At 34.7% G+C, this 57,671-nt stretch carries 71 protein-coding genes and 3 pseudogenes (1 of these 74 cut by a window edge); 69 read left to right on the top strand and 5 right to left on the bottom strand.

From position 1 onward, the window contains the following. The 66 genes and pseudogenes from IPJ83_08575 to ubiG all read left to right on the top strand — a co-directional run. A protein-coding gene (locus IPJ83_08575; GenBank protein MBK7880595.1) for a hypothetical protein crosses the window boundary here: on the top strand, positions 1 to 259 show its 3' portion. 53 nt of this gene lie to the left of the window's left edge; the window shows 259 of its 312 coding nt (coding positions 54–312); its start codon lies beyond the left edge, outside the window; its stop codon occupies positions 257 to 259. Positions 260 to 769: 510 nt separating this feature from the next. Beyond that, a complete protein-coding gene (locus IPJ83_08570) occupies positions 770 to 1,384 on the top strand; it encodes a hypothetical protein (GenBank protein MBK7880594.1) in 615 nt (204 codons plus the stop codon). A 13-nt stretch (positions 1,385 to 1,397) separates the two neighbouring features. Continuing rightward, on the top strand, positions 1,398 to 1,562 hold the full coding sequence (locus tag IPJ83_08565; GenBank protein MBK7880593.1) for a hypothetical protein: 165 nt from the start codon (positions 1,398 to 1,400) through the stop codon (positions 1,560 to 1,562). Continuing rightward, positions 1,559 to 2,011, top strand: coding sequence for a DUF4279 domain-containing protein (locus tag IPJ83_08560; GenBank protein ID MBK7880592.1), 453 nt, complete (start codon positions 1,559 to 1,561; stop codon positions 2,009 to 2,011). Before IPJ83_08565 ends, IPJ83_08560 begins: the two co-directional genes overlap by 4 nt. A 58-nt stretch (positions 2,012 to 2,069) precedes the next feature. Then, the gene (locus IPJ83_08555) at positions 2,070 to 2,429 is read left to right on the top strand and encodes a hypothetical protein (GenBank protein MBK7880591.1); all 360 of its coding nucleotides are present in this window, start codon (positions 2,070 to 2,072) and stop codon (positions 2,427 to 2,429) included. A 263-nt stretch (positions 2,430 to 2,692) separates the two neighbouring features. Further along, a complete protein-coding gene (locus IPJ83_08550) occupies positions 2,693 to 2,839 on the top strand; it encodes a hypothetical protein (GenBank protein ID MBK7880590.1) in 147 nt (48 codons plus the stop codon). 265 nt (positions 2,840 to 3,104) lie between these two features. After that, the gene (locus IPJ83_08545; protein ID MBK7880589.1) at positions 3,105 to 3,737 is read left to right on the top strand and encodes a hypothetical protein; all 633 of its coding nucleotides are present in this window, start codon (positions 3,105 to 3,107) and stop codon (positions 3,735 to 3,737) included. Then, on the top strand, positions 3,734 to 3,883 hold the full coding sequence (locus tag IPJ83_08540) for a hypothetical protein (GenBank protein ID MBK7880588.1): 150 nt from the start codon (positions 3,734 to 3,736) through the stop codon (positions 3,881 to 3,883). The genes IPJ83_08545 and IPJ83_08540 overlap by 4 nt, the downstream gene beginning before the upstream one ends. 10 nt (positions 3,884 to 3,893) lie before the next feature. After that, complete coding sequence (locus IPJ83_08535) at positions 3,894 to 4,571, top strand: hypothetical protein (GenBank protein ID MBK7880587.1); 678 nt, start codon at positions 3,894 to 3,896, stop codon at positions 4,569 to 4,571. 241 nt (positions 4,572 to 4,812) lie between these two features. Then, positions 4,813 to 5,475 (top strand): CPBP family intramembrane metalloprotease, encoded by a 663-nt coding sequence (locus IPJ83_08530; GenBank protein ID MBK7880586.1) that lies wholly within the window; start codon positions 4,813 to 4,815, stop codon positions 5,473 to 5,475. 5 nt (positions 5,476 to 5,480) lie between these two features. Further along, a complete protein-coding gene (locus tag IPJ83_08525) occupies positions 5,481 to 5,822 on the top strand; it encodes a hypothetical protein (GenBank protein ID MBK7880585.1) in 342 nt (113 codons plus the stop codon). A 17-nt stretch (positions 5,823 to 5,839) separates the two neighbouring features. Next, positions 5,840 to 6,013 carry a hypothetical protein gene (locus IPJ83_08520; GenBank protein MBK7880584.1) on the top strand — a complete coding sequence of 58 codons (174 nt, stop codon included), beginning with the start codon at positions 5,840 to 5,842 and terminating at the stop codon, positions 6,011 to 6,013. A gap of 1,003 nt (positions 6,014 to 7,016) precedes the next feature. Then, positions 7,017 to 8,477 (top strand): annotated as a pseudogene (locus IPJ83_08515) (IS1182 family transposase). A gap of 236 nt (positions 8,478 to 8,713) precedes the next feature. Then, entirely contained in the window at positions 8,714 to 9,058 is a 345-nt protein-coding gene (locus IPJ83_08510; protein MBK7880583.1) for a hypothetical protein, read from the top strand. 4 nt (positions 9,059 to 9,062) lie between these two features. Then, positions 9,063 to 9,359 carry a hypothetical protein gene (locus IPJ83_08505; protein MBK7880582.1) on the top strand — a complete coding sequence of 99 codons (297 nt, stop codon included), beginning with the start codon at positions 9,063 to 9,065 and terminating at the stop codon, positions 9,357 to 9,359. Positions 9,360 to 9,563: 204 nt separating this feature from the next. Next, positions 9,564 to 9,911 carry a hypothetical protein gene (locus IPJ83_08500; GenBank protein MBK7880581.1) on the top strand — a complete coding sequence of 116 codons (348 nt, stop codon included), beginning with the start codon at positions 9,564 to 9,566 and terminating at the stop codon, positions 9,909 to 9,911. A 247-nt stretch (positions 9,912 to 10,158) separates the two neighbouring features. Continuing rightward, positions 10,159 to 10,791, top strand: a complete 633-nt coding sequence (locus IPJ83_08495; protein MBK7880580.1) for a hypothetical protein — start codon at positions 10,159 to 10,161, stop codon at positions 10,789 to 10,791. After that, positions 10,788 to 10,988, top strand: coding sequence for a hypothetical protein (locus IPJ83_08490; GenBank protein MBK7880579.1), 201 nt, complete (start codon positions 10,788 to 10,790; stop codon positions 10,986 to 10,988). Before IPJ83_08495 ends, IPJ83_08490 begins: the two co-directional genes overlap by 4 nt. Further along, complete coding sequence (locus IPJ83_08485) at positions 10,985 to 11,929, top strand: hypothetical protein (GenBank protein ID MBK7880578.1); 945 nt, start codon at positions 10,985 to 10,987, stop codon at positions 11,927 to 11,929. The genes IPJ83_08490 and IPJ83_08485 overlap by 4 nt, the downstream gene beginning before the upstream one ends. Before the next feature lie 248 nt (positions 11,930 to 12,177). Beyond that, entirely contained in the window at positions 12,178 to 13,236 is a 1,059-nt protein-coding gene (locus IPJ83_08480; protein MBK7880577.1) for an adenine-specific methyltransferase EcoRI family protein, read from the top strand. Beyond that, positions 13,233 to 14,315 (top strand): DUF262 domain-containing protein, encoded by a 1,083-nt coding sequence (locus tag IPJ83_08475; protein ID MBK7880576.1) that lies wholly within the window; start codon positions 13,233 to 13,235, stop codon positions 14,313 to 14,315. The genes IPJ83_08480 and IPJ83_08475 overlap by 4 nt, the downstream gene beginning before the upstream one ends. Positions 14,316 to 14,544: 229 nt before the next feature. Then, positions 14,545 to 15,579 (top strand): hypothetical protein, encoded by a 1,035-nt coding sequence (locus IPJ83_08470; protein MBK7880575.1) that lies wholly within the window; start codon positions 14,545 to 14,547, stop codon positions 15,577 to 15,579. Between the two features lie 11 nt (positions 15,580 to 15,590). Then, positions 15,591 to 16,184, top strand: a complete 594-nt coding sequence (locus IPJ83_08465; GenBank protein MBK7880574.1) for a T9SS type A sorting domain-containing protein — start codon at positions 15,591 to 15,593, stop codon at positions 16,182 to 16,184. 194 nt (positions 16,185 to 16,378) lie between these two features. Next, positions 16,379 to 16,960 (top strand): DUF4738 domain-containing protein, encoded by a 582-nt coding sequence (locus tag IPJ83_08460; GenBank protein ID MBK7880573.1) that lies wholly within the window; start codon positions 16,379 to 16,381, stop codon positions 16,958 to 16,960. Next, entirely contained in the window at positions 16,947 to 17,111 is a 165-nt protein-coding gene (locus IPJ83_08455) for a hypothetical protein (protein MBK7880572.1), read from the top strand. Before IPJ83_08460 ends, IPJ83_08455 begins: the two co-directional genes overlap by 14 nt. Position 17,112: 1 nt before the next feature. Next, positions 17,113 to 17,877, top strand: a complete 765-nt coding sequence (locus tag IPJ83_08450) for a hypothetical protein (protein ID MBK7880571.1) — start codon at positions 17,113 to 17,115, stop codon at positions 17,875 to 17,877. Positions 17,878 to 17,945: 68 nt separating this feature from the next. Further along, positions 17,946 to 18,710 (top strand): hypothetical protein, encoded by a 765-nt coding sequence (locus IPJ83_08445; GenBank protein ID MBK7880570.1) that lies wholly within the window; start codon positions 17,946 to 17,948, stop codon positions 18,708 to 18,710. Positions 18,711 to 18,844: 134 nt separating this feature from the next. After that, positions 18,845 to 19,522, top strand: coding sequence for a hypothetical protein (locus IPJ83_08440; protein MBK7880569.1), 678 nt, complete (start codon positions 18,845 to 18,847; stop codon positions 19,520 to 19,522). A 198-nt stretch (positions 19,523 to 19,720) separates the two neighbouring features. Continuing rightward, positions 19,721 to 20,065 carry a hypothetical protein gene (locus tag IPJ83_08435; protein MBK7880568.1) on the top strand — a complete coding sequence of 115 codons (345 nt, stop codon included), beginning with the start codon at positions 19,721 to 19,723 and terminating at the stop codon, positions 20,063 to 20,065. A gap of 4 nt (positions 20,066 to 20,069) precedes the next feature. Then, positions 20,070 to 20,366, top strand: a complete 297-nt coding sequence (locus IPJ83_08430; protein ID MBK7880567.1) for a hypothetical protein — start codon at positions 20,070 to 20,072, stop codon at positions 20,364 to 20,366. A gap of 184 nt (positions 20,367 to 20,550) precedes the next feature. Then, positions 20,551 to 21,198, top strand: coding sequence for a hypothetical protein (locus IPJ83_08425; protein ID MBK7880566.1), 648 nt, complete (start codon positions 20,551 to 20,553; stop codon positions 21,196 to 21,198). 137 nt (positions 21,199 to 21,335) lie between these two features. Then, positions 21,336 to 22,109, top strand: coding sequence for an FRG domain-containing protein (locus IPJ83_08420; GenBank protein ID MBK7880565.1), 774 nt, complete (start codon positions 21,336 to 21,338; stop codon positions 22,107 to 22,109). Between the two features lie 197 nt (positions 22,110 to 22,306). Then, on the top strand, positions 22,307 to 22,726 hold the full coding sequence (locus IPJ83_08415; protein ID MBK7880564.1) for a hypothetical protein: 420 nt from the start codon (positions 22,307 to 22,309) through the stop codon (positions 22,724 to 22,726). Positions 22,727 to 22,929: 203 nt separating this feature from the next. Continuing rightward, positions 22,930 to 23,904, top strand: coding sequence for an SRPBCC family protein (locus IPJ83_08410; protein MBK7880563.1), 975 nt, complete (start codon positions 22,930 to 22,932; stop codon positions 23,902 to 23,904). A 35-nt stretch (positions 23,905 to 23,939) separates the two neighbouring features. Further along, on the top strand, positions 23,940 to 24,608 hold the full coding sequence (locus IPJ83_08405; GenBank protein MBK7880562.1) for a DUF4738 domain-containing protein: 669 nt from the start codon (positions 23,940 to 23,942) through the stop codon (positions 24,606 to 24,608). Further along, complete coding sequence (locus IPJ83_08400) at positions 24,595 to 24,747, top strand: hypothetical protein (GenBank protein MBK7880561.1); 153 nt, start codon at positions 24,595 to 24,597, stop codon at positions 24,745 to 24,747. The genes IPJ83_08405 and IPJ83_08400 overlap by 14 nt, the downstream gene beginning before the upstream one ends. A 10-nt stretch (positions 24,748 to 24,757) precedes the next feature. Further along, entirely contained in the window at positions 24,758 to 25,435 is a 678-nt protein-coding gene (locus IPJ83_08395) for a hypothetical protein (GenBank protein MBK7880560.1), read from the top strand. Between the two features lie 163 nt (positions 25,436 to 25,598). Next, positions 25,599 to 26,873, top strand: coding sequence for a hypothetical protein (locus IPJ83_08390; GenBank protein MBK7880559.1), 1,275 nt, complete (start codon positions 25,599 to 25,601; stop codon positions 26,871 to 26,873). A gap of 164 nt (positions 26,874 to 27,037) precedes the next feature. Continuing rightward, entirely contained in the window at positions 27,038 to 27,685 is a 648-nt protein-coding gene (locus tag IPJ83_08385; protein MBK7880558.1) for a hypothetical protein, read from the top strand. Between the two features lie 831 nt (positions 27,686 to 28,516). Then, the gene (locus IPJ83_08380) at positions 28,517 to 29,440 is read left to right on the top strand and encodes a T9SS type A sorting domain-containing protein (protein MBK7880557.1); all 924 of its coding nucleotides are present in this window, start codon (positions 28,517 to 28,519) and stop codon (positions 29,438 to 29,440) included. Further along, on the top strand, positions 29,440 to 30,957 hold the full coding sequence (locus IPJ83_08375; protein MBK7880556.1) for a T9SS type A sorting domain-containing protein: 1,518 nt from the start codon (positions 29,440 to 29,442) through the stop codon (positions 30,955 to 30,957). The genes IPJ83_08380 and IPJ83_08375 overlap by 1 nt, the downstream gene beginning before the upstream one ends. Positions 30,958 to 31,112: 155 nt before the next feature. Then, positions 31,113 to 32,003 carry a hypothetical protein gene (locus tag IPJ83_08370; protein ID MBK7880555.1) on the top strand — a complete coding sequence of 297 codons (891 nt, stop codon included), beginning with the start codon at positions 31,113 to 31,115 and terminating at the stop codon, positions 32,001 to 32,003. A 160-nt stretch (positions 32,004 to 32,163) separates the two neighbouring features. After that, complete coding sequence (locus tag IPJ83_08365; GenBank protein ID MBK7880554.1) at positions 32,164 to 33,885, top strand: hypothetical protein; 1,722 nt, start codon at positions 32,164 to 32,166, stop codon at positions 33,883 to 33,885. A gap of 300 nt (positions 33,886 to 34,185) precedes the next feature. Then, the gene (locus tag IPJ83_08360; GenBank protein MBK7880553.1) at positions 34,186 to 34,668 is read left to right on the top strand and encodes a DUF1772 domain-containing protein; all 483 of its coding nucleotides are present in this window, start codon (positions 34,186 to 34,188) and stop codon (positions 34,666 to 34,668) included. A gap of 329 nt (positions 34,669 to 34,997) precedes the next feature. Then, a complete protein-coding gene (locus IPJ83_08355) occupies positions 34,998 to 35,855 on the top strand; it encodes a class I SAM-dependent methyltransferase (protein MBK7880552.1) in 858 nt (285 codons plus the stop codon). 279 nt (positions 35,856 to 36,134) lie between these two features. Beyond that, a complete protein-coding gene (locus tag IPJ83_08350; GenBank protein ID MBK7880551.1) occupies positions 36,135 to 36,368 on the top strand; it encodes a hypothetical protein in 234 nt (77 codons plus the stop codon). Between the two features lie 365 nt (positions 36,369 to 36,733). Then, on the top strand, positions 36,734 to 36,922 hold the full coding sequence (locus IPJ83_08345; protein MBK7880550.1) for a hypothetical protein: 189 nt from the start codon (positions 36,734 to 36,736) through the stop codon (positions 36,920 to 36,922). Positions 36,923 to 36,931: 9 nt separating this feature from the next. Continuing rightward, positions 36,932 to 37,210, top strand: a complete 279-nt coding sequence (locus tag IPJ83_08340; GenBank protein MBK7880549.1) for a hypothetical protein — start codon at positions 36,932 to 36,934, stop codon at positions 37,208 to 37,210. A gap of 263 nt (positions 37,211 to 37,473) precedes the next feature. Further along, entirely contained in the window at positions 37,474 to 37,623 is a 150-nt protein-coding gene (locus tag IPJ83_08335) for a hypothetical protein (protein MBK7880548.1), read from the top strand. A gap of 79 nt (positions 37,624 to 37,702) precedes the next feature. Continuing rightward, positions 37,703 to 38,578 (top strand): alpha/beta fold hydrolase, encoded by an 876-nt coding sequence (locus IPJ83_08330; protein ID MBK7880547.1) that lies wholly within the window; start codon positions 37,703 to 37,705, stop codon positions 38,576 to 38,578. A gap of 199 nt (positions 38,579 to 38,777) precedes the next feature. Beyond that, positions 38,778 to 39,203, top strand: coding sequence for a DUF1801 domain-containing protein (locus IPJ83_08325; protein MBK7880546.1), 426 nt, complete (start codon positions 38,778 to 38,780; stop codon positions 39,201 to 39,203). Positions 39,204 to 39,415: 212 nt separating this feature from the next. Next, a complete protein-coding gene (locus IPJ83_08320; protein ID MBK7880545.1) occupies positions 39,416 to 40,066 on the top strand; it encodes a DUF2306 domain-containing protein in 651 nt (216 codons plus the stop codon). 203 nt (positions 40,067 to 40,269) lie between these two features. After that, a pseudogene (locus IPJ83_08315) lies at positions 40,270 to 40,562 on the top strand (type II toxin-antitoxin system HigB family toxin). A gap of 1 nt (position 40,563) precedes the next feature. After that, positions 40,564 to 40,920 (top strand): transcriptional regulator, encoded by a 357-nt coding sequence (locus IPJ83_08310; protein ID MBK7880544.1) that lies wholly within the window; start codon positions 40,564 to 40,566, stop codon positions 40,918 to 40,920. Positions 40,921 to 41,235: 315 nt separating this feature from the next. Then, positions 41,236 to 41,709 (top strand): TlpA family protein disulfide reductase, encoded by a 474-nt coding sequence (locus tag IPJ83_08305; GenBank protein ID MBK7880543.1) that lies wholly within the window; start codon positions 41,236 to 41,238, stop codon positions 41,707 to 41,709. A gap of 167 nt (positions 41,710 to 41,876) precedes the next feature. After that, positions 41,877 to 42,971, top strand: coding sequence for a serine hydrolase (locus IPJ83_08300; protein MBK7880542.1), 1,095 nt, complete (start codon positions 41,877 to 41,879; stop codon positions 42,969 to 42,971). A 193-nt stretch (positions 42,972 to 43,164) separates the two neighbouring features. Further along, a complete protein-coding gene (locus IPJ83_08295) occupies positions 43,165 to 44,142 on the top strand; it encodes a S41 family peptidase (GenBank protein ID MBK7880541.1) in 978 nt (325 codons plus the stop codon). A gap of 211 nt (positions 44,143 to 44,353) precedes the next feature. Further along, on the top strand, positions 44,354 to 44,800 hold the full coding sequence (locus tag IPJ83_08290; protein MBK7880540.1) for an SRPBCC family protein: 447 nt from the start codon (positions 44,354 to 44,356) through the stop codon (positions 44,798 to 44,800). A 181-nt stretch (positions 44,801 to 44,981) separates the two neighbouring features. After that, the gene (locus tag IPJ83_08285; protein ID MBK7880539.1) at positions 44,982 to 45,560 is read left to right on the top strand and encodes an ester cyclase; all 579 of its coding nucleotides are present in this window, start codon (positions 44,982 to 44,984) and stop codon (positions 45,558 to 45,560) included. Positions 45,561 to 45,700: 140 nt separating this feature from the next. Further along, a complete protein-coding gene (locus IPJ83_08280; protein ID MBK7880538.1) occupies positions 45,701 to 46,177 on the top strand; it encodes a hypothetical protein in 477 nt (158 codons plus the stop codon). A gap of 185 nt (positions 46,178 to 46,362) precedes the next feature. After that, entirely contained in the window at positions 46,363 to 47,451 is a 1,089-nt protein-coding gene (locus tag IPJ83_08275) for a hypothetical protein (protein ID MBK7880537.1), read from the top strand. Positions 47,452 to 47,738: 287 nt separating this feature from the next. Then, on the top strand, positions 47,739 to 48,665 hold the full coding sequence (locus IPJ83_08270) for a DUF3667 domain-containing protein (protein MBK7880536.1): 927 nt from the start codon (positions 47,739 to 47,741) through the stop codon (positions 48,663 to 48,665). Positions 48,666 to 49,678: 1,013 nt separating this feature from the next. Then, entirely contained in the window at positions 49,679 to 50,161 is a 483-nt protein-coding gene (locus tag IPJ83_08265) for a DUF1905 domain-containing protein (GenBank protein ID MBK7880535.1), read from the top strand. Positions 50,162 to 50,302: 141 nt separating this feature from the next. Beyond that, positions 50,303 to 50,548, top strand: a complete 246-nt coding sequence (locus IPJ83_08260) for a hypothetical protein (GenBank protein MBK7880534.1) — start codon at positions 50,303 to 50,305, stop codon at positions 50,546 to 50,548. A 221-nt stretch (positions 50,549 to 50,769) separates the two neighbouring features. Continuing rightward, complete coding sequence (locus tag IPJ83_08255; protein MBK7880533.1) at positions 50,770 to 51,363, top strand: Crp/Fnr family transcriptional regulator; 594 nt, start codon at positions 50,770 to 50,772, stop codon at positions 51,361 to 51,363. Positions 51,364 to 51,436: 73 nt separating this feature from the next. Then, positions 51,437 to 52,240, top strand: a complete 804-nt coding sequence (gene ubiG, locus IPJ83_08250; GenBank protein ID MBK7880532.1) for a 3-demethylubiquinone-9 3-O-methyltransferase — start codon at positions 51,437 to 51,439, stop codon at positions 52,238 to 52,240. A gap of 588 nt (positions 52,241 to 52,828) precedes the next feature. Here ubiG and IPJ83_08245 read toward each other — a convergent pair. From IPJ83_08245 to IPJ83_08225, 5 genes are all read right to left on the bottom strand, one after another. Further along, positions 52,829 to 52,999: a transposase gene (locus tag IPJ83_08245; protein ID MBK7880531.1), complete on the bottom strand. Its 171-nt coding sequence runs from the start codon at positions 52,997 to 52,999 to the stop codon at positions 52,829 to 52,831. A gap of 98 nt (positions 53,000 to 53,097) precedes the next feature. After that, positions 53,098 to 53,295: a transposase zinc-binding domain-containing protein gene (locus IPJ83_08240; GenBank protein ID MBK7880530.1), complete on the bottom strand. Its 198-nt coding sequence runs from the start codon at positions 53,293 to 53,295 to the stop codon at positions 53,098 to 53,100. Positions 53,296 to 53,404: 109 nt separating this feature from the next. Further along, entirely contained in the window at positions 53,405 to 53,629 is a 225-nt protein-coding gene (locus IPJ83_08235) for a tyrosine-type recombinase/integrase (protein ID MBK7880529.1), read from the bottom strand. 95 nt (positions 53,630 to 53,724) lie between these two features. Next, complete coding sequence (locus IPJ83_08230) at positions 53,725 to 54,021, bottom strand: tyrosine-type recombinase/integrase (GenBank protein ID MBK7880528.1); 297 nt, start codon at positions 54,019 to 54,021, stop codon at positions 53,725 to 53,727. A 114-nt stretch (positions 54,022 to 54,135) separates the two neighbouring features. Then, positions 54,136 to 54,510, bottom strand: coding sequence for a hypothetical protein (locus IPJ83_08225; GenBank protein MBK7880527.1), 375 nt, complete (start codon positions 54,508 to 54,510; stop codon positions 54,136 to 54,138). Positions 54,511 to 54,558: 48 nt separating this feature from the next. Between IPJ83_08225 and IPJ83_08220 the strand changes: the two genes are divergently transcribed. The 3 genes and pseudogenes from IPJ83_08220 to IPJ83_08210 all read left to right on the top strand — a co-directional run bounded on the left by IPJ83_08220 (position 54,559) and on the right by IPJ83_08210 (position 57,196). After that, on the top strand, positions 54,559 to 55,167 hold the full coding sequence (locus IPJ83_08220; GenBank protein ID MBK7880526.1) for a hypothetical protein: 609 nt from the start codon (positions 54,559 to 54,561) through the stop codon (positions 55,165 to 55,167). Between the two features lie 158 nt (positions 55,168 to 55,325). Beyond that, a complete protein-coding gene (locus IPJ83_08215) occupies positions 55,326 to 56,282 on the top strand; it encodes a hypothetical protein (protein ID MBK7880525.1) in 957 nt (318 codons plus the stop codon). Positions 56,283 to 56,471: 189 nt separating this feature from the next. Then, positions 56,472 to 57,196: pseudogene (locus IPJ83_08210) on the top strand (sulfite exporter TauE/SafE family protein). Positions 57,197 to 57,671 lie beyond the last annotated feature (475 nt).

Raw genomic sequence — 57,671 nt, 5'->3', positions numbered from 1 at the left:
GCGTAATGGCGGGTTCAGTGCTTCGTATGACAGTTTTGTGCTAAGTTCAAGTGCAGTTCTTCGTATAAACATTTGTGCTAAAAATCCGCCACTACGCCAAGCCGCAAAACGTTATGCGGCTATTTTAGAACCATCTAAAGAAATGAAGAATTTAAGCAAAGTAAATTTACTACTAGTAATAGTTATACATTTTTTAATTTTTGGGTGTGAAAAGGAAAAAATTACTAATCACAGTGTGTTAGGAATTGGAACTGGGTAAAGACATATTATGGATTTACAAATTTCTATGATACGCCAAAAACGACTGGACTTAAACGCGAACTATCTTTTGATGATTACTATTTTAGTGAATTTATCAACAATATTTTAGTTAAGAGAGAACAATATGATTTAATTATTAAAAAGGATACTATAATAACTAACATGTATCTTAAATTTGAAAGTGGGTTTGAACAAAACATCTCTTTTAGTGGTGATACATTATTGTTGTTTAATTGGTTGGGAGAAGGCTCCTTGGAATACTACATAAGAAAATAAACAGCCGATAACATGAGATTGATGCAAGCAGAGCAGAATATTTTTCATTCCAGAAGAAGTTGTATATTTGGCTTGAGATCTTTGCTCTTGGTAGTCCGGTGCTCTGCCTGCATCAATCTCTGGCCGTTATGGGCAACCTTAAACAACGACCGTTCAAACAGTGACAGAAGAATTAAAAACATCAATTGAGGGACTTTACACGACCTTCTCACGCTATCCATTCAGTTCGACAATGGTCGGCTGCCCTTGCTGCGTTTCTGACACAGACAAAGAAAAAATTCACACTAAGCAACTTCGACATTTAGATGGTGACGACCTTTCGAGGTATGCTTTTAAGGCAATGACAACTTGGGGCGACACGGACGACTTCAAGCACTACTTGCCACGGATATTCGAGTTACTTTCAACAACTGACTTTATCGTTGACACCTTTGTTGTTTTAGGTAAACTTGACTATGGTAAATGGACAACTTGGGCGACAGAAGAGCAAAGAGTAATCAAATACTTTTTACTTGCATGGTGGACAGACATGACGAAGAACAAAAGCTATTTCGACAAAGAGGCTTTTATAGAAATTTACAAGTTGCTTGGCGACATAGACCAATTACTTGACAGGTGGGTAATATCTTTTGACGACAACAGTTTCAAAAGCTTAATTGACTTACTTGACAACTATTATCATGACTTGACCAACAAAAGCAATCAGTTTAAAGAGGTTGACAAAGGTTCTATTGACAAACTGGTCGTTTGGCTGACGGACAAGCAGGAAATAATTGAGAAGGGCTTTTCCACTATGAAAATATTGATAAAGAGTTTGCTGAGAAAGTATCGAACACACTTTATGTAATTGAATGGCCAACATGATAGACAACAAGGCAGCCCATAACAGCACCTACAAGAAATTGGCGGTTCAGTGGTTAAATGAAGCTTTGTTCTTCGTATCAAGTTCAGTGCTGGCAGACAGTTTTCGTCTCCGAAATCGCCAACTTCTTGTAGCTGCAATCCGTTATGTGCAATTAAAATGACATACCAAAAACTAACATATAGTGGGACTGAATGCAAGAATTACTTGTATTTCTCTTTTGACGCAGAATACTTTGACACCGACATCGTGACTAACGAGTTAAAACTTGAACCGACATCGGTGATGATTAAGAAAGACCCAGTTCCAAAATCCACTTCATGGAAATATCGAATTGATGCCGGTAGCGACATTGATTTAGAAGTTCATTTAGAAAAGCTTATTGACATTTTCGAAAACAAAGTTGAGCAAATAAAGCAGTTAAAGGAAAAGCTAAAACTGGAAACCCGACTGCAGTTTGTAATTGACATTGACATAAATCCTGATTCATCCACACCGTATTTCGGACTAAACAAAAGAACAATTGACTTTTTAGGAAGAACAGGAACAGAGGTTGACTTTGACCTTTACAAAGCGGACACGATTGGACTTTTAAATAAATTAGATGAATGATAACTGCACATAACAGGCGTTTGGCAAAAAAGCGGCTTCAGTGCTTAAATGAAGCTTTGTGCTTCGTATCAAGTTCAGTGCTGGCAGACAGTTTAGTGCTTCGAAATCCGCTTCTTCGCCAAGCGCCAAAACGTTAGCAGCAACCCAAACAGACGTATACCGACAATTACAAACAGACAATAAAATGGAATATACAGAACTTGACCATTTAAAAGACAAAGAGCAAATCGTAACTGACATTTACGAGAAATTAATCACTGAACTACACAAATTCGGACAAATAAAAGTTGAACCGAAAAAGACAAGCATTCATCTTGGAAACAGATTTGGATTTGCAGGCGTATACACTCGTAAAGACTATATTAACCTTGAAGTTCATTTAAACTACAAACTGACCAGCGACAGAGTATCAAAATAGAACAAGGTTCTACAAATCGTTTTCACCATACAATCAAGTTGACAAAAACCAAAGACATAGACAAGGAATTATTAACTTGGCTCAGAGAAGCCTACGAACTAAAAAAATAGACAGATGAATAATATTATCAAAGGACTTATTGCAGGAACAATTTTTGGAATAGTTTCAATAATTCCAATGTTCTTTATGACATTTGAAGACAAAACAAGAGCAATGACTGCTTCATTTATAAGCAGATTTGCAATTGGCTTTATTATTTTAATATGGAACTTCCAATTCCTAATTGGCTTAAAGGTGGTCTTGTTGGACTTGTTTTGAGTTTGCCAGACGCTATTGTAACCAAACAATATGCACCAATACTTGGACTTGGACTAATTGGTGGAATTGTATGTGGACTATTAGCAAAATAAAATCGGAAAACAATAGACAGAAAATGGGCAGCTGCTAACAGGGGTTTGAACGCAATGGGGGCAGAAGTAGTAAATTCAGCATTTGTACTTCTATTAAACTTTTGTGGTTTATTGAACATTTGCACTTCTAATTCCCCCACTGCGTCAAGCCCCAAACCGTTATGGGCAACCTTAAACAACGACCGTTCAAACAGTGACAGAAGAATTAAAAACATCAATTGAGGGACTTTACACGACCTTCTCACGCTATCCATTCAGTTCGACAATGGTCGGCTGCCCTTGCTGCGTTTCTGACACAGACAAAGAAAAAATTCACACTAAGCAACTTCGACATTTAGATGGTGACGACCTTTCGAGGTATGCTTTTAAGGCAATGACAACTTGGGGCGACACGGACGACTTCAAGCACTACTTGCCACGGATATTCGAGTTACTTTCAACAACTGACTTTATCGTTGACACCTTTGTTGTTTTAGGTAAACTTGACTATGGTAAATGGACAACTTGGGCGACAGAAGAGCAAAGAGTAATCAAATACTTTTTACTTGCATGGTGGACAGACATGACGAAGAACAAAAGCTATTTCGACAAAGAGGCTTTTATAGAAATTTACAAGTTGCTTGGCGACATAGACCAATTACTTGACAGGTGGGTAATATCTTTTGACGACAACAGTTTCAAAAACTTAATTGACTTACTTGACAACTATTATCATGACTTGACCAACAAAAGCAATCAGTTTAAAGAGGTTGACAAAGGTTCTATTGACAAACTGGTCGTTTGGCTGACGGACAAGCAGGAAATAATTGAGAAGGGCTTTTTCCACTATGAAAATATTGATAAAGAGTTTGCTGAGAAAGTATCGAACACACTTTATGTAATTGAATGGCCAACATGATAGACAACAAGGCAGCCCATAACAGCACCTACAAGAAATTGGCGGTTCAGTGGTTAAATGAAGCTTTGTTCTTCGTATCAAGTTCAGTGCTGGCAGACAGTTTTCGTCTCCGAAATCGCCAACTTCTTGTAGCTGCAATCCGTTAGTGGCAACCGTATGACGACAGCAATCAAGAAAATATTATCTTACATTTTGATCTCAATTTTTGTGGTTGGACTTTGGTGGTTTCTGACAGGGACAGACAATTATGCCTGGTTTCCAAAAGGGAAAGAAACTTTAATGCTTGACATTGCTCTCAATTTAATTTTTTACTACAAAACTCTTTTTTGGTTAGTTGTTTCAAACGTGACAGTTTTTGCAGTTAGACAATTGCTGAGCAAGAACTACAAGACGACTGCTATTACAGCACTTTTTGCAATAGCATTTTACTTTTTAGTAGGACAAGTGGTTGACAAAAAATGTGCTTTTCATTATTATTCAGTTTTTCATAACCAATCTGTTTCAGAAGAGTATATCGACAGACCAATACTAGAAGCAGGCTATCAAATCGGACCAATTGTAACTGAAAATATTGCTGACAAAGAAATGAAATATAGACGTTATGCTATCGGTGGACTTGAAAAAATAAAATATGCACCAGCGACCCCAACGCTTACCAAAATCCTACTTGACAAAAGTGAAATAGATGTCTTTAGAGCAGACGCATTTAAAGCATTAACTTCATTTGGCACAGACGAAACAAGGAAAATTATTTCTACTTTTAGACAACAAGCAAATGACACACTCGACAAAAAAGTAATTGAATATGCAGACTACTGGATGAAAAATAAATAGCGGACGACATAGAACGGCAGCCACTAACAGCATATTTGCAATAGGCGGGGTTTCGTGCTCCGCAGACAGTTTAGTGGTAGCCGAAAGTTTTGTGCTCCGCATAAAAATTAGTGATAAAAATCCCGCCCATCGCAAATCTGCAAACCGTTAGCGGTCATTGTAGAACGACACATCAAAACCAGAATCGAATGAAATTATTTTATCAAAAATATAAGCCAGTTATTGTTTTCTACTTTTTAGCGTGCCTTTTTTCTTGGCCTTTTTCTTTTGGAGAGACATTTATAGCGACAGTTGGAATAATCTGAACATCCATATTGTTTTAAAGCTTAGTCTGATTATGTGGGGACCTGGACTGTCTGCCATAATTTGCAGTCTGCTTTTCAGAAAACAAACCGTTAAAACGATAACATTCTTTGGAACTTCTATTATTAAAAGCCTTTTATTTTGGGGTATTCCAATGGTGCTATTTTTGACTTTTGGCTTCAAAGGATATGGCGGGTCATATATAAATTTTGCTATTTATATGGTCGGCACTTTCATCTTTACACTTGGAGAAGAACTTGGATGGCGTGGATTTTTGCAAGACCAACTCAACCATTTACCTAAGTGGAAACATTATCTCATTATCGGAGCTATGTGGGAACTATGGCACTTCACAACAAGGACATTATCGGGTAACATAATTGCAAGGTTACTCCGACCCTTACTTTTTGTCATTCCTAACTCATTGCTTTCTTGGGTTTTAGGAGAAGGCGTAAATAAATCAAAATCTATAATAGTTGCCGTAACGCTTCATTCTTGGATAAATATTCTCTTTGAGTTCGGCAATGTTAACACATATATCATATTTGGGTTATCTGTTCCTTTTTGGATTTTTATGCTTATTAAGTGGGATAAATCTTAGCTCAAATGAAAAATCATAAATATATACTATTCTTTTTACTGATTATTCCGTTAAAAACACTTGCCCAAAACAAGAACCATTATATAGGAATAAACCCAAATGTTACCGTTGAACCTTTTTACAACAAGGGTGAACTTGACATCAATATTTTTCCATTTGTTTACCAGCTGACCGTTACTAAAAGAGCCGATTTACGGTTTACATCAATTCTTAATTTAGGAATAAGGAACAACGGAAACGACATAAGCCATTTTGGGTTAGAAACTGCTATTCCTATATTTCTAAAAAGAAGAGTGATAAAAATGACCTTTCAAAAAGTTTTTATGTTTCACCTGTCATTAGTTTGACAAGAAACAAAATAGAAATGCATAACAATATCGGTATTTGGCTTGAACCTGGATACAATCTGTTATTTGACGACAAATTTGCTATGACATTTGGTTTACAAATTGGCGGAACATACTTCAACTATGACAATGATATTGACAAATGGAGAAATCACTTTGGAGTAAAAATCATTTTCGGAAAATGGATTTGAACATTGCAAGAAAAGAACAACGAACCGCTAACACGGGTTTTGCGTCAGGCGGGCTGACGTGCAAACTTGAAGCATTGTGCTTCTGATGAACTTTAGTAATAAAGTGAAAATTTGTACTTCGAAATCCGCCCGAACGCAAAGCCCGAGACCGTTATAGGGCATTTTAGAACGACAACAAAAGAAACAATTAAATAAAATATATTATGAAACTTAAATTTTTTTCTCTGACGTTCATCCTTCTCTTTTCGAGAGGTTGTGACTTCTATTCAACAAGCCTTTGGTTTTTGACAACCCGACAGGAGAACAAAACCCTTTATACAAATTTTTTGGCGTTGGATGGACTGGTTTAATTATATCTAATGTAATTATTGTTGGGATTATAATCTATGCATTTTATTACTATACGTTTAAGTATAGTCCGACACAAATCAAATCCACTTCAAATAACCTGACAGACTTTGTCTCTGAACTATATTTTAATGAAAAGGGACGATTTCTCGAAATTTTCTATAAGACACCAAAAACAAAAAGACGCTTCTTGCGCATTCAGGATATGTTTTAGTTCGAGTTCTTATTTTTGTAAGTTTCATAGCAACAATTCACAATTTATGTCAATTCTATAATATCTCATTTTACAATTCATTTAGAGATTTAGTTGGCAGGCCATTATATGTTATTTATGGACTAATGATAATCTCAATTTTTTATTTTTCGTATAGACTTTGGGACAAGGAGTATAGACAAACAATTAACCACTTTGAAACTGACAATGAATAAAAACGCCCTATAACAGGCGTTTGGCTCAATGGCGGGTGACTTGGTTAATTGAACATTCTACCTCGAATCAATCCCCAAAGTTTTTGGGGATGGTGTATTGACGGTTTTGTGCTCCGAAATCCGCCACTGTGCCAAGCGCCAATACGTCAGGTTGTGAAAAAACTAATTTAAAAATAAATACTAAATTTCTTTGCTGTATAAATACTGATTTGTATTTTTATATATTATGAATCATGTAACCGGAATACCAAGATTGCAATTGCAAATGAGTTCATTGGAAGATTCCATCGATAAAGATAATTCTGTACGATTTATTGATGCATTTGTAGAACAATTAGACCTTTTGAAACTTGGTTTTGAAGTCAAAACATTAAAAACCGAAGGTCGTCCAAGTTTTGAATCTTCTACACTCTTAAAAATATACCTATACGGCTACCTCAATGGATTGCGTAGCAGTCGCAGACTTGAAAATGAATGCATCAGGAATATTGAACTCAAATGGTTAACACTAGGTTTGTCCCCAAACTATCACACTATCTCCGATTTTAGAAAAGACAATCCATTGGCTTTAAAGAATGTATTCAAATTGTTCGTTGCTTTTCTTAAAGATATCGACCTTGTGTGTGGACAAACAATTGCTATAGATGGGACTAAATCCAGGGCTCACAATAGTAAAAAAAATAATTTTAATCAATTAAAAATTGATAGACAGCTTGCCTTTATTGAAGAAAAAAGCAATGAATATCTAAAGCAGCTTGAGCAAAATGACACTATAGAAGATGCAATTAAAGTGGCGAATATCCAAGATAAAATTGAGCGACTAAAGAAGAATAAAATTAAATACGAAGTATTACAAGATCAGTTAAAATCTTCAGGAGAACCTCAAGTCAGTACAACAGATCCTGATTCCAGGGCCCTTTTAGTTCAAGGTCAGGTGGTTGAAGTTTGCTACAATATACAGACAGCGGTTGATGAAAAGCATAAATTGATTGTAGCAACTCATACCTTAAACCGAAATGACAGAAATGCAATGTCAGACATAGCTCTTGAAGCCAAAGAAAATTTGCAGCTTGAAAGTTTTGTGGCTTTATTAGACAAGGGATATCATAATGGTAAGGAAATTAAACAATGTGAAGATGCTAATATTGTAACCATTGTAGCACCTTCGGCCATAGTCAACAGCAATATACACGGAACCACTCCAGATTATGTGGTGACTAATTTTATCTATCATGAAAACACTGACACTTATACTTGTCCTGAAGGAAGAACATTGAGTACCACCGGAACATGGCATAAAAAATCCGGAAGAGGAAATACGAGTCATCAATTTAAAAAATATAGAACACCAGATTGCAAAACCTGTCCGGTAAAGCATTTGTGTACTGGAAGAGCAAGCGGTGGTAGAGAAATAGAGAGAAGTGAATATGCTGCTGCAGTGGAAGCCAATAATAAACGATATAAAGAAAATGCATCATTGTATCGCAAGCGTCAAGAGATTAATGAACATGTGTTCGGCACAATAAAGAGAAAGTGGGGATATTATTATACCAATCTGAAAGGCCTGAAGAAAGTCAATGGAGAACACAGTCTCATTATGCTCGTTTACAACATCAAGCGATGTTTCAAAATACTTGGCGTCCCAGAGCTGATTGAAAAATTAAAAAATTGGGTATCTCCTTACAAGAAAGACCCTATTTTTGTTTTAAATCGGTCTATTTTAAGAACATTAGAGCAATTATTATTTACAAGATTTCAATTTGCAGCTTAAGAATTAGTACTCTCAAAAGTCATCGAAATGAACTAAACAGCTTTTATGAAGCACATTTATAATATTATGAATAATAAAAAGAGTTTTTTCACAGTCTGACGTTAGCAGCAACCCAAACAGACGTATACCGACAATTACAAACAGACAATAAAATGGAATATACAGAACTTGACCATTTAAAAGACAAAGAGCAAATCGTAACTGACATTTACGAGAAATTAATCACTGAACTACACAAATTCGGACAAATAAAAGTTGAACCGAAAAAGACAAGCATTCATCTTGGAAACAGATTTGGATTTGCAGGCGTATACACTCGTAAAGACTATATTAACCTTGAAGTTCATTTAAACTACAAACTGACCAGCGACAGAGTATCAAAAATAGAACAAGGTTCTACAAATCGTTTTCACCATACAATCAAGTTGACAAAAACCAAAGACATAGACAAGGAATTATTAACTTGGCTCAGAGAAGCCTACGAACTAAAAAAATAGACAGATGAATAATATTATCAAAGGACTTATTGCAGGAACAATTTTTGGAATAGTTTCAATAATTCCAATGTTCTTTATGACATTTGAAGACAAAACAAGAGCAATGACTGCTTCATTTATAAGCAGATTTGCAATTGGCTTTATTATTTTTAATATGGAACTTCCAATTCCTAATTGGCTTAAAGGTGGTCTTGTTGGACTTGTTTTGAGTTTGCCAGACGCTATTGTAACCAAACAATATGCACCAATACTTGGACTTGGACTAATTGGTGGAATTGTATGTGGACTATTAGCAAAATAAAATCGGAAAACAATAGACAGAAAATGGGCAGCTGCTAACAGGGGTTTGAACGCAATGGGGGCAGAAGTAGTAAATTCAGCATTTGTACTTCTATTAAACTTTTGTGGTTTATTGAACATTTGCACTTCTAATTCCCCCACTGCGTCAAGCCCCAAACCGTTACCTGCAAGCTTAAAGACAAACTTCAAAGACAAAAAGACCAGAATGATTGACCGAGACTTTTGTGAATTTTTAGAATATGAAATCTGTAAAGCGTTTGAGCATACAGACAATGACCAAATCAAAGGCTTTTGGTGTGACGGAATTTTATTAAACCAACCTGACAGTTCTTATTCTCAAAAATTTGTAAATGACAATAGACAAGTAAAATTAAAAGCCTTTATCGGCAAAGACGGACAAACAGAATACGAATTGACTTTGAAATTTGGAAACAAGTCATTAAGCAGATACGCAAGAAACTTGGACATTAAAGAATGTGTGCCAAACCCAGACAAACAAAACTGGTTTGACATTGACACTACACGAAATAATATTGAGATACAACTTGACTAACGACAGAAAGCCAGCAGGTAACAGCACATTTGCAATAGGCGGGGTTTCGTGCTCCGCAGACACATTTATGCAAGTCGACAGTTTTGTGCTCCGCATAAACATTAGTGGTAGGAATCCCGCCCATCGCAAATCTGCAAAACGTTATGGGCAACCTTAAACAACGACCGTTCAAACAGTGACAGAAGAATTAAAAACATCAATTGAGGGACTTTACACGACCTTCTCACGCTATCCATTCAGTTCGACAATGGTCGGCTGCCCTTGCTGCGTTTCTGACACAGACAAAGAAAAAATTCACACTAAGCAACTTCGACATTTAGATGGTGACGACCTTTCGAGGTATGCTTTTAAGGCAATGACAACTTGGGGCGACACGGACGACTTCAAGCACTACTTGCCACGGATATTCGAGTTACTTTCAACAACTGACTTTATCGTTGACACCTTTGTTGTTTTAGGTAAACTTGACTATGGTAAATGGACAACTTGGGCGACAGAAGAGCAAAGAGTAATCAAATACTTTTTACTTGCATGGTGGACAGACATGACGAAGAACAAAAGCTATTTCGACAAAGAGGCTTTTATAGAAATTTACAAGTTGCTTGGCGACATAGACCAATTACTTGACAGGTGGGTAATATCTTTTGACGACAACAGTTTCAAAAACTTAATTGACTTACTTGACAACTATTATCATGACTTGACCAACAAAAGCAATCAGTTTAAAGAGGTTGACAAAGGTTCTATTGACAAACTGGTCGTTTGGCTGACGGACAAGCAGGAAATAATTGAGAAGGGCTTTTTCCACTATGAAAATATTGATAAAGAGTTTGCTGAGAAAGTATCGAACACACTTTATGTAATTGAATGGCCAACATGATAGACAACAAGGCAGCCCATAACAGCACCTACAAGAAATTGGCGGTTCAGTGGTTAAATGAAGCTTTGTTCTTCGTATCAAGTTCAGTGCTGGCAGACAGTTTTCGTCTCCGAAATCGCCAACTTCTTGTAGCTGCAATCCGTTATGTGCAAGGCTATGACGACAGAGTAGTCAAAAACATTAAGTTAAACGAATGAGAAAATACGACAATTATAATCCAGCGACACATAATGGCTATTTGCCGATTCGGACACTTCAACATAACTTAATTGATTGGTTCGAAAATGTAACTCCTGATTTCCTACAAGAGATATTTTATGAAACAGAATTTAATGGACTGCAAAAGGGAATTGGTTACAAAATAGAAAGGCAGCCAATAACAGAATCATCTGAGATAACACCACAACGGAAAATTTGGCTTTATGAGAATTACAATCAGTTTCTTTGGACTGTTTCTTATTCCTTAATCGTTCTATTTGACGAAGGAATACAAATACCAATTCTTTCAAGGAGATATAACGGAACAATCGATTATGAAAATATTCATATAAGACGAGCAGTTGCAACCTTTAAAGAAGGCTTTAATTTATTCAAGAATTACAATGACTGGGTTTTCTTTGACTTGCCAAATCCTGAAAAATTTGTCGAGTATGAAAAAACATATATTGAAAAAGCAAACGGAATTTTCTGTGCTGCAATGACCTTTACTCTTCTTCACGAATTTGGACATCAATATTTCGGACATCTCGAAGTAAATCCGACACCAGAAGAAAGTAAAAAAGATGAGTTTAATGCAGACGACTTTGCCTATGATAAGTTTGCAACAAAATTCGACACCGAATATGCAAAAACACTTAAACTTGGTGTAGTTGTAGCATTAATATCATTAGCATTTTTTGACGACACCATCGAAGGTGGTGAACAACATCCTGACCCTGACCAAAGAATTCTTGCACAATTACAAAAAATGAATCTTGACGAAAAAGACAATCTATGGGGTGTTGCAAGTTTAGCTTTTAGATTATGGTCTATTGCATATAATAAACCTTTTGACTTTCCAACAGAAGTAGAAAATTACAAGGAGTTATTTGACCTAACACTTCAAAGAATTAATGATTACAAAGCAGGACAACTATGACAAACAAGAAAAGCCCAGCACATAACATGCGTTTGGCGTCATGCGGGGTGACATTCTTACATTCAAGTTCAGTTTTTCAAATCAACTTTAGTGCTGGGTTGAAAGTTTTGTGCTCCGAAATCCCGCACGAACGCCAAGCGCAAAAACGTTAGGTGCAAGCGTAAGACGACCGACAGAGCAATCATAAACCGACCGACAGAAGAACAAAATATTAAATTTGAAACCGAAAGAAAAAAGTAAACGACATAATGACTGAGAAAGCAAAAAATAAAAACTTACAAGAAGCGAAGACCAATAAAAAGGACGAATTTTATACGCAGCTTTCCGACATTGAAAGAGAGTTAAAGTATTACAAAAAGCACTTTAAAGACAAAGTTGTTTACTGTAACTGTGACGACCCACGAGTGAGCAACTTCTTTCATTTCTTCTCATACAACTTTGAGAAACTTGGACTTAAAAAACTCATTGCGACTTGCTACAAAAATCAAGATATGGACTTGTTCAGCCAAAACAACTCTGAACAAGCAATCTATTTAGAATACACAGGCGACAAGAACGGAAATAACGTTCCTGACCCAAACGAAATAGGGATAAAAAAACTAAAAGGTGACGGAGATTTTAGAAGCAAAGAATGTATTGAACTTTTAAAAAAATCAGACATTGTTGTTACTAATCCACCTTTTTCACTATTCCGTGAATACGTTTCTCAACTCATTGAGTATGACAAGAAATTTATAATTGTCGGACATCAAAACGCTATAAAATACAAAGAAATATTTCCATTAATCAGAGACAACAAACTTTGGTTAGGTTACGGATTTAAAGGTGGTGCAGGACATTTTATAAACGAACATTACGAAGATTACGCAACTGCAACAGACCGAAAGGAAGGAATGATAAGAGTGTCAGGAGTTCATTGGTTTACCAATCTTGAAATCAATAAACGACACGAAGATTTAATCCTTTATAAAAAATACACCCCAGAAGAATATCCAAAATTTGAAAATTTTGATGCAATCAATGTTGATGTAACAAAGGACATTCCAATGGATTATGAAGGCTTTATGGGTGTTCCCATAACTTTTATGGACAAATACAATCCCGACCAATTTGAGATTATCGGAGTTGGTATTGCAAACTTAGGTCTTGAAATGGGCATACAGCCTTACAAGCCCGAACATAAAAAATACAGAAAAGAAGTTCAGAAACGTGGTGCGGTTGACGGTGATTTATATATGATGGTTGATGGAGCTGTAACCGTTCCGTATTCACGAATAATAATCAAGAACAAGAAAGTGCAAAAATGAAAATAGAACTCAAAGAAATAACAGTCCAAGACCTTACAAATGGTTACGAAGACAACCAAGAAAACGGAGTTGTTGGTTACGGTGGCAAATTGGACATTCGCCCACCCTACCAACGTGAATTTATTTACAAAGACAAGCAGCGTGAAGCAGTAATAGACACGATTACAAAAGACTATCCTTTGAATGTAATGTATTGGGCAGTTCGTGAAGATGGAAACTTTGAAGTAATAGACGGACAACAAAGGACAATTTCAATCAGCCAATACGTTGAAGGAGATTTTGCTTTTGAAAGCAGATATTTTCACAACCTGCAAAAAGACGAACAAGAACAGATTTTAAACTATAAAATAATGGTTTATCTGTGTAGCGGAACAGACAGCGAAAAATTAGAGTGGTTCAAGACAATCAACATTGCAGGAGAAAAACTAACCGACCAAGAATTAAGAAATGCAGTTTATTCAGGTTCGTGGGTTTCAGACGCAAAAAGATATTTCAGTAAAAATGGTTGTGCTGCATACGGTTTGGGTGGCGACTACTTGAACGGAACACCAATAAGACAAGACTATTTAGAAACCACAATTAAATGGATAAGCAAAGACGACATTGAGCATTATATGGCTAAACAACAACACGAGCCAAACGCCAATGATTTGTGGTTGTATTTTCAAAGCGTAATTAATTGGGTTAAGGTTGTCTTTCCAAAGTATCGTAAAGAGATGAAAGGCATACAATGGGGTTTTCTTTACAACGAGTTTAAGGACAAGAAATTTGACCACAAAAAACTTGAAGAAGAAATCACCAAACTAATGCAAGACGAAGACGTGACCAACAAAAAAGGAATTTACGAATACGTTTTGATACGCAAAGAAAGGTTTTTACAAATTCGTGCATTTACAGACAATCAAAAACGGGAAGCATACGAAAGACAGAAAGGAATTTGTCCAGTTTGCACAGAAGAATATCAACTTGAAGGAATGGAAGCCGACCATATTACACCTTGGCATTTAGGCGGTAAAACGACTGCTGACAATTGCCAAATGTTGTGCAAGGACGACAACAGAAGAAAAAGCGGAATATGAAGATAACCAACGACATAGTACAAGAACGCCAGCACCTAACAGCGGTTTGGCGTAATGGCGGGTTCAGTGCTTCGTATGACAGTTTTGTGCTAAGTTCAAGTGCAGTTCTTCGTATAAACATTTGTGCTAAAAATCCGCCACTACGCCAAGCCGCAAAACGTTAATTCCAATTTCAAGAACTAAAAAGATCTTCAAATCGTTAAATAAAAGATATGAATGTCCACCAAATATGAAAAATAATTTTTACACGATCCTACTTCTAAATCTATTATTATTAGATAGTTCTTTTGCTCAGAAATATACTCCATTAAATTTTAAAAATTATATTCCACTATGGACGCATCTTCACAATACAGATAAGATTCCAATAAAAAGTGGTAATTGGATTTTTCTGGAACAAAACTTTTATAGAGCCCCGGCAGTAATTGACAAAAATGTCTTATATAATGTGTATAATGTAGTTTTTGGTCCTGCATGGATAGGTGGTTACTATGTTGAGGCAATTGATATCACAAATGGAATGTTGTTATGGGATCAAATATATTATAGTGAAACTGTCGGAGAGAGGCGTTATGCGAATAGACCAATTGTTAATGGAGATACACTGGAATTATTGATCCACGAAGAATATAGTAAGTTTGATACATTATTTAAACCAATATGGTTTGTTGCGTCTGCTAGAAGGTTGATTTTAAACAAAAACAATGGGGAAATACTGGACTCAAGCTTTTCAATTCCAAAAGATCCACATGCAAGAAGAATTCCTGTTCCCTTTCCCTATGGTCCTACACATCTTTACTATATTGATACAAACTTTATTGTCATAAATCATTTGGTCTTGACAGACACAGTTTCTGGAAAAAGCAGCATCTGGTATAATCGAATAGTACTTGACCTTAGTAATAAAGAAATAGGCAATACTGAACTCTACGTTCCAACTAAGTACCATAAATTGGTTGATGGATTATACAATTATGATAATAGCAATAGTACATTTTGTACATATACTTCAGAAACTCATCCTGATTCAGTGGTGCAACAAGACTTTGATATTGGGTATTATTACATGGACAAAAACTTAAATATTCTGAATTCGGGCAATCTGAATATCTTAAAAACAGCTGATGCAAATCAATTTGGACCATCATATATTTCAGAAGATCATTTCATATTTAGCTCAGGTTTTTATCAGGATAATCCTTACTATTTCCAATCTTTGGGTTTTATCCTTTTTGATCGATTGGGGAATCCTATAGAAAAATAGATCTTAGGCCTTTGGAAAGTGATTCAAGAAAGGCAAGATTCACACTAGCTACATTTTTAAATACTTCAAAAGGCCCTAGGATATTAATTTGTGTTCATTCAGTAACAAAAAATATCGTAGAAACCTACATATCAGATGGCTTAGGGAACATAAATAAAACAAATACATTTTTTATTGATCCTGGAGCTAAGACTGAAATTTTAATAAATAAATTAGATATAGTAGGAAATAATTTATTGCTCAATTTTATTTATAGGGAAAATCGTACAGGTTTAAATGAGTCTCCACTTTGGTCTAGTTGGATTATGATTAAGGGTGAAGATATTGGTATTTTGACTACAAATAAAGATGTAAGTTTAAGTAGTGAAAGTATATTAAAAATATCTCCCAATCCAACTTCTGATATTTTGACAATAGAATTTGATAATGTAACTTCAGGAAAGCTACAAATTTATAATGAAATTGGTCATTTGATTAGTTCTAAAGATTTATATGATGTTAAGAATTATAATTACAATGTAAGTGAATTAGTTGATGGCAAATATCACATTAAGTTTATCGACGACAATAAAATATATAATGCACAATTTATTAAAGTTAAATGATGGTATTATACGTTAATGATTAAAATTAGAGTCCGAAAAATAAAATTAGGCGTAAGAAAAAATGAAACTGGAATTAACACAGTATTGACGATCATGCCACCAAATTACTTACTTTTTCAGGATTGGTATAAATGAATATTATTTTTCACTCTTGGTTTTAATCAAATGGTGGCACGTCGTCAATACAAAACGTTATGGGCAACTTTAGACAGTCGACACAAATGAGAAACAGCATAATAATTTCAACATTGACACTTTTACTTATTGCTTGTAATACAAATACAGACAAGAAATCGACAGACGTTGAAACTGCCGACAGTTCAACAGTTTCTTTAACAAATATCAATTCAGAAAGATTTCTTCCAGAGACTAAAGCAACTGAAAAATTCGACACATTAATAGCCGACAAACAATTGCAAGTTACAATCATACGGATAGACCTTGACAGCTATGTAGTAAATGAATATGAAGACAACGGTAAAAAGCAAATCGACAAGTATAGAGATGCAGAAATAGCATTGACAATTAAACAAAAGTCGCAAATACTTTTGGACACCGTTTTCAGAAAAGAGCAGTTTTCAAAGTATAGTGACAAGGGTTTTATGGATATTGCAATTTTCCACAATTATTGGTTTAACAAGTTAGACAAAGACAAAATAGAACTTTTTGGAGTAATTAGTAAACCTGATACTGACTGGACAATTGACTTTCACCATTACTTTGACTTGACAAATAGAAAGCTGACCTTTAAGCAAGAAATAAATGACGAAGAATAGAAAAGCAGCCCATAACAGCACATTTGCAATAGGCGGGGTTTCGAGCTCCGGAGACAGTTTTGTGGTTACAGAAAATTTGTATCTTCGAATAAGCATTTGTGCTGGAAAACCCGCCCATCGCAAATCTGCGATCCGTTACAGGCAATTATAAAATGAAACAGACAACACTTTTTATCCTAACATTATTTATTCTGACCTTTGACTGCAAGGCACAAAACAACGACTGCTTTGAGGTCAAGTATCTGGATTTTTTTGGCATTGCGGACTTTGACACCATAAAGTGGCCAGACAATGAGTTAAATCAATTATTAAAAAGAGACTTCACAAAAAACGAAAAGGACAAGGAATTAAAAACTAACTTTCTAATTCCTATGATTGTCCTACAACTTAAAGGCTTTCATCCTACCTGCGAGAAATTATCTGACACTACTCAATACAGTAAATTAATCCAACTATATTTCAATATTCGTCAAAAAGACAAATCTGTGATTAATGGAAAAACTCTTCCTCAACAATTGGAATTTATCAGACAAGACTATTATGACCAGGTGCTTAACGACACTTTATTACCATTTATGAACTATACTTTGGACGATGGCCCATTATTCGGTCAGCTTTCAAAGTATATTCCAAAATTAGACAATGGAAAATATATTGAGACTGACTTCGGGAAACTGACAATTGTAAAGTCAAATGAAAAAATCCACTTAATAGCGACAGATAATAAACAAAGAGTAATGTGGACAAGAGTAATGACTGGAACTTCTGAAAGAGTTTTGACAGACTTACACTTCGGAGAAAACCCTGTGTTCAAAACATCTCGTGCATATATAATTGCTATGAGCTCAGAAGGCGAAAGGCTGACCTTATATTTAAAATTGGACGGAAACTTTATGTATTACTACCACTCATGGTGATGGACAAAACTGCCTGTAACAGCACATTTGCAATAGGCGGGGTTTCGTATCCGAAGAAAGTTTTGGATTTGAAAAAAATTTGTATCTTCGAATGTGCATTTATGCTGGAAAACCCGCCCATCGCAAATCTGCAAAACGTTACCCGCAAGCTTAACAGAACGACACAACAAAAAAAAATGACACGAGAAGAATTTGTTAAAAACTTTTACTTAGAACGAAAATCACTTGTCGAACTATATTTAAGTTTTGACAAAGAGACTGACGTTTCTAAACTAATTGTCGACTTACATCTTGACGAACAAAAAACTGAGAATATTCGACAAATTTTGAATGGGGTTTTAAGAGACGCATTTTACACAACTTTGTTGGGACTTGACGGTGCAGTGCAAATCGGAGAACGACAAGAAACATATAAAATTGAAGATGAAAACGGCAATATATTGACAGGTGGACAAATCGAAATTTTCGCTTGGGAATATTTTCACAACAACAAGTTTGAGTTAGAAAATTCAAATGCAGACTTTATTGCAACATTGACATACAAGACTACAAAGCAAGGCGGACGAAAAACATCAGCTAAAACGGGCTATAGACCACAAATGAAATTTGACTTTGATGAAATGCAAACTTCAGGACAACAAACGTTCATTGACAGAGAACTTGTTTTCCCAGGTGACACAGTTGAAGCAGAAATAAAAATTCTTGCTATTGACCATTTCGCAAACCGACTGTCAGAGAAAATGCAGTTTGAATTTAGAGAAGGTGCAACAGTAATTGGAACAGGAATAATTAAGCATATAATCAATGAGAAACTCAAAAAAGCCAGCAGGTAACAGGCGTTTGGCAAAAAAGCGGTTTCTATGCTTAAATGAAGCTTTGTGTTTCGTATCAAGTTCTGTGCTGGTAGAAAGTTTAGGGCTTCGAAATCAGCTTCTTCGCCAAGCGCCAAAACGTTAGTGGCAACCGTATGACGACAGCAATCAAGAAAATATTATCTTACATTTTGATCTCAATTTTTGTGGTTGGACTTTGGTGGTTTCTGACAGGGACAGACAATTATGCCTGGTTTCCAAAAGGGAAAGAAACTTTAATGCTTGACATTGCTCTCAATTTAATTTTTTACTACAAAACTCTTTTTTGGTTAGTTGTTTCAAACGTGACAGTTTTTGCAGTTAGACAATTGCTGAGCAAGAACTACAAGACGACTGCTATTACAGCACTTTTTGCAATAGCATTTTACTTTTTAGTAGGACAAGTGGTTGACAAAAAATGTGCTTTTCATTATTATTCAGTTTTTCATAACCAATCTGTTTCAGAAGAGTATATCGACAGACCAATACTAGAAGCAGGCTATCAAATCGGACCAATTGTAACTGAAAATATTGCTGACAAAGAAATGAAATATAGACGTTATGCTATCGGTGGACTTGAAAAAATAAAATATGCACCAGCGACCCCAACGCTTACCAAAATCCTACTTGACAAAAGTGAAATAGATGTCTTTAGAGCAGACGCATTTAAAGCATTAACTTCATTTGGCACAGACGAAACAAGGAAAATTATTTCTACTTTTAGACAACAAGCAAATGACACACTCGACAAAAAAGTAATTGAATATGCAGACTACTGGATGAAAAATAAATAGCGGACGACATAGAACGGCAGCCACTAACAGCATATTTGCAATAGGCGGGGTTTCGTGCTCCGCAGACAGTTTAGTGGTAGCCGAAAGTTTTGTGCTCCGCATAAAAATTAGTGATAAAAATCCCGCCCATCGCAAATCTGCAAACCGTTAGCAGCAACCCAAACAGACGTATACCGACAATTACAAACAGACAATAAAATGGAATATACAGAATTTGACCATTTAAAAGACAAAGAGCAAATCGTAACTGACATTTACGAGAAATTAATCACTGAACTACACAAATTCGGACAAATAAAAGTTGAACCGAAAAAGACAAGCATTCATCTTGGAAACAGATTTGGATTTGCAGGCGTATACACTCGTAAAGACTATATTAACCTTGAAGTTCATTTAAACTACAAACTGACCAGCGACAGAGTATCAAAAATAGAACAAGGTTCTACAAATCGTTTTCACCATACAATCAAGTTGACAAAAACCAAAGACATAGACAAGGAATTATTAACTTGGCTCAGAGAAGCCTACGAACTAAAAAAATAGACAGATGAATAATATTATCAAAGGACTTATTGCAGGAACAATTTTTGGAATAGTTTCAATAATTCCAATGTTCTTTATGACATTTGAAGACAAAACAAGAGCAATGACTGCTTCATTTATAAGCAGATTTGCAATTGGCTTTATTATTTTTAATATGGAACTTCCAATTCCTAATTGGCTTAAAGGTGGTCTTGTTGGACTTGTTTTGAGTTTGCCAGACGCTATTGTAACCAAACAATATGCACCAATACTTGGACTTGGACTAATTGGTGGAATTGTATGTGGACTATTAGCAAAATAAAATCGGAAAACAATAGACAGAAAATGGGCAGCTGCTAACAGGGGTTTGAACGCAATGGGGGCAGAAGTAGTAAATTCAGCATTTGTACTTCTATTAAACTTTTGTGGTTTATTGAACATTTGCACTTCTAATTCCCCCACTGCGTCAAGCCCCAAACCGTTATGTAGCATAAAAACATATAATAATGAAAAGAAACACAATCAATATTCTGATTTCAGTATTATCTATATTTTCAGCTCAACGATTGCTTGCTCAAGAAAATAAATTCTTATTAAGTATTGAATACTCACCGAATTGTTCAAAAATTACTGATGAAGTGGCAAATGAAAAATACAAATTAAGTCACAATGCTTTAATAAGAATTGAATATAATACAAAAGGAAAGATTAAGCCATCATTAGGTTTAGGATATCTCAATACCGGTGAGTTAGAAAAATCTGAAATTGGAGGACAGCAGGGAATTGAAGAAGTAAAATTCATTCATAATTATAATTATCTTTTCATTCCAATTGGGGTGATAATCAAATTTGGGAAGTTTTATTTCTTACCTGAAATTGGACTTGGAGTTAATATATCAAATAATACAAGACAAATAACGAAATTTACAAACGGTGAAACAGAAAAGGAAACGCGAGATGAAACCTTAATTTCTGGCGAATTTAATAAACTTTCAATCCCATTGTCATTAAGTGTCGCAAGGCAAATTTCAATTGGTAGTAAATCATTTTCAACAGGATTGAAAGGATACTATGGAATTAACAAAGTTGTAAGAGATGTGCCTCGAAACAATCATTATTTTGGACTAGGGGTAATATTAGCAATGAATTTATAAATGGAAATACGCTACATAACAATGCATATGACGATCAGCCTTCCCATTCGGTCAGGCCGCCGCATATGCCAAACGTTAGGTGCAACTCTTTATAAGTATTTTCTTTTAAGTAAGCATTTTTTAAAACATCTCGGAATATGGAAAATATTGAAATAAAATCATTTGATCATCTTTTGAAAATTCTTAGAAAAGAAGAATATCAATGCGGTCACGTAATTTTCCGAGGTGTAACTGATAGAAAGAATCACAAATTAATTCCATCAGTCGGAAGATTGAAGGAATTCCAACATGAACCATTATCGGAGTTAGTAAGACATGAAAGGGAGTTATTGAGTTTATACAGACATAAGACTTACGGTGAACTGCGAAAAATACCTCATAATGATTGGGTTTGGCTTGCTTTAGGTCAGCATCACAGTTTACCAACTCGATTGTTGGATTGGACCTATAGTCCATTAGTCGCAGCATTTTTCGCCACTGAGCCTAAAATTAAATATGATGGAACATTACTTCCTTTAAACCCAAGTGGAGGAGCGATATATCTTTTGCACGATTGTAATTACTTAGATGCTTATACGACGACGCTTGATCCATTTGAAACTGATGATTATAAGATAGTTTACACTCCCGTTATTACGAATAGAATTGCCGGACAAGGCGGTTTATTCACAATTCACAAAGATCCACGAGAAGAGTTTGATATCGGATTTGAAGGAAAGCGAAAAGGAAAGGGAAAAACAAATCCTAGGTGGATTCATAAATTGGAATTTAGCCAGGAAGTTGGAAAGGAAATACAACGAACGCTTCACTTTCTTGGAATTAGAGAAGGAAGCATTTATCCCGATATTGATGGATTTGGTTTGGACACAAAGATTCGATTTGCAATTGGCGACTGTCACACAATGTACTAGAGAGCAGCACCTAACAGCGGACAAGCGCAATTCGGGTATTTTGGAAAGCTGAGCTTTTTCGTTTCTTTGTATCTTCGTCGTCGGCTGAAAGATTTCGATCACCAATCCCGAACTGGGCCTGCCCGCGAAGCGTTAGCGGTCATTGTAACGAACGCCCCAACAACTTGACAATTGAACATTAGATACAATAATTACAAATGGACAACTTGAAACACTTTCTTAAAATATTGACAGTTGTATTTCTATTGACAGTTACAAAATCCTTTGGACAGAGTAACGGATGTGATACTGTTTACAGTTATGTTGAAGTAATGCCAAAATATGACAAAGACATTAAAGGTCTTTCTGACTATTTGATGAAAGAATTGGTTCCAATTATTGGTGACTGTATAAAGCGTGACACCGAAATAATTGCAAGTTTGATTATAATCTTGACTATTGACAGCAATGGAAAAGTAATTGGCGCAACTTTTCCAAAACATAATTTGACCTCATTTTGTAAAGACGAATTAAAGAAAAAACTTTTGACAATGAATGGCTGGACAGCGGGACAAAAAGATGGACTGCCTGTATGTTGCGAATTCAACTGGCCAATTAGTTGTTTAAAATGGGAGTGACATGACAAAGAACATTCAAAGGCAATGACAAACGAGAAAGGCCAACGAACCGCTAACAGCACATTTGCAATAGGCGGGCTTTCGTGCTCCGAAAAAGTTTTTGGTTTCAAGAAAGTTTGTATCTTCGAATGGGCATTTGTGTTGGGGAACCCGCCCATCGCAAATCTGCGGAACGTTATATGCCACTTTAGGACGACACGACAATGAAAGAACAAATAGAAAATATATTGCCAACTGACGACAAAAAACGAAAATGGATTTCGGTCGGACTGACTGTTATCATTTCAGGACTTTTGACAATTTGGGGCATTTACGGAATTGGACAATATGGAATTGCCTTGTTTATTTTAACACCTCTATTGATTGGTGCGGGTTCGACAATTTTATACGGACTGAAAAAAGAGATAACAAAAAAGGAAGCGTGGCAAATTGGCTTTTTGACACTTGGAATTTTTACGGCAGGACTTTTAGTGTTTGCAATTGAAGGTGTAATCTGCATTGCAATGGCTGCACCAATTGGACTTTTGTTGACTTGGGTTGGGAGTTTAATTGGCTATGCAATAGTCAACAAGACACCAAACAACGCACCAACGACAATGCTAATTTTAATCGGTATCATTCCGACAATGGCGTTTATAGAAAAAGACAACGAACCGACTTTGACTTCGGTTGTAACTTCAATAGAGATTAACGCAGACCCTCAGACAGTTTGGAAAAACGTTGTTGAGTTTCCGCAACTTGACGAGCCGACCGAATTTATTTTTAAGACTGGAATTGCATATCCAATAAACGCAAAAATTGAAGGAACAGGAGTTGGAGCGGTTAGACATTGCAACTTCACGACAGGAAGTTTTGTAGAACCAATAACCGTTTGGGACGAACCACGACTTTTAAAATTTGACGTAGTAGAACAACCCGAACCAATGAAAGAATTAAGTTTTTGGGACATTGACGCTCCTCACTTACACGACTATTTTGTTTCTAAACAAGGACAATTCAAACTGACAGAATTGCCAAACGGAAACACGCTTTTAGAAGGCACAACTTGGTATTATCACAACATAAGACCGACATTTTATTGGCAAATTTGGAGTGACCATATCATTCACAACATACACGAACGAGTTTTGACACACATAAAGAGAAACGCTGAAAATGAAAAGAAAAGCGGCATATAACACGGGTTTTGCGTCAGGCGTGGTGGCGTGCAAACTTGGAGTTTTGTGCTTCTATTCAAGTTTCGTGCTGGTTGACAGTTTTGTTCTCCGAAACCCGCCCGAACGCAAAGCCCGGAACCGTTATGGGCAACTTTAGACAGTCGACACAAATGAGAAACAGCATAATAATTTCAACATTGACACTTTTACTTATTGCTTGTAATACAAATACAGACAAGAAATCGACAGACGTTGAAACTGCCGACAGTTCAACAGTTTCTTTAACAAATATCAATTCAGAAAGATTTCTTCCAGAGACTAAAGCAACTGAAAAATTCGACACATTAATAGCCGACAAACAATTGCAAGTTACAATCATACGGATAGACCTTGACAGCTATGTAGTAAATGAATATGAAGACAACGGTAAAAAGCAAATCGACAAGTATAGAGATGCAGAAATAGCATTGACAATTAAACAAAAGTCGCAAATACTTTTGGACACCGTTTTCAGAAAAGAGCAGTTTTCAAAGTATAGTGACAAGGGTTTTATGGATATTGCAATTTTCCACAATTATTGGTTTAACAAGTTAGACAAAGACAAAATAGAACTTTTTGGAGTAATTAGTAAACCTGATACTGACTGGACAATTGACTTTCACCATTACTTTGACTTGACAAATAGAAAGCTGACCTTTAAGCAAGAAATAAATGACGAAGAATAGAAAAGCAGCCCATAACAGCACATTTGCAATAGGCGGGGTTTCGAGCTCCGGAGACAGTTTTGTGGTTACAGAAAATTTGTATCTTCGAATAAGCATTTGTGCTGGAAAACCCGCCCATCGCAAATCTGCGATCCGTTAGTGGCAACCGTATGACGACAGCAATCAAGAAAATATTATCTTACATTTTGATCTCAATTTTTGTGGTTGGACTTTGGTGGTTTCTGACAGGGACAGACAATTATGCCTGGTTTCCAAAAGGGAAAGAAACTTTAATGCTTGACATTGCTCTCAATTTAATTTTTTACTACAAAACTCTTTTTTGGTTAGTTGTTTCAAACGTGACAGTTTTTGCAGTTAGACAATTGCTGAGCAAGAACTACAAGACGACTGCTATTACAGCACTTTTTGCAATAGCATTTTACTTTTTAGTAGGACAAGTGGTTGACAAAAAATGTGCTTTTCATTATTATTCAGTTTTTCATAACCAATCTGTTTCAGAAGAGTATATCGACAGACCAATACTAGAAGCAGGCTATCAAATCGGACCAATTGTAACTGAAAATATTGCTGACAAAGAAATGAAATATAGACGTTATGCTATCGGTGGACTTGAAAAAATAAAATATGCACCAGCGACCCCAACGCTTACCAAAATCCTACTTGACAAAAGTGAAATAGATGTCTTTAGAGCAGACGCATTTAAAGCATTAACTTCATTTGGCACAGACGAAACAAGGAAAATTATTTCTACTTTTAGACAACAAGCAAATGACACACTCGACAAAAAAGTAATTGAATATGCAGACTACTGGATGAAAAATAAATAGCGGACGACATAGAACGGCAGCCACTAACAGCATATTTGCAATAGGCGGGGTTTCGTGCTCCGCAGACAGTTTAGTGGTAGCCGAAAGTTTTGTGCTCCGCATAAAAATTAGTGATAAAAATCCCGCCCATCGCAAATCTGCAAACCGTTACCTGCCATTTTAAATGACCGACACATCAAACATAAAACGACAATTTTTCAACTCACTAAAACGTGGGACAGGCGAAGCGTATTTATTAGTGAAAGACAATCCGATAATTGACTTTTCAAATCACATTATCAAAGGTGCTCTGAATATTTACGCTTATGACGGACAAAGTGAAGATGACAGAGCAAAATATATTTTTGACATAATCTCTATCTCAAACCAGAAGGACAAAATTCGGAAGGCTGTTTTACAAGGTTTAGCAACTGAGCAAGATAACACTTGGAATTTGACACATTTAATTGCCATTGCCAAACTTTATGCTCAACAAAACGACACCGAATTAAAGCAAGCAATTTATGACAGATTTTTAATCAACCCGATTGAAGGTTCGGATTGGGTTGGAGCTTATGAAATATTAGAACTAGACGGTTTAAACGGACTGTTTTATGTAAGCGAAAAATTCGGAAGATACATTGAACAAAATCCTGACGATTGGCAAGACGATTGGATAATTAGGCGTTTTCAGGAAGAAAACGAAAGCATAAAAGTTTACGAAGAACTTAAAAAGAAAGCCAGGACGAACAAGTTCATTCGCATTTATCTTGACAATATAAAACGAACAAAAGCAAGTCAAGAAAAGCACAAAACAAAACCAACAAAATACAAAGACATTATTGATGAAATACTGAACAGTAAACCATTTATCTCATTCAGACGAAAAAGAAACTTAACAGACGAAGAAATAAATCTAGTTGCCACACAACTCATTAGCGAAACGGATAAATCAAATATTGAAAGACTGCTAGATATTTTTGATTTTTACAAATTTCCTTACGATAGTCAAATAATTTTAGACTTGGCAAAGCAAAAGCCGACAAGTAAAAACAGAATAGTTGAATATGCTATTTACGCATTAAAACATTTGAAAAGCAAAGACATTAGAAACTTTGCTTTGGACAAAATACAAAACTCTAAAAATCCGATTGACTATTTAGAAATTTTAGTTTCTAACTACAAAAATGGGGACTTCAAGCTATTAAGCGAAACTGCAAATAAGACAAAAAGCGAACATAAAATTGAGCAATTAGCAGGAATATACTCGTATATCTACAAAGCCAACAAGACAAAAGAATGTAAAGAACCACTTGAAATTTTATACAATAAAATGAATTGTGCAATTCACAGAAAAGGCATAGTAGAAATTCTTATTGAGAACAAAGTATTGACAGACAAAATCAAACAAGAAATTAAATTTGACTGCGACTTAGAAACGAGAAAATTAACGAAATGACAAGAAAAACGGCAGGTAACAGGCGTTTGGCAAAAAAGCGGGTTCAGTGCTTAAATGAAGCTTTATGCTTCGTATCAAGTTCAGTGCTGGCAGACAGTTTTGTGCTTCGAAATCCGCTTCTTCGCCAAGCGCCAAAACGTTATGTAGCATAAAAACATATAATAATGAAAAGAAACACAATCAATATTCTGATTTCAGTATTATCTATATTTTCAGCTCAACGATTGCTTGCTCAAGAAAATAAATTCTTATTAAGTATTGAATACTCACCGAATTGTTCAAAAATTACTGATGAAGTGGCAAATGAAAAATACAAATTAAGTCACAATGCTTTAATAAGAATTGAATATAATACAAAAGGAAAGATTAAGCCATCATTAGGTTTAGGATATCTCAATACCGGTGAGTTAGAAAAATCTGAAATTGGAGGACAGCAGGGAATTGAAGAAGTAAAATTCATTCATAATTATAATTATCTTTTCATTCCAATTGGGGTGATAATCAAATTTGGGAAGTTTTATTTCTTACCTGAAATTGGACTTGGAGTTAATATATCAAATAATACAAGACAAATAACGAAATTTACAAACGGTGAAACAGAAAAGGAAACGCGAGATGAAACCTTAATTTCTGGCGAATTTAATAAACTTTCAATCCCATTGTCATTAAGTGTCGCAAGGCAAATTTCAATTGGTAGTAAATCATTTTCAACAGGATTGAAAGGATACTATGGAATTAACAAAGTTGTAAGAGATGTGCCTCGAAACAATCATTATTTTGGACTAGGGGTAATATTAGCAATGAATTTATAAATGGAAATACGCTACATAACAATGCATATGACGATCAGCCTTCCCATTCGGTCAGGCCGCCGCATATGCCAAACGTTATAGGGCATTTTAGAACGACAACAAAAGAAACAATTAAATAAAATATATTATGAAACTTAAATTTTTTCTTCTGACGTTCATCCTTCTCTTTTCGAGAGGTTGTGACTTCTATTCAACAAGCCTTTGGTTTTTTGACAACCCGACAGGAGAACAAAACCCTTTATACAAATTTTTTGGCGTTGGATGGACTGGTTTAATTATATCTAATGTAATTATTGTTGGGATTATAATCTATGCATTTTATTACTATACGTTTAAGTATAGTCCGACACAAATCAAATCCACTTCAAATAACCTGACAGACTTTGTCTCTGAACTATATTTTAATGAAAAGGGACGATTTCTCGAAATTTTCTATAAGACACCAAAAAACAAAAAGACGCTTCTTGCGCATTCAGGATATGTTTTAGTTCGAGTTCTTATTTTTGTAAGTTTCATAGCAACAATTCACAATTTATGTCAATTCTATAATATCTCATTTTACAATTCATTTAGAGATTTAGTTGGCAGGCCATTATATGTTATTTATGGACTAATGATAATCTCAATTTTTTATTTTTCGTATAGACTTTGGGACAAGGAGTATAGACAAACAATTAACCACTTTGAAACTGACAATGAATAAAAACGCCCTATAACAGGCGTTTGGCTCAATGGCGGGTGACTTGGTTAATTGAACATTCTACCTCGAATCAATCCCCAAAGTTTTTGGGGATGGTGTATTGACGGTTTTGTGCTCCGAAATCCGCCACTGTGCCAAGCGCCAATACGTTATTTCGAAAATTATTTCTTTACCCTGAATTAATTCAACTATACCCTGTTTTACAGACATTTTATAATAACAATGTAAATACCAATGTTGGGTATTTGGTCAAGGCTGAAAAACTTTTTGATGATGCATACCAGTTAAGCCAATCAATTAGTGCTAACATTAATAGCAACTTAAACAATCAATTATTAATTTCTTCTGAAATTGCTGAATTAGACAGTTTACTATCCATATCTGACGAACCAGATTCTAGTGTTATATTGCAGAGAACTATATTAGCACAACAATATTTATATCATCAATTGCAGTTAGATTCCTTTTATTCCCAAGCAAAACTTGATTTTTATTTTGGATTAGAATTGGCTCTAAATCAATTACAACTCATTAACGCAATATCAATTTATGAAACCAATGAAAAGGCATACTTAAATATATTTTTGAATTCTCTTAGGTATCAGGATGGAAGGATTAAAGAAAGTCAGGGAGGAATCCTGAATAGTATTGCTGAACAATGTCCTACTGTTGGAGGATTTGCAGTGATAAATGCAAGAAACCTGTTGCCTTATTGCTATTCCAATTTTTATGAATTTTGTCATGAGCAAATTGATATTCCATATGGAGATCAAACATTTATATATCTAGGTGACAACCCATTAATTGGATCCAATAATCAATCTAATCAAGAAGGCTTATTTAGCAATTTAATGTTGAATTCAGCAATTAAATCAGATCAATTTATTACAGAATATCTATACGAGATATATAATTTGTCTGGTCAAAAAATTGAATCAAGTAATAATCCAATAGACATTCACAATAGAGTTAATTTTAGTAATGGAATATATTTACTTGTCACTACTGATATTTCAGGAAATATAACGGTAAGTAAATTTGTAATACTTAAATAATGCAATTTCTCATTAAAAAAATTGCACGAAGGGTCGGAATATTAATTCTTCCCATCATTATAACTCATTCTTTGCTTTACTGTCAAAAAGAACGTAATGCTACTTGGATCTTAGGAAATACAACTGATGGGAATTTGGTGCGCTTTAATGATAGTGTGTCAGTTTCATTAATTGACCCAGGAATAGATTTCGCTGGTTCTAATTCAAGTATTTCTGACATAGAAGGCAAACTACTCTTTTATACTAACTCATGTTGGGTTGCTAATGCTAAATTTGAAATAATGAAAAATGGAGATACCATAAATCCAGGTGCAGCTAAATTTAGTGAATGCGATGAATTCTATGGACCAACCTCTCCTGGTTGTGTCATCACGGAATACCCTGGCAGAAAAGATTATTATTATATATTCAATATTGATTTTGATATTCCTTACTTCGGTATAGATTCATTTGCTGCATTTGCCCCTCAGAGGGTAATGTATCATATTGTAGATATGACAAGAGACTCCGGTAAGGGTGAGGTGGTATTAAAGAATCAAATTGCATTATATGATACACTTGGTAGGGCCAGCTTAGTAGCCTGTCGTCATGCCAATAAGAAGGACTTTTGGCTCATTGCTCCAAAATCTCATACTAATTGTTACTTTGTGTTTCTTGTAGACGAAAATGGAGTAAATAAGCCATCACTTCAATGTCTTGGAGAACGTTGGTCAGACCTTGATGGACAAGGACAAGCTGTATTTAGTCCAAATGGCCAGCACTATGCCAGAATGAATAAATGGAATGGATTGAATATTTATGATTTTAATGATAGTACAGGACAATTATCCAGTCCTAGACCTAGAATTATGTTTAATCAAGATACATTTCATGTTACCGGATTGTCTTTTTCTCCAAATTCAAGATATCTATACGCAAGTCCACTTTATAAAGTAATCCAATTTGATATGCAATCTTCAAATATTGAAGCATCTAGAATAGATATTGCTCAATATGATGGATTTCGCAATCCTTATGGAACAGTATTTTATTTATCGGCTCTGGCACCTGATGGTAGAATATACATTAGTGCCACAAGCAGTACTTATAACTTGCATGTAATAAATAAACCAGATTGTCCTGGAAAAGCATCCGAAATAATTCAACATGGGGTTACACTACCTGGATTTAACTTCTCATCTATACCAACTCAACCACATTATGGTTACCCGCCTTCAAACTATCGTTGTGATAGCACATTAAATGGAGTTAAGGAAGATTTAACCAGTAAAAGATTATTTGATGTTTATCCAACTGTAACAAAAGATAAAGTAATAATTAAATATAATGGGAATCAATATAAAGAAAATAGAGTCGTTAGAGTGACAAATCTCACTGGGAATCAACTTACTTACTATTTTTCACTTCAAACATTTAATGAATTAGATCTTTCAGAACTTTCTTCAGGCATTTATTTATTGCAAATTTTAAATAAGAATAAAGTTATATTCCAGAATAAATTGGTTAAAATCAACTAAAATTAATTTGAATGATCTTGCAAAATCAACAAGAATAGATGTATGTAAACATTAATTTGAAATAGAGAATTCACATCTGATAACAAAGTGTATGACGATCATGGCGGCTAAACGCCGCCACGACGCATACACTCGACCGTTAGCGATTATATAGAATGAAAAATCTCACTTTTATTTTACTTTCAATCTTTTGGATAGGTCAGCTTACTGGACAATCTGAATACGAGAAGTTGTGTGCTGAGGTGAAAATTGCGTCATTTTATAAAGAATTCGACCACAAGGTTATTGAAAAAAAGTCAAATGAATTAATTGCCAAAATGGGAACAATGTCTGAGATTGAATTTAGAAGCTGTAATTGTGCAGACACATTATGGGTATCACTATTAAAGGATAGAAGAAGATTCATCAGCTATACTCACTCGATTGAATTGGACACGAATTCATATTTAAGAATGCTATCTTCCAGATTCGATATTGAAAACCTTAGTCAAGAATTCAGATTTGCTAATCTCAAAACACTTCAAGATTCACTAAATTTTGTTCTGAATAGAATGAAACAAAAAGATGAAAAAAGAAACAATCCTAAACATAATTGGCAAAACTTTTACCACTGCATCGAGGCTGAGGCAGAATTTTTAGAAAATAAAAAATATGAATTAAAAGAAACTTATTTAAAAATATTTGATGATACAACAAACTATGAAGAATTAAGAGATAGAGTATTATCATCTTTCTTTAATTCAGGCGAAATAATTGAAAATGAAATTCTCAAACGGATAGACGATTATACAGGTCAAAGATATTTCTACAGAATGCTTGGAATACTAAGAACTAGTGGAACCGAAAAAAGTGTGAATCACTTAATTGACATGATGAAAGTAAATGATTTCAATCTTAATGTTCAAAAATCAATTTTACAAACAATTTATGGCATAACCGATAGAGAGAAAATGAGAAGAAAATACAGAAAGAAACTCGAAAATTATTTAAAAGAAACTCAATTAGACACTTTAACTAGATATGACTTGTATATAAGAGATAAATGAATACAATCGCTAACAATGTACACCATGACCATACTCCCTATCGGTTGTATGGCAGGTGTACTTGACGTTGTGCATATTTTTGCTTGACATATTCGTTATATTTTATTCAAACGCTACTACTATTCTTCACTAATTTCCATTTTTTATATCGTTAAATTGTATGAAAAAATATATCATTAGTTTGTTCATTTCTTCACTGGTTCAAATGACCATATTTGCACAGGATACCATTCCTCATGTGCAGGGCAAGGTAACAATTTCTGTTAAAAAAGGTACAATTGAATGTGATCTAACATTGTCAAACATGCCACGACTAGACGATTATTATTTGCGACTAAATTCTGGTATGAATATCCGCTATATTAAGAATGCAGAGCCATTCATGTCACCACTCAACTATGAACGATCTCTACAGGACACGTTTTCTTCTGGGGAATCATCTGCCTATTATATTAGTGCATTGACTGAATCTGGCAAATACCTTCCACATGCTATCCGCTTCAATTATGTAGGGATGTATCCAGTTATTACAGATACCACAAGTGTGGTAGACTGGAGAGGAAACATTGCGTTCAATGGTACAACGCTGCGGGCCGATGGCATCCAAAGTGCTTGGTGCCCGATACTCTACGATGTTAAAACAGATACGAGGTATGAAAAAGTAACTTATGAACTGGATATATCATGTAGTGATTGCAAGGTAATATATATAAATGGCAGCCAACCTATATCTGGCACACATGCTAAGGTGACAAGCAACACTTCACAGGATCTTACAATGTTTGTCGGCGATTATAATTCAGTATCTATAAATGGCGATTATTTTCTTAACCCCGATGCGGATGAGGAGCAACTCATTGAATTGGACAAAACTCTTCTTTCTTATCAAAAATATTTAGAACATAAATTAGCTATTCCATATAAAGGAAAAACAGTGTATATCCAAACCACACCGGTATCCAGAAATAACTCATGGTTATTTGCTTCCTACCCCACCATTGTTAAGGTAGGCTGGGATGAAGGCATGAAATCGTTTGCAAGCAAAAGCAAAGGGACAGCTTTCTTGCAATTTATGGCTCATGAACTTGCGCATTATTATTTTGGAACTGTACGAAACTTCAATTCAGAAATAGAGGACATTATATCCGAAGGCTTCGCTGAATTTTTGGCACTGGATATTACCCGCAAGTTGATTAGCGACAGCCTTTACCATGAAAAACTACAATCGAAAATCAGAGCAATGCGCAATTTTAACCCTGTACAAATCAATAAGGTTCGCTCAAAGACCGATTATTTGGATCGGGAGTTATATGTTTACTATTACGCACCACTTATTTTTGCAGCTATTGAAAGAGATATTGGGGAAGATAAAATGTGGGAGTGGATTAAAGCACTGCTACAATCACCTGCGGTTATGACCAATTACACCTTTCTTGAGCAGACATTGAAAAAGGTTATCAATGACAAAAATAAGTTTGATTTATTATTTAGTAAATACCTCAATTCTGACCAATCACTTAATAATGTAATATTGACCCTCAATCTTAAACCTAATGAAATGAATGAATTAAAAAGTGATACTTCATTAGTCAAAAAGTATTACTATTTCTTCTTCTATAACCCTGTAACAGATGCAGGTTCTTCACAAAATAAGGTTATCAAGTATACAGAGATTAAGGAAAAGACTTGTACTCAAGTTGAATTATCTAATATGTCAAAAGCTATTTTTAAAAAGTTTGAAAATGAGTGTGAGAATGAATCAGGTTGCTACAGTAATTTTAATATATATGATTCAATGGAAATGGCGCAGTCTGCTTTGAAGCTCTGGTTAGAAAGAAATAATAAGAATGGCACTATGTTAGTTAAAATTCTGAAACCTTAATTACAACATGCTCCTCTTAAATTCTGTCTGTGTTTTTCTTTAAGGACAATTATGACAAAGAAAATCAAAAGTATCCATAAAAACTACACACAACACGGCATAGGCTCTACCCCGCCATGCATCTTAAATCATTCTCTTTTAATTTTTACCTAAGATAATGACTTAATTCTTATTTTTGGTTGCTCAGGGTTTGGCGGTGCAGCGTCTATGCCAAAACCGTTATGCTTCATGGCTTGGGCGACGGTGAGAAATTAAAACAAAGTGCACTAAATTTACTTGGACAAACTAAAATTAATCAACATGACAAAAGGAATTATTCTCTGGCTTAACACTTTAATTTCTACAGTTTATTTAACTGGACACTTATTTGATTTTTTTGTCGTAATGTCAAATTGGAGGGATGGAAGTGTAGAATCACTAACCAATTATAGAACGTTTTTCATTAACGCAGACCCTGGGCATTTCTTTCGGATAGCTGTTCCTGCTTCGGTACTGATGTCGGTAATTAGCTTTTTTGCATACTTGAAATCCGACAAGCGGATTAAAATACTGCTGAGTATCCACCTTGTCCTTACTTTGGGTGCATTTCTGTTCACCATGTTTTATTTCCTTCCGATAAATAACTATCTGTTTTGGAGTAAGGATATAACATTAGAATCATTTAAAACATTGAACTTGGTAAACAATTGGGTGTTCGGTGAACATTTGCGAGTCCTGTCTGGAATTGTTGCTTTATTTGTTGCAGCAAGAGCACTTCACTTATCGTATAACAAGTTGACTTGATAGGGATGAATATTCAGACATTGTATCAAATAAGCTTTCGAAAGTACTTCAATCAATTATTTCTTGAGCGAACAACTGCACGAACGCATAACAAAGGGTTTGCGATATCGGAGGTTCTCCCGAAAGAAGTTTGGGACAGGCAGTGCTTCGCAGACACATTTGTGGTTAATCAAACATTGATTTTCCGCATCAACACCTACCTTCAGGCAGGCGGGTTTGTGGTAAAAATCGCAACCTTCACCAAGCGCCAAAACATTATGCGTCATGCTTGGGCTACATAGGGGATGACATTGGGTTTACTACAAAAAATTAACTTTGGCAATTACAATATGACAGAATATTTATCATACATTTTTGATGACAGCGAGGAATTCATTGAGACATTTGACGAACTTCCTTTATGGAGTGCGTCATTTGGACTTTTATTGCTTAAACATTTGGAACTAAAACCGAACCTGCACATAATTGATATTGGTTCTGGTGCAGGTTTTCCGTTAACTGAACTCGCAGGACGGTTTGGCAATTCTTGTAAACTTTACGGTATTGACCCCTGGGTAAATGCTAATAAGCGTGCAAGACAAAAAATAAAAAATTACTCCCTTTCTAATGTTGAAATAATAGAAAGTTCAGCAGAACAAATTCCTTTTAACAACAACACTATAGATTTAATAATTTCAAATCTTGGCATCAATAATTTTGACAACCCTCAAGTAGTTTTTAAAGAATGTCATCGTGTATTAAAGACTAAAGGCAAACTTGTTTTAACATCTAACCTAAACGGACACTGGAATGAATTCTACAATATATTTTATTCAACTCTTAAACAGTTGAATAAAGAAAACTTAATATCTCCACTTAAACAAGACGAAGAACATCGGGGAACGATTGAAAGTATTTCAAACTTATTTAATCTAAATGGGTTCAATGTTTGCAGACATTTTGAAGAAAGTTTTGAAATGAAATTTTTAGATGGCACAGCTTTTCTGAATCATAACTTCGTAAAACTTGGATGGCTTACATCTTGGAAAAAGCTTTTTCCAAAAGAGGAATTAAAAATGATATTTACTTCACTAGAACAAAATCTAAATGACTACGCTAAAAAGAATAACGGCTTAGCATTGACAGTTCCAATGACTTTCTTTGAGGGAGAAAAAACAAAAGATGATATACCGATTTTTAATAAATAATTGTATAAAAACAGTGCAAGCAGATTTAAAAACAATAATAGCACGAACGCGTAACAAGGTATTGCCAAAAGCGGGGTTGAACGGCTTCATTGGGCATTTGTGCAAGGGTCAACTTTAGTTCTTCGATTGAACTTTTGTGCTAAAAATCCCTGTCTTCGGCAATACCCAATCCGTTAATGGTTATTTTAGTACGTCCACACAGATATTAAACAAAAGACAAAATGGACTTGAAATCTGACAACCAAAAGGAACAGATTACAACTTAAAAAAGCATAGAAAATGAAATTGTATAGAATTATTTTTCCTGTAGAAAATATTAACAAAGCATCAGACTTTTATGCTGACATATTTGGACAGCAAGGACAACGAGTATCACCAGGCAGGCATTATTTTGATTTGGAGGGGACAATTCTTGCCTGTTATGATCCTATTGCTGACGGAGATGAAATACACCAAAAATGGACATTTCACGAGAACCAATACATCTATATTGCAACAGATAAATTAGATTAGATTCAATTCATAAGAAATTCCTTGAGTCAAAGGAAGTAAAATACGTTGACAAGCAAATTAGTGAAATGCCTTGGGGAGAAAGACTATTTTATGCGAATGATATTTTTAACAATCCTATTAGTTTTGTTGATGTGAGAACAATTTTTAAAGGATAAAATTGAGTATTGGAAAAGCGAATCGCTAACAAGGTATTGTTGCAATTGGAGATGAAGTGCTACTTTGAAGCTTTTGTGAATAAACGAACATCAAAGCTTCTATTGAACATTTGTGCTAATACTCCTTCAATGAGATAATACCAGAACCGTTAGTGGCAAGCATAAAGCTGACTACAGAATCAACAAGAAACTTACTAAATAGAAGAGAAAATGAATCAAAAAGTAAAAATATCAGAGCAGAAAACTCAGCTTCTAAATTCATTAGGATACATAGCTATTCCAATAAATCAAAATATTGCAGGACAATTGCTGATAAATGCAAAAATAAACGATGTGGATGGTGTTTATATCCTTGATACAGGTGCAAGCACAACAGTAATTGACACTAGTCAAATTTAAACACTACAATTGAAACTCAACAATGATGAAGCAGAATTGACAGGAGGCGGTCTTGGTGCTCATGGAATAGAAAACATTCCATCTTACGACAATAAAATTGAAATAAGCAATTTCAAAATTGACAGTTTTTTAGTTGCTGTTATGTCGCTGGAAACAGCTTGGGCATCTTTAGCAAGTATAGGAGCAAATGATATTCTTTATGGAATTATTGGTGTTGACATTTTAAAAATTGGAAATGCAATTATTGACTACGGAACAATGACACTTTATTTAATACAACCAGAATAAAAATTTTATTTTCAAAAAATTACGAGAATATGAAAGTAACAAAATTCATTAGAATTGGAATTCATATTCCTGTAATAAACTTACAACAGACTCTTGGTTATTACCAAAACAAACTTGGATTTACAGACGAATGGGTTGAAAATTAAAAAAATGGTGGATAACAGAGAGATTTCTTACGATTGCTTTTTTGTGAAGAGTCTGAATTTGTAAACGATATAAATAATGACAATCACCGTTTACCACTAATTTGGTTTGTAACAAACATGGAAGAAATATTTTCCGAGTTCAAGCAAAAAGAAATTGAAATCGCAGACGACTTACGAAATCATACTTATGGAATAAAGGAATTTGCCTCTATTGATATAAATGGATATTATATTCGTGTTGCAGAAAGAAAATCAGATTCTAATTGAAATAACGCAGAAAAAAACCAGCAACTAACACTGGATTTGCGAAATGCTCGTTCCTCGCACTTCGCAAATCCAGATACCGATGGCGGTAAGTATAGCAGACGACCACAACATAACGACAATAGACATGAAAAAAGCAATTTTACTAATCTCTTTCCTCACAGCGACATTGGTTTCGTGCAACCAAGTCAACAAAAGTAATACTAACCAACAAACAACAAAAAGTATGGACAATAATTCTACACCTAAACATTTTGTATTTGTGCCAGGTTCATTCCACGCTTCGTGGTGCTGGTATAAAATGCAACCGTTACTTGACATAAGTGGCCACACTTCGGAAGCCATTGATTTACCTGCTCACGGACAAGACACAACTCCAATTAGTGCAGTAACGCTTGACAGTTATGTGGACGCTGTGTGCAAAGTGTTGGAGAAATATAACGAACCAGTTGTGCTTATCGGACACAGTCGAGCAGGCATTATAATTTCATCTGTTGCGGAGCGTATGTCAGACAAGGTGGACAAATTAGTTTACCTCTGTGCTTTTCTAATACCAAATGGAGAGCCAATGGTTGCCACAGCGTTGACCGACTCTACATCATTAATGGTTTCTAATCTCATTTTTAACGAGCAGGAAGGTTGGCACATTCCAAAAAAAGAAGTTTACAAGGACGCATTTTACAACGACTGCTCAGAAGAAGATATATTTCTAAGCAGTTCGCTTTTGACAAAGGAACCAAACGCACCTGTTGGGACACCATTAAAACTTTCTGATGACCGATATGGAAGTGTAAAGAAGGTTTACATACACACAACAATTGACAACACAATAACCTACGGACTTCAAAAGAGGATGGTAGAGCGAATTCCTGTTGATAAAAAATTTGAACTCAATGCAGGACACTCTCCATTTCTTTCGCAACCCAAACAACTTGCAGACATTTTATTTAACCTATAATAATGGGTGACTTGACAATACATGTAATACCTAACACTAAAAGCACCTACAAGAAATTGGCGATTCAGCGGTTAAATGAAGTTTTGTGCTTCGCATCAAGTTCAGTACTGGCAGACAGTTTTGTGCTCCGAAATCGCCAACTTCTTAAACCCACAAAACGTTTGCGGTCATTGTAGGACGACAAATTAAAAGGACAAAAATGAAAATTCAAGAACAAATCAAAGATTACATTGCTTCACAGCCTGACTCAAAGCGTTCAGACATTGAAACTTTACATAAACGCATACTTAAAGCTTTTCCAAAAGGTAAATTATGGTTTTTAGACGGCAAAGACGAGAAAGGGAAAGTTGTTACCAATCCTAATATTGGCTATGGACTTCTGAACATAAAATATGCTGATGGTAAAACCAAAGAATTTTACCAAGTTGGTATCAGTGGAAATTCGACAGGTATTTCAGTTTATATTATGGGAATCGAAGACAAAAAGTATTTATCTGAGACTTACGGAAAAACAATTGGTAAAGCAAGCATAACGGGCTATTGCATTAAATTCAAGTCGCTGAAAGACATAAATATTGACATACTTGAAAATGCAATACTGGACGGTGTTAAGCAGACCTCTTAACTTACGACAAATTGACAACCCAATAAAGACGGCATACAACGACAATAAAATCAACGAACCGCTAACACGGGTTTTGCGTTAAGGGGGGGACAGTACGAAAAGAAACATTTAGGCAATTTAGAAACGTTAGTGCAGGCTGAAAGTTTACGGTTTCAAAAACCCACCAACGCCAAGCCAGAAATCGTTGTCGGTCAATTAAAATGACAAACCAAATGAACATCATTTTCAAAGTGTTTTTAATTTTTCACATAGTTGGTGGATCTATTGGGCTACTGACAGGAATGTTAAATATACTCAGAAAAAAAGGTGACAAAAGCCACAAGTTAGTTGGCAAGATATTTTTGATTTCTATGCTGACTGCTGGAATTTCATCACTCATTCTTGCTTACATTCACCCAAACTATTTTTTATTTATGGTAGGTGTTTTCACACTTTATATGGTTGGCTCAGGGCAACTTTATCTGAAACGTAATGCCAGCCTGACATATAACCGTATAGGATGGACAATAACAACTTTGATGTTACTTGCAGGAATTTTATTTATTGGTATTGGAGTTTTTGCCTTGACAAAAACAAAATTATTCGGACTTGTATTTATAACTTTTGGTTGTTTGGGACTACTTTTTGTCCGACAAGACTTTAAAAACCAAAAAGGACAATCAGCAATTAAAAATTATTGGCTCATTGCTCACTTACAAAGAATGACAGGCGGTTTTATTGCAGCGTTGACAGCATTTTTAGTAGTAAACGCAAAGTATTTTCCCGAACAAATACCGAGTTTTGTATATTGGCTTTTACCGACAATTATTTTAACCCCACTGATTATTAAATGGAGTGGGAAATATGAAGTTAAAAAGAAATAAACGAGTGCTGATCGCACATTTGCGATAGGCTGGGTATCGTGCTTCGCAGACAATTTATTAGTAGCCAGAAGTTTTGTGCTCCGCATAAACTTTTGTGGTGAAGAGCCCGCCCATCGCAAATCTGCATAACGCTATTGCCATATCATAACAAATCTTAATTTCCCATTTTGGGAACATTTTGTAAATTTCCATAGAGATCTTATTTGCGCATCATTGCGAGAAAGGCATTAAAGGATTTTTGGACTAAAAATCCAGATAGCGAACAACCTCTAAAGTCTTTTTACAGAAAAATTTGTTCAAAGAAATGGAAGAATATGAATGAACTCAAAAGCAATTTCCAAGTATGAGCATTGTTTCCAATAATAGAACTGTTTTCAATATAAAAGGAATTAACTATAGGTTGCTTGTCAGGATAAATATTGAGTATCAATTGACTTATATAAGGTTTATTGGAACAATTAAGCAATATAGTATAATTGATGTTACAAAATATTAAGGTGAAAATAACTCCAATCCATACAAAGAAAGATTATCAAAATACAATGAAAAGAATTGACGAAATATTCGATTCTAAAAAAGGTTCAATTAACGGAAATGAACTTGAAATATTGAGCATTTTAGTAGGTAACTATGAAAGAGAAAATTTTCCCTTTGATTCTCCTGAACCTATTGAAGCCATAAAGTTCAGAATGGAAAAAATGGGAATGGATCAAAATGTGCTTGAAAAAATTGTTGGGCAAAAAAATAGGGCGAGTGCGATCTTGAATAAAAAACGAAAGCTAAGCTTGGAAATTATTAGAAAGCTTAATGAAACTCTAAATATTCCAAGCGAAGTATTGATAAAACCTTACTAAATAAATTGTGATAGGTATATTACTGCTATTAACAATGTACTTGCGATCATGTCACCAAGCTACGGAAATATTCACATTTGGCTTTTAATTAAATAACAATTTACTACTTTTGGTTTCCGGACAAACGGCGGCCCGATGCAAGTTACTAACCGTTAAAAGTCATAATGGTTAATTAGATTTAAAGTGAGAAATGTAATTTTATTTATACTAATTATTTTCAATTGTAATTGTAGGATAGAATCTACTTATGAAGTAGGTCTTAACAATTGTCTAAGTAATTTTGCTCGAGCAAAGAAACTCGTTAAAAATACAAGCATGTCGATTGGGCCAGATTGTTTGATTGGAGCTAGAGTTCCTGATTTTGAGGTAGAACTTATTGATGGAAGTAAATATTCAAGTGAAAACCTAAAGGGAAAAGTTAGTGTTATTAATTTTTGGTTTATTGACTGTCCGCCTTGTGTTGCAGAAATTAATGGCCTAAATAGTTTGGTTAAATTATTTGGAAAAAATAAATTAAATTATATTGCAATTGGAAGAGATCAAAGAAGTGATATAGAATCATTTTTAAAAAATAATGTTTGGAATTATAAGCACATTTCAGGTGAAACTAAAATTATTGATAATATTTTTAAACTGTATTGGGGTTATCCAACAACTTTCGTTTTGAATAAACAAACAGAAATAATTTATGCTACTTCTGGAGGTAAATCAGATTCAACTGCTAGCCAAGAATTACTAGATAAACTTATTCCAATAATTAAAAGTGCGATTGAGGTAGACGGCCTATAAAATTAAACTTGCCATTATGCATCCAAGCATCAGAAATTTTCACATTTGGCATGTATTGAAAAACTATTTTCTATATTTGGGTATAAATAGAATGGCTGCACAAGGCAAGTACTTCACCGTTATAGCCAATGGTAGGACGGCACAACCGTAAAAGCAAATTAACAAATATGGGACAACAAATTAAAATTGGACTTTTAATATTTATTTCTTCAACTTTATTGACTTCTTGTCAATTAGGACGTTATGTATTTTACAACTTTGCCGACATAAAAGACCATAAGAAATTCCAGTCAAGACCATTAAGTGCTGCTAATTCGCCTTTTAATTTTCAAGTCACAAACAATGGTAAATTCCCCAAAGAATTAAACAATATCCCGTTTGACAAATATCTTGAAGACAATAAAACAGTGGCTTTTCTGATTATTAAAAATGACACTATACAGTACGAAAAATATTTCGAGGGGTATGATAGAGAAAGTATTGTTCCTTCTTTTTCAATGGCAAAATCTGTAACTTCAATTTTAATAGGTTGTGCCATAGACGAAAGGCTTATTAAATCGGTTGACGAACCAATTATTAATTATATTCCTGAATTATCAAAAAATGGATTTAACAAAGTGACCATTAAACACCTTTTGCAAATGACATCAGGTATTAAGTTTAATGAAAGCTATGTAAATCCTGTTGGTGATGCGGCATCATTTTACTACGGTCTTAATCTTAGGAAGGAAATTGAAAAAATGAAATTAAAAACAGAACCAGGCAAACAGTTTGAATATGTAAGTGGCAATACACAACTATTAGGTTTGGTTTTAGAACGTTCTTTAAAAAATAAAACAATTACACAATATTTGCAAGAGAAAATATGGACACCTCTTGAAATGGAGTATGACGCATCTTGGAGTATTGACAGAAAAAACAATGGATTAGAGAAAACATTTTGCTGTTTAAACGCAAGAGCAAGAGATTTTGCCAAAATAGGACGATTGTATAAAAACAAAGGCAACTGGAACGGAAAACAAATTGTATCACAAAAGTGGGTTGAAGAGTCTACAAAACTTGATACATCAGAGGGAAGTGCAAAATTTTATCAATATCAATGGTGGTTACCAACACCAAATGAAGACTTTATGGCAGAGGGAATTTTAGGACAATTTCTCTATGTTAATCCAAAAAAGGACTTGATTATCGTGAGACTTGGAATGAAAGAGGGCAAGGCATACTGGTGGACAATTTTCACTTCATTAGCAAAAGCATATTAAAATGACAAGAACCACTAGCTATAACAGGCGTTTGACTCAAAGGCGGATGAAGTGGTTAATTGAACATTCTACCTCGCATCAATCCCCAAAGTTTTAGGGAATGGTGTATTGACAGTTTTGTGCTCCGAAATCCGCCACCGTGCCAAACGCCAAAACGTTAACGGTAAATTTTAAACCAACATTTGACCAAAATATGACCTTAAAAAAAACGATATTTTCACTATTTCTTTTAGTCCTGAAATTGGACTTAGGCGCTCAGTTAACCGGTAATCTTGACGCGAATGTGAACAGCTATACAAATGACGAAAAAAGAGATATTATCTTAAAAACTAAACAATTGGTTGCAGACAATTATGTAATCATTGACAAGATAAATTCAATAGATCAAAAACTTGACGAATTTATTAATTCTAAAACTTTTGACACTACTTCAACTAAACTATCATTTCGAAGAGCATTGGCTTACCAATTACGAAGTGCCAGCAATGACTTACATTTTAGTGTATTCCCTGTTTCAAATTTTGAAAATAATACCGGCTCATCAACTATTGACACTACTTATGGAATTGTTGATGCAGAATATATTATTGACAGCATTGGCTATTTTAAGTTCAATTATTTTCCACCACTTAACGACACCACAAAAAAAGCATTTGACTCAGCGTTTAAAAAATTGCGAAGAGCCAAGACGATAATAATTGACTTAACAGATAACTATGGCGGAAATCCATATTTTGAAGCGTATCTATGCAGTTATTTTTTTCAAGATAGTACACATCTCTACGATATATATTCAAGAAAAGATGATTCAACGTACCAATTCTGGACATACAACATTTTATCAGATTCAAGATTTAATAGTAAGACTAATGTTTTTGTGTTGACAAGCGAAAGAACTTTTTCGGCTGGCGAGGCATTTGCATATGACCTACAAACAAAAAAAAGAGCGAAGGTTGTTGGTCAACAAACTCCAGGCGGAGCTAATCCCGGTGCTTCCTTTTTTATAAATGACAAATTGAAAGTATTCATTCCGGTTTCCAAGACAATAAATTTTACAACAAAATCCAATTGGGAAGGTATTGGAGTAACACCGGACATTATAACAAAAAAGCAAAAGGAAATAGACGCAGTTATAAAAGAACTAAAACGAAGAAAAAAAAGCAGCCGCTAACAATACATAAAAGTTAGCGCGCAGATGAGTTAATAGTAACATTATTTTTCATAATTTTAATCTTCAAAGCTGATGAATTTTCGGTTTCAAACCCCCGTCAACTTTTAGGCGCCATACGTTGGTGACAATGCTACGAATCGTGCTAACTTGAACCGTATGAACGCAAACTGACAACACAAAAACAAATAGCACTTTGCAGACACTTTAGAAAATGAAAGCAAGAACTATAACCATAAAGGAAACTATTTTAATTGGTAAACCAAGAGAGGTAGTTTGGGACTACACACAGAACTATGACAACAGAACTGTCTGGGATAGTTCTGTTATTGAAACAATAGTTTTACAAACAGAACCTAACAGAATTGTTAAACTGAACTTGAAAGGCAACACGACAATGACATTCATTTATAAATTAGACGACCGACCTCATAAGACAACTTTAGTTGCGAAAGAAATTATTTCTACATTTATAGAATCAGCAGGTGGTTCTTGGATATATGAAGAACAAGACGGCACTACAAAATGGACTCAAACTAATACAATCGTGTTCAAACCGTCATTAATTCTGAAACTCTTACTACCAATTTTCAAACGAATATTTAGTACGCAAACAAGAAGGGCAATGAAGAGAGCAAAGAAAGAAATTGAAGCGAAATAAACACGAGCGACCTTGAAAACAAAGCACAGCAGCTTACATAGGATTTATGCAATAAGTATTGTTGGGAGAATCGCTAACTTTAAAGAGTCTGCGGAAATCCCCCAATACTTACTGCGAAAATCCTTCGAACGTAAGCGATCATTCCTTGACAACAAGGCAAAATGAAACGACAGCACTAGAAATGAAAACAGAAACTAAATATTTGGCGATAACGTTAATTGCAAGCTGTATTTTTCTGACAGACTGCAACAATCCAAATCCACCTGCTCATCAAAATGAAAATCAAACTGTGACAAAACAACATAAGGACAGCATTATACTATTTTTACATAGTTACATTGAGGACATTTGGAATAAACGTGATTTTTCCAAAGCTGAAAAATATTGGAGTGATGACTTCAAAAATGTTTTTGCTCCACAGTTTGACCATGGACCTGAAGGAATGAAAAGACAAGTATCCTATTTTCTTAATGCATTCCAACCCTTTAAATTTGAAATCATGGACATAATGATTGATGGTGACAAAATTTCAATGTGGATTGAAATAAGCGGAACGCACACAGGAGAACTTTTTGGCATTAAACCAACTAACAAGCAGGTTAAATTTCGAGAATCTGTATGGTACAAAATGAAAGGTGGAAAACTTGACGAAGTATATCCATTTGTTGACTGGAATTCTTTATTTGAACAACTGGGAGAGTATCCTAAACTTAAGCAAAGTGATGATAAGCTTGAAAATCCGGGAAGCACGAACCGCTAAAAGCAGGTTTAGCTGATGAGGGATTTTCTGTTTGGAATGTGTATAGTTCCAATTATCTTTGTTCATGGTTGAAGGTTTATAGGCTTTGAGTCCGAAACAGCCAAATCTGCAACCGGTAGCTATAATATAACTACAAAAGTATGATAATGAAATACTTCATATTGGGATTTACATTTGGAATATCCATGTCATTAATATCTTGGGTGGTGGGAATGATACTTAACAGTATTCTAATGAAAACGGTATACTATGATAAGTTATCAAATCTAAATTTTATAAGAAGTAAGGATTTGTATAATAAAATCGGATTGAAACCTTTTAAGTGGATTGTTAAGAATACATTTTTCAAATTCTTTAATCAAAAAATTAAGTTGGAAAACCAAAATGATGACTTGAATGAAATACGCAAAGAAATGACCTTTTCTGAAATAAGTCATTTAATCGGATTTACTTTTGTGACCATTTTTGCCTTTTATAAAATATTTAGTGTAGGATTAATATTCGGACTGACTATGATGATTCCAAATACTTTAATGAATTTATACCCATCTTTATTACAACAACAGAACAAGAGACGTATTGACAGTCTAATAAGTAGAAAAAAAAACTATAGCTAACAGCATATGTATGAATTGGCGGGTTTAGTGTTAAATGGAAATTTTGTGTCTCACAGAAAGTTAAGCTTTAAAATGAAAGTTCAGTTTTCAAAAGCCGCCACTATATAAATATGCAATAAGTTATCTGCAGTGAACCGGGACACTGCAAACTTAACACTGACTGCAATAATTTAACTTTAAAAAGAATGAATTTCAATAAACATCAGACGCTATTTCAACTTTATCGGTTTACAATTTTATTAGCCTTTTTTACTTCTTGCAATGGTCAAGTGAAAACAACTACGAAAGAGGAAATTCTAGTTGCTAATGTGACAATAATTCAGCCTAAAGCAAGCCAATCAATCATCCAAGACCAAAATGACAATATCTGGTTTTGTGATTCAACTGGTGTAACAGTTTTTAATCCCGCAAAAAATAAATTCAACCACTACATAGAAAAAGACGGGTTGAGCAATAATAGAGTTCTATCAATTTTAGAAGATAATAAGGGAAAAATATGGTTGGCTACTGCTGATGGCATTACTACTTATGAGAATGGAAAATTTTCTGTTATCACAATTCCAGCAATTACTGGAAATTTAAATTACACCAAAACAAGTAACAACGCATTTGCCAACATTGCAAATTATATCAACTGCATTTTGCAAGATAGTAAGGGAAATTTTTGGTTTGGCAATCAAAAGGGTATTTACAAATTTGATGGCACTAATTATTCTCATTTCACAGTTAATGATGGAGTGCAAAACAATACTGGTTATGCAATTTCAGACAGGCAAATTTTTGGACCTGAATCAATCATTGAAGATAAATCGGGAAAAATTTGGTTTGGGGGTAGAGGAACAGACGGCTTGTTTTGTTTTGACGGAAAAAAATTAAATCATTATAATGTGGATAGCATTGAATGGGTTCGACCATTGATGCAAACCAGCAATGGCGATGTTTGGTTTAACACTAGACACAAACCAATGTTGTATATTTACGATGGTAAAACCTTCAAACCATTTTCATCAATTGAAATAAAAGATTGGGTATTTACAATTGTAGAAGACAACAACAAAAATCTGTGGTTTAACAACGGCAGAAAGGATGGTGTTACTTTTTATGATGGCAAAACATTTGTCAATTACACAACTGAAATTGGAGTATTACCCAATGCATCAAACTTTTTTTGCACAGGAATTTTAAAAGACAAAGAAGGAAATATTTGGTTCAAAAGTTTAAGCACAGAATTGTGTAAATTTGACGGGAAAACATTTAAATTTTATCGAGAATAGAAATGCATAAAGCTATATGGAGGTAACACGGGTTTGGCAAAAGTCGCGTTTTTGTGCTCCGAAGATGCATTTGTGGTTAATAAAAGTTTGGTTCTCCGCATCAATCCCGATTGCAATCGGGATATTGAAAATCGCCAACTTCGTCAATTCCGAAAACGTTGCCTGTAACCCTATCGAATATCGTATCCTGATCAAAATGAAATTAGATAAAGATTATGCCATCAAGAAAAATAAGAACCGAACACTGTAAAAATTGCAACTACGATTTCAGGATTGACCTTCCGAATATGAAATACTGCCCAAATTGCGGACAGGAAAATCATAGTCCCAGACAGCCTTTCTTTCACTACCTGTATGAGTTAATGGAAGGCATTTTCCATCTTGACAATAAAACATGGCTAACCATTAAGACCTTGTTTGCCCACCCGGGTAAAATCACCAAAGATTTTATTGAAGATAAACGGAACCGTTATTCCCCTCCTGTAAGGATGTATATCTGGTGCACTGCATTTTTTATGTTTAGTTTTTGGCTCATGATTGATACTTTTACCCACTATATTGAGCCGGCTTCTGAAGCTAATAATTCATTGAGCCAGCAGTTTGATGAAATGCCTGATTCAAGCCACACTTCAATAAGAATTGCCACAAGTGGGCTTTGGCCTACGCTGCCTTCTACACCTGTAAGCAGGTTGCGGGATTTAAAAAACATTCCCGACAATGAAATTAAAAGCTGGCTGCAGCAACAAAATTATCCTGACGACTATTTTCATATTCAATTAGTAAAAGCCTACAGGGCACAGATCAATAGTCAACTAACAATGTCTGCCTACACAAAGAAAATGACAACAGGAAATAATATTCTTTTTGTATTATTGCTTCCCCTCAATGCATTATTACTGTTCCCTGTTCTTTACAGAAAAAAAATGTTGTACTATGATTCAATGATCTTTACAGTGCACATTAATACCTGGATTCCACTTTTCCAATCTGTGTGGATTTGGGTATTGACGCTGATGGTGGGTTTCCTGCATGCTCCTGAATCAATCTTTTTATCAATACCTGTCATTAATGCTGTCTATTACCTTTTTGCATTAAAGAGGGCATTTGATTTTACTTTGATAGGTATAATAGTACGATGGCTCCCTGCCTTTGTTATTGACACTTTTTACCATTGGCTTATATTGTTGTTATATGCCGCATGGTTTATGAATTAAATATACAGGCTTTGGTATTGGCAGCAGGCTAAGGTCGTTTGCCGCAATAGGGGCTGACGTGGTTAAATCAAGTGTAGTGCTTCTATCAACTTTTATGCTTGGTTGACAATGAAGTGCTTCGAAGTTACACACTACCGCAAGCGGCAAACCGTCAGTGGTCATTTAATATTACAAATGAAATTAAAAATAATCATAGCGATATTTACTCTATTATATCTATCTTGTATGGATTCCCCATCAAATAAATATAATCAATTTTACTCAATAATTGATGATTTAGTTCGGATTCAATATTACGATTCATCAACAATAATAATGTTGAATTTAGATTCAATAAAACCGTTTATTCCCAAATTTGAAAAAACAGTTATAGAATAAGATACCATTGATTTATATAAGCTTATACATCATAAATTATATACTGAATTTATTACTAAGGATATTTTAACTTCATTATATAAATCAAAATTAATTGATTCCATAGATATAGAGTTTCTTTTCATTCAAGCTGACAAAATCAAAATTTATAATCTAGATAAAAACAAAATTAATCATCAAACCATTAGCGCTTCAGAATTAGAACAACTGAGAAAAAATAGTGACATTGATAAATTCTTTGATACTTTAAAGAAAGCATAAAGCGGTAGGTCATATACTCGCATTTCACAACCATTATTTACAAAAGATGAAAAGACAATAATTTTTTATATTAGTCATTATTGCGGTTCTTTGTGTGGATCTGGACATAGAGTAATTATGAAATTCGAAAAGGGTAAATGGAGAATAAAACAAAATAAAAGAACATGGGTAAGCTAAGTGAAATAAAGACCACTGACATTTTACTTGCGAACATACCGCAAAAAAACTTAAATTTTTACTATTGGTTTCTTATGAAAAAATTTCTTACTTTTGGCTTTGGTGCTAGTGGCGGTATGTCGAAAGAACCTCTCCGTTAGCCGTCATTATAAAGCGACACCCTGCAAAAGATAGACAGAATAGTGACAACATAAAAAATGAATAAATTCAAAGCCGAAATACAAATAATTGGTGTCAATCCTTATGTGTTCGTTCCAAATCAAGTGTTATCAGACATTTTTATTCAAGCACAAAAAGACAAAGGTGCGATTCCAATAAAAGGAACGGTTAATGGCAAACCCTACAAACAGACTTTGGTGAGATTTAAAGGGGAATGGCGACTTTATATCAATATGAAAATGCTTAAAAATTCACCGAAACGAATTGGTGAAACCATAGAAATTACAATTGAATTTGACCCTGTAAAAAGGATTATAAAACCACACACGAAATTTGTAAAAGCATTAAAAGATAATATTAATGCAAAAGCGATTTTTGACAACTTAAGACCTTCATTGCAACTTGAAATTGTTAGGTATATCTCAATGCTTAAAACAGAAGAAAGCGTTGATAAAAATGTACCAAAGGCAATTAGTTTTTTATTGGGAAAGGGTAAATTTGTGGGCAGAAATAAATTATAAATAAAAAATGAAATCAATATTTAACAAAGCCGAATACGATGAAGTTCGGAAAAGAATTGAAAATTTAACCGCAAATTCTCAAAAGCATGGGGAACGATGAGTGTCGCATAAATGATGGCTTATTGTTCTATTAGATTAGATATGGCTTTGGGCAAAACACATTTTGTGGATAAGGGTAATTTTATAATGCGAACATTAGTAAAGAAAATTGCTCTTAATGCTGTAAAAAAAGGCGACTTGGGTAATAACCAAAAGACATTTCCAATATTCCTTGTAACAGATGAAAAGAACTTTGAAATCGAAAAATTACGACTTCTTCAAAATTTGAATGATTTTTTAACCAAAGGGAATGAAGTAGAAATTGGACAACTCCCTTATTTTTGGTAAATTTTCAAAAGACAATTGGGGACAACTTCAATACGTTCATTTCAACCACCATTTGACACAATTTTCAACATAGGCAAAAACAAATGATAAAACAACGAACGACTTACAAGGGTTTGAACGCAATGGGTGCAGAAGTGATAGGCTCAACATTTGTGCTTTTAATCCTCTACTGTGCCACGCCAAAACCTTTGGCAGTCATACTTTAGCGAACTTTTCCCCAAGTGAGTAAGTTAGTTATGACCCGACTTAAAGACTTTTTAAAATCAACAAAGTGGTTTACTGATAGTGAACTGAATGACATTTTATCGCATTTCACAGCGCTTGACATAAAACGAAAGGAACACATTTTACATGAAGGGGAAATTTGCAAACGAGTAGCTTATGTAGAGCATGGTTGTTTTCGCAATTATACAGTAGACGACAATCTGCATGAAAGCGTAACTCATTTTGGTTTTGAAGATTGGTGGCTTGCCGACCTGCACAGCTTGGAAAATCAAACGCCAACCGTTTACAATATTCAGGCGATTGAGACCAGTACTATTGACGTTATCAATCGTAATGACTTTTTCAACCTTATGGAGCAGTATCCTAAATTCAAAGACGGACATATACAGTTGGTACGAAAGAGCCATGCAGCCATGATGAATCGTATTCAAGAAATTCGCTTTAAATCGGTAGAGGAGAGATATTTAGACCTTATTCAGCGACAACCGCAGACCTTGCAACGAGTTCCCCAACAATATATTGCCGCTTATCTGGGCATTGAACCCCAATCGCTAAGTCGATTGAGAAAACGAATTTTTGACAACAAGTAATTTCTTAACCGCAGTTAATCAATCGTGGCTTGAAAGGGATGTAGGTTTGCATTAACATTTAAAACGAAAATACATGCAAACTATTTCAAACGACATTTACAATCGCATTGACAACCGATTTTACAATGCGGAAAAAGACATCTGGTGGAATGAAAACGAGTTCCTAAGCTTGTTAAAAACTTCGTTCAATCCGTGCAGGTTTGGCTATTTCCTAAAACACTACACCGACATTTTAAAACAATCCCCAAAAGAGAAAACTGCATTGGACGTGGGTTGCGGAGGCGGGATTTTAGCGGAAGAATTTGCAGCAGCAGGGTTTAGGGTTACAGGGATAGACCCTTCGGAAAATTCCATAAGAACAGCCCTGAACCATGCAAAACAAAACAGATTAAACATTCATTACGAAACAGGCACGGCAGAAAAATTGCCTTATCTCGACAACAGCTTTGACGTGGTGTATTGCTGTGACGTATTGGAACACGTTCGTGATTTAAACAAATCCGTTGCAGAAATCAGCAGGGTTTTAAAACGAGGTGGCGTGTTCTTTTTTGACACAATTAACCGAACACCTTTGAGCAAGCTCATCATCATAAAAATTTGGCAGGAATGGAAATCAACAGCATTGGTGCAACCTGGACTGCACGTTTATGAAATGTTTATCAAACCTGCTGAATTGAAAGAACTTTGTTTCGCGCACGGAATGGAAGTAAAGCAGGTAAAGGGAATGTCACCAAACGTAAACCCAATCCAGCTAATTCGTTTGCTTAGACAGAGAGCAAAAGGCAAGCTGACTTTTGCGGAGTTCGGAAAAAAAGTGAAAATGATCGAAAGCAACGACCTGAAAGTAGGTTATATGGGTTATGCAGTGAAACGATAATCAGACAAAAAACACGACCCGACTGACAAGAAGCACGAACTGCAAACATATAGCCGTATTGACTAAAGCAGCAGTTTACAAAGGGGTATACGGATCAAGATCAATTGTGAAGATATATGCTTTAGGTTAAACGGTGTTCAGCGAGTCCGCCCTTTGTCCTGTAGGGGTATTTTTAGTACTTTTTTGGGATACTGGTTTACTAATTTAGACAAATTAAGAGGATTAGTAGTAAATATTGTATCCTTGACGCTACAACTCCCCTTACCCATAGTTTTAAACTTATAGGAAATCTGTGATGGAAATATTTTTCGAATTGTCATTTTCATGGTATTGAATTTATGTTATTTGGCGACCCTTTGTTTTTGTTGATATCCACAGGAATTAAAAATCTATGATGATTTCTGAAAGTTGCAATCTAGATCAATATTCCATCAGCACAATTTTTACATTGAAGAGGATCAATCCCGAATTTAATGATGCATTGCAAATCTACTGGAATTATCACACTGGTCACTCTTTTGGATTCTTCCAAGGGGATGAAATTTTTAATTTATTCTTCTTATCTAAACTTCGGATTCGGTGTATCAATTATACCTTATAAATTTTCTCCATAGCTCGTCTGGGAAAAAGGAATAATCCGTTACCCTGCTTTTCCATGATCAATTTACCCTCTTTGGTTATCCTGCCACCACTAACGATATTGTGTATATGCAGATGAAAACTAAGATCTTGTTCATTGGTATGAAGTATGCTTTTAATACCTGGTGTTCTACCTTAGTAACTTTCATTCTGGCGCAGTTTGAGAAGGGTATAATGTCCACACTCAAAAATCAAATCAAATATCAATTTCCCATTGGTCATACATAGATTTTGCATTTCTTGTGGCATGTGAACACAACATGATAATACTGCGTTGGAATAAATTCGACCATCCTATTGTGAATATATTCCTGACCCTTGATGCAGCTACAATTTGAACAATGTCTATCCCCGCAACAATGATACTGATAATGAATATGATGACAACTGTTGCAATGGTATACATGCCTACCTATATCTTTACTGTAGAATTTAGCTAGCTTGTGAAGTACTGCCTTGCTTTAGGGATTAAATTTGGTTGAGGATGGATGCGTAAATATTTTTGTATGCAATAATTGTCTTAGTTCACAAAGACTTTGGGTCATCTGACACAAATTCTAATGGAGTACGTATCCCAAGTTGAGAGTGCTTTTGCAAATGTAGGTAGACCATCGTGGTCTCCAGTTTGGAATGGTCCAACAGTGTTTTAATAACATGAATATTATTGCTTCTATTTAAAAGTGGGGTGGCAAAACTGTGTTGCAAGGTGTGTGCGGTATATCCTTTTTCTCTAAATCTTGATTTTTCCATTCTGCATTTATTTTAATTTGCATACTTCTAACACACAATGCAGTCTTTGTCTGACCACTAATAAAGAGATAAATTTTCAGACGTCCTAATTCAATTTAATATACTCGTAATTTTTCCACCAATATTGTTGGCAGCAGTGTATATCTATCTTTGGCACCTTTGCCCTGATAAATTTTTACACACGAATTCTCACTTTCTATATCATGAATCCGAAGTTTACATACTTCACTAATTCTCATACCACAACCATATATTAAGGATAGTACACAATATTCTTTTAAGCTAAGGAGTGCCGCAAACAATTGTACTATCTCTTCCTCACTCATAAAATTTGTAAGTACAAATTGTTTTATTGGATAAAGATTACTCGGCACAATGTAATCTGAAGGCATCAGCCGTTTAAAGAAAAAACTACAGGATTGAGCTACTCCCCTACATTAGGCCCATCCTACCAAATGTACTTTTTTAATGTGTATAATGTATTGTTCAATATCTGATTGGGTGATTTACTCCACATCCCGATCATAGTAAAACTTGAACAGGAGCTTCATCTCTTGTACATAGTTCCGGATCATCCCATGTCCATGTTCCAGGATTACAAGAGTCTGTTCCAATAGTCTTAACCAATTTAAGACATTAGCATTTAATTTGTTGGTAGAAATTGCATTTCCTTTCACAATTTTTAAGCATTTTTGTATGTGATTAAATATGAAAGTATTCTTGGCAAGAACTTCACCGAATGGTGTCGCTTGAACAAGGGTTTGGAAAAAGTCGTGGTTCAATACTCCGCTGACAAATTTGTGGTGAATCAAAGTTTGGTTCTCCGCATCAATCCTGATTGCATTTGGGATGTTGAAAATCCACAGCTTCGCCAGTCCCAAAAACGTTATGTGCTATTTCCACATAGTGAATATCACGCATATTAGAACATGAAGATCATAGTTGCATTCTTGAATTTAATTCTCTTCTGTTGTCAGGATTCTCAAAAAAATAGAGAATTAGATCGGTTTTATAAATTGCCAGATACTTCAAATACAGAATTAGTTGATTCAATCATTAGCCAGGACTTATCCAAAAGCACTACCAATGATTCACTTAAACAAAATGATTTCTCAAAAATGAGCGTTTTGCTACTGCCCTGTAGCAATGGATACGACTTTGGCACATCTGGTTATGATTTCGTGCCTATAATGTCGCGAGAATTGGAGAAATTCGAAGGAATAGTTGTTGTCCCATTTCCTTATAAAACTCTAATGAACACATCCTATTATGGTGTGTATGATAAAAGATACTGTAAACCAATTATTGATAAAGTCGAGGCTGATTATTTCTTGATGACCAGATTTACTGAGACTCATCCGGACATATATGGAATTGACACGGTTAAATGGGGATATGAAATCAGAATACTTAATACGAAAACCATGCATCAGATGACATCAATCGGCAAGAAAGATCTGAAGGACTATAACGCAATTGAAAATGATATCATCACGAATATAAATTCTCTTGTCAAAGATATGCGGAACTTAAAATAAAACAGCACCTAACAGCAGCTACCAGCAATTGGCGATTCAGTGGTTTAATGAAGATTTGTTCTTTGTATCAAGTTTGCTGCTGGAAGACAGTTTTCGTCTCCGAAATCGCCCACTTCTATTTGCTGCAATACTTTATGCAACCTTTAAAATTACTTACGATGATCCGAAAATCTATTTTTATTTTTGCCTTAATAATTCTTACGAAAAGCCTTTTGGCGCAGCATAATGATTTTGCAATATTATCAAAAGATGTAACCAATTTTTGGGAAGCGATTGACAATTTGAAATTTAGCAGAGATACTTCTGCAACTTTTCAAAAGTTAGTTATTGATAGAGCTACAGACGAGTTCAAAATTTTTATTAAAAAATGGAACATCAAAGCAAGTGATTACACTTTTCAAATTAAACGATATCCTAAATTTTATGAAACTCTTCGTGAAAACACTTATAAATTAATAAATTCCCAGGATTCAATAAGAGAAGTTGTAAAACGTTTTCAAAAATTATATCCCAATTTCAAACAAGCCGACATCTGCATTGCAATTGGAAATTTTAATACCGGTGGAAATATCGAAATTGAAGGTAATCGCAATCTTGTTTACATTGGGCTTGAATACCATGGATTAGATACGAATACAATCATCAATGAATTAAGTATTTCCACTCAAGATTATGTCTCAAGAAGCAATTTTTATCGTACAATAGTTCACGAACTTGTTCATGTTCAACAATACACACACGGAAAAAAGGTAGTAAAGGCTTTGAGTGGTGATTTCCTTGCAAACAGAATACTCAAAGAGGGTATCCCTGATTTTGTATCACAGTTAATCGTGAACCATGGCAACAATGGGAATTACTTTAATTACGGGCTAAAAAATGAAAATAATCTCAAAATCAAAATCAAACAAGAGTTATGGAACAAAGGAAGCGGTGATTGGTTTGGTGGCAACGTCAAACTTTTCGTTAACCACCCAAGAGATTTAGGATATTTCATGGGTGCCCAGATTGCTCGGAGCTATTATAACGTAAACAATCTTCAATTAATGGATTTGACAAATATAATTGAAATTAAAAGCTTGAAAAAATTTATAATTGACAGCAAATACTTTGAGTAACCTAACGGCTGCAAACATAGTCTTTGCAAAAGTGGAGCTTTCATATTAGACTGAAAATTTAGATTTTTTATTCGATTTTTTACTAAATTTGAACATTATTACTTGCTAAACCCCACAGGCGCCAAATCGATAAACGTTATGTGTCATGTTTGTGCTACAGTTCAAAGCCAGAATTAAAACAAACTGACATTGGAGAATTTACCATTATTCAATCTATTCGCCTTACTTACCGAAATTCTTGGAACAGTTGTGGGATCTGGCTATTCTTTAATTTTTGTGCCTATTGCCTTTTACTTTTTTAGATTTTCATTCTGTGCTTGGAATAACAGCATTGTCTCATGTGTCAAGTAACCTTGCAGAGATTGCCTTTTTCTGAAAGGAGTTTGATAAATGGCTTGTGATTTCTATTGGTATTCCTTTAGTTCTTTTGTAATTGTTGGAGCATTGCTTAGCAATTTCGTTGAAACTAAAATTCTTGAAATCTCACTTGCATTATTCCTGATTGCTGTCAGTTTGGTTCATCTTACTTTTAAATATATTACCCTGAAACTCAATAACTTAAATTCAATTATCGGGAGAACTTTTTCAGGATTATTTGCGGGATTAGTAGGAACAGGAGGAACAATCAAAGGAATAGCATTAGGGGCATATTATCCTAGAATGGATGTGTTTACAGCCACCCTGACTATAATTGATTTGGCAATTGATTCCATCAGAAGTTTTGTTTACTTTCTCAATGGACATGTGCGCAAGTACGACCTCTATGTCTTTCCAATTTTACCAGTAGTCAGCATTTCGGGAACATATATAGAAAAAAAATCTTAATGAGAGTTTCAGAACAACAATGGAAATCCATTATAATGTTTTTATTTTTAATTACCGGCATAGTAACAATATTTAAAGTGATTTCATGATCGCAAGATATGAACCACTAAAAACTAATATCGAGATTTATGGATGATAAATCTTGAACATTCAATGGCTATAAATTGTACACCAGGTCGATTATTTGACTGGTTTTGAATCTTAAAATAAATTTTACAAAATGAAACACCAATTATAAAAAATATGTGAAAGTTACAGGTGGCATGCAAATTGGCGAATAAGTCTATTTTGGACATTGTATAAGTGGGAAATGTTTTTAAAATATATTGACCACATCTGCTATAAAAAAAAGCGAGAATGGTTGGATAATTGAAGCGGTAACTCCTCCCTTCCCCAAGGTAGGATTCATCTGTGAGGAAACTGAAAATAGATGTTTGTTTGCACATATCGAATCTTTTGGTTTTATAAATTGAAAATTACCCGTTACTCAAAACTTCCTGATCTCGTTGCTCAGAAAGTTTTTAAACCCTTATTACAGGTTTTACTTAATTCAATAAGATATAA

This window comes from Candidatus Vicinibacter proximus (assembly GCA_016713905.1).
In the GTDB taxonomy this organism is placed as follows: Bacteria; Bacteroidota; Bacteroidia; order Chitinophagales; family Saprospiraceae; genus Vicinibacter; species Vicinibacter proximus.
This window is presented reverse-complemented; position numbering and strand designations above follow the sequence as displayed.

Excerpts from the sequence above, each read along its gene's own strand:
- IPJ83_08570 (MBK7880594.1), top strand. The coding sequence starts at position 770 with ATGGTCGGCTGCCCTTGCTGCGTTTCTGACACAGACAAAGAAAAAATT.
- IPJ83_08565 (MBK7880593.1), top strand. The coding sequence starts at position 1,398 with ATGATAGACAACAAGGCAGCCCATAACAGCACCTACAAGAAATTGGCG.
- IPJ83_08560 (MBK7880592.1), top strand. The coding sequence starts at position 1,559 with ATGACATACCAAAAACTAACATATAGTGGGACTGAATGCAAGAATTAC.
- IPJ83_08550 (MBK7880590.1), top strand. The coding sequence starts at position 2,693 with ATGGAACTTCCAATTCCTAATTGGCTTAAAGGTGGTCTTGTTGGACTT.
- IPJ83_08545 (MBK7880589.1), top strand. The coding sequence starts at position 3,105 with ATGGTCGGCTGCCCTTGCTGCGTTTCTGACACAGACAAAGAAAAAATT.
- IPJ83_08540 (MBK7880588.1), top strand. The coding sequence starts at position 3,734 with ATGATAGACAACAAGGCAGCCCATAACAGCACCTACAAGAAATTGGCG.
- IPJ83_08535 (MBK7880587.1), top strand. The coding sequence starts at position 3,894 with ATGACGACAGCAATCAAGAAAATATTATCTTACATTTTGATCTCAATT.
- IPJ83_08525 (MBK7880585.1), top strand. The coding sequence starts at position 5,481 with ATGAAAAATCATAAATATATACTATTCTTTTTACTGATTATTCCGTTA.
- IPJ83_08520 (MBK7880584.1), top strand. The coding sequence starts at position 5,840 with ATGCATAACAATATCGGTATTTGGCTTGAACCTGGATACAATCTGTTA.
- IPJ83_08510 (MBK7880583.1), top strand. The coding sequence starts at position 8,714 with ATGGAATATACAGAACTTGACCATTTAAAAGACAAAGAGCAAATCGTA.
- IPJ83_08505 (MBK7880582.1), top strand. The coding sequence starts at position 9,063 with ATGAATAATATTATCAAAGGACTTATTGCAGGAACAATTTTTGGAATA.
- IPJ83_08500 (MBK7880581.1), top strand. The coding sequence starts at position 9,564 with ATGATTGACCGAGACTTTTGTGAATTTTTAGAATATGAAATCTGTAAA.
- IPJ83_08495 (MBK7880580.1), top strand. The coding sequence starts at position 10,159 with ATGGTCGGCTGCCCTTGCTGCGTTTCTGACACAGACAAAGAAAAAATT.
- IPJ83_08490 (MBK7880579.1), top strand. The coding sequence starts at position 10,788 with ATGATAGACAACAAGGCAGCCCATAACAGCACCTACAAGAAATTGGCG.
- IPJ83_08485 (MBK7880578.1), top strand. The coding sequence starts at position 10,985 with ATGAGAAAATACGACAATTATAATCCAGCGACACATAATGGCTATTTG.
- IPJ83_08480 (MBK7880577.1), top strand. The coding sequence starts at position 12,178 with ATGACTGAGAAAGCAAAAAATAAAAACTTACAAGAAGCGAAGACCAAT.
- IPJ83_08475 (MBK7880576.1), top strand. The coding sequence starts at position 13,233 with ATGAAAATAGAACTCAAAGAAATAACAGTCCAAGACCTTACAAATGGT.
- IPJ83_08470 (MBK7880575.1), top strand. The coding sequence starts at position 14,545 with ATGAAAAATAATTTTTACACGATCCTACTTCTAAATCTATTATTATTA.
- IPJ83_08460 (MBK7880573.1), top strand. The coding sequence starts at position 16,379 with ATGGGCAACTTTAGACAGTCGACACAAATGAGAAACAGCATAATAATT.
- IPJ83_08455 (MBK7880572.1), top strand. The coding sequence starts at position 16,947 with ATGACGAAGAATAGAAAAGCAGCCCATAACAGCACATTTGCAATAGGC.
- IPJ83_08450 (MBK7880571.1), top strand. The coding sequence starts at position 17,113 with ATGAAACAGACAACACTTTTTATCCTAACATTATTTATTCTGACCTTT.
- IPJ83_08440 (MBK7880569.1), top strand. The coding sequence starts at position 18,845 with ATGACGACAGCAATCAAGAAAATATTATCTTACATTTTGATCTCAATT.
- IPJ83_08435 (MBK7880568.1), top strand. The coding sequence starts at position 19,721 with ATGGAATATACAGAATTTGACCATTTAAAAGACAAAGAGCAAATCGTA.
- IPJ83_08430 (MBK7880567.1), top strand. The coding sequence starts at position 20,070 with ATGAATAATATTATCAAAGGACTTATTGCAGGAACAATTTTTGGAATA.
- IPJ83_08425 (MBK7880566.1), top strand. The coding sequence starts at position 20,551 with ATGAAAAGAAACACAATCAATATTCTGATTTCAGTATTATCTATATTT.
- IPJ83_08420 (MBK7880565.1), top strand. The coding sequence starts at position 21,336 with ATGGAAAATATTGAAATAAAATCATTTGATCATCTTTTGAAAATTCTT.
- IPJ83_08415 (MBK7880564.1), top strand. The coding sequence starts at position 22,307 with ATGGACAACTTGAAACACTTTCTTAAAATATTGACAGTTGTATTTCTA.
- IPJ83_08410 (MBK7880563.1), top strand. The coding sequence starts at position 22,930 with ATGAAAGAACAAATAGAAAATATATTGCCAACTGACGACAAAAAACGA.
- IPJ83_08400 (MBK7880561.1), top strand. The coding sequence starts at position 24,595 with ATGACGAAGAATAGAAAAGCAGCCCATAACAGCACATTTGCAATAGGC.
- IPJ83_08395 (MBK7880560.1), top strand. The coding sequence starts at position 24,758 with ATGACGACAGCAATCAAGAAAATATTATCTTACATTTTGATCTCAATT.
- IPJ83_08390 (MBK7880559.1), top strand. The coding sequence starts at position 25,599 with ATGACCGACACATCAAACATAAAACGACAATTTTTCAACTCACTAAAA.
- IPJ83_08385 (MBK7880558.1), top strand. The coding sequence starts at position 27,038 with ATGAAAAGAAACACAATCAATATTCTGATTTCAGTATTATCTATATTT.
- IPJ83_08375 (MBK7880556.1), top strand. The coding sequence starts at position 29,440 with ATGCAATTTCTCATTAAAAAAATTGCACGAAGGGTCGGAATATTAATT.
- IPJ83_08370 (MBK7880555.1), top strand. The coding sequence starts at position 31,113 with ATGAAAAATCTCACTTTTATTTTACTTTCAATCTTTTGGATAGGTCAG.
- IPJ83_08365 (MBK7880554.1), top strand. The coding sequence starts at position 32,164 with ATGAAAAAATATATCATTAGTTTGTTCATTTCTTCACTGGTTCAAATG.
- IPJ83_08360 (MBK7880553.1), top strand. The coding sequence starts at position 34,186 with ATGACAAAAGGAATTATTCTCTGGCTTAACACTTTAATTTCTACAGTT.
- IPJ83_08355 (MBK7880552.1), top strand. The coding sequence starts at position 34,998 with ATGACAGAATATTTATCATACATTTTTGATGACAGCGAGGAATTCATT.
- IPJ83_08350 (MBK7880551.1), top strand. The coding sequence starts at position 36,135 with ATGAAATTGTATAGAATTATTTTTCCTGTAGAAAATATTAACAAAGCA.
- IPJ83_08345 (MBK7880550.1), top strand. The coding sequence starts at position 36,734 with ATGAATCAAAAAGTAAAAATATCAGAGCAGAAAACTCAGCTTCTAAAT.
- IPJ83_08335 (MBK7880548.1), top strand. The coding sequence starts at position 37,474 with ATGGAAGAAATATTTTCCGAGTTCAAGCAAAAAGAAATTGAAATCGCA.
- IPJ83_08330 (MBK7880547.1), top strand. The coding sequence starts at position 37,703 with ATGGCGGTAAGTATAGCAGACGACCACAACATAACGACAATAGACATG.
- IPJ83_08325 (MBK7880546.1), top strand. The coding sequence starts at position 38,778 with ATGAAAATTCAAGAACAAATCAAAGATTACATTGCTTCACAGCCTGAC.
- IPJ83_08320 (MBK7880545.1), top strand. The coding sequence starts at position 39,416 with ATGAACATCATTTTCAAAGTGTTTTTAATTTTTCACATAGTTGGTGGA.
- IPJ83_08305 (MBK7880543.1), top strand. The coding sequence starts at position 41,236 with ATGTCGATTGGGCCAGATTGTTTGATTGGAGCTAGAGTTCCTGATTTT.
- IPJ83_08300 (MBK7880542.1), top strand. The coding sequence starts at position 41,877 with ATGGGACAACAAATTAAAATTGGACTTTTAATATTTATTTCTTCAACT.
- IPJ83_08295 (MBK7880541.1), top strand. The coding sequence starts at position 43,165 with ATGACCTTAAAAAAAACGATATTTTCACTATTTCTTTTAGTCCTGAAA.
- IPJ83_08290 (MBK7880540.1), top strand. The coding sequence starts at position 44,354 with ATGAAAGCAAGAACTATAACCATAAAGGAAACTATTTTAATTGGTAAA.
- IPJ83_08285 (MBK7880539.1), top strand. The coding sequence starts at position 44,982 with ATGAAAACAGAAACTAAATATTTGGCGATAACGTTAATTGCAAGCTGT.
- IPJ83_08280 (MBK7880538.1), top strand. The coding sequence starts at position 45,701 with ATGATAATGAAATACTTCATATTGGGATTTACATTTGGAATATCCATG.
- IPJ83_08275 (MBK7880537.1), top strand. The coding sequence starts at position 46,363 with ATGAATTTCAATAAACATCAGACGCTATTTCAACTTTATCGGTTTACA.
- IPJ83_08270 (MBK7880536.1), top strand. The coding sequence starts at position 47,739 with ATGAAATACTGCCCAAATTGCGGACAGGAAAATCATAGTCCCAGACAG.
- IPJ83_08265 (MBK7880535.1), top strand. The coding sequence starts at position 49,679 with ATGAATAAATTCAAAGCCGAAATACAAATAATTGGTGTCAATCCTTAT.
- IPJ83_08260 (MBK7880534.1), top strand. The coding sequence starts at position 50,303 with ATGGCTTTGGGCAAAACACATTTTGTGGATAAGGGTAATTTTATAATG.
- ubiG (MBK7880532.1), top strand. The coding sequence starts at position 51,437 with ATGCAAACTATTTCAAACGACATTTACAATCGCATTGACAACCGATTT.
- IPJ83_08235 (MBK7880529.1), bottom strand. The coding sequence starts at position 53,629 with ATGGAAAAATCAAGATTTAGAGAAAAAGGATATACCGCACACACCTTG.
- IPJ83_08230 (MBK7880528.1), bottom strand. The coding sequence starts at position 54,021 with ATGCCTTCAGATTACATTGTGCCGAGTAATCTTTATCCAATAAAACAA.
- IPJ83_08220 (MBK7880526.1), top strand. The coding sequence starts at position 54,559 with ATGAAGATCATAGTTGCATTCTTGAATTTAATTCTCTTCTGTTGTCAG.
- IPJ83_08215 (MBK7880525.1), top strand. The coding sequence starts at position 55,326 with ATGATCCGAAAATCTATTTTTATTTTTGCCTTAATAATTCTTACGAAA.